This window comes from Sporofaciens musculi (assembly GCF_009830285.1).
GTDB classification, from domain to species: domain Bacteria; phylum Bacillota; class Clostridia; order Lachnospirales; family Lachnospiraceae; genus Sporofaciens; species Sporofaciens musculi.
Map to the genome: position 1 here is coordinate 4,801,106 of NZ_WUQX01000001.1, position 55,657 is coordinate 4,856,762.

Sequence of the window (55,657 nt, forward strand, 5' to 3'; positions counted from 1 at the left end):
GCCATTCGTGACTCGATGTCCCCTGGTCCCACTCGCTCGGTAGTAAGTCTTATTTAGCTGTCTCCGTGACCTGTAGTAGCCATTCCAATTTGACTATCCTCCCGCATTCAGGGCATTTGACCTTTAAGACTACGCGCCCTCCTGCGGTGGCAATTAAATCGCAGATCCGTCCTTTGCAAGCGGGACATTTGACCATACACATACCGTATACCTCCCACAGCCTGTTTTGGATGACAAAGCCATGTTATGCATCCTGCATAAAATGTCCCATCGGTGGAAATTTCCATAAATTTCCATTGCCTGTTACCAGTATGTCCCGGAAAGCGCTGCCTTAATCATTTATGCATAAAAAAACAGCAGAATCACCTCCGCCGTTTTTTCCTCCCATATATACCCGCTTCAATCCCGTCCGGCCCGCAATACAGCCTCACCAGTTTTCCGCAGTGCTGGCATTTGATCTCCAGGACAGTCCACTCCGTCTCCGTCCCCTCATCGTCCAAAATGCGCCGCCTGCATTTGGGGTTGGGGCATCTGATCACTTCCATCTGCCACCGCCTCCTTTACATTCAGGCCAATAGTCGGCCTTATTTTATAGCTTCCACCACCGCCTCCCCGCACTGATTATGTAACAAAGGGAACCAGACAAGCGTATGGTTCTACCTCTGCTTGGTTCCCTTTTATCATTTGTATATTATTGATTTTCTTCCCGCTCCCCGATTTCCCAATCTGCCGGAAAGCCGGGGATACTATTTCTCACTCGGATACAACTGCAGCATCTGTTCTTTCAAATTCTCTACCATCTGTAATGTCCCTTCTGATGCTACAAAAAATTCGTTGTCTGCTACATCCTTATAAGAAACATAAGTAGTGTCACCTGTTATTGGTATTGCCGCATTCTGGCATTTCTCATAGCAAAATACCGGTGCAATGTAGAAATCATCATACAGCTTGACTGATAGCATTTCTGTTTCCTCACTCTCAATCAATTTCTCAGCAAAAACCAGATATTCAGTGCCAGCTTTCATGATATTCACAAATCCTCTTTCAAGTGAATCCGGATTCCCGTCTAAGGACAACTGCCAATGTCCAGAAAAAATATATATTTCCTCCCCCTCTTCCAGTCCACTGCCTGCATATACTTTTTTGATAACTGCTTTCTGCCTATCTACCTGAAATAAATGCTCAATTTCCCCCATCACCTCTACCCTTAAAATAATGGCGGCACCCGGCAGACTTTGCTGCATGGCAGCACATTCCTTCCCCGCAATGTTTTCTGTCAGTTCGGCAACCTGTAACTGCTCCAGATAGTTTTCCTGTTCTGCCAAATCTGTATAGGTCTGCTTTTTCATAATACCAAATGCCATTACTGCCAAAAATACGCATACAGTGAGGAATGCCGGAAAATACTTTCTCATAATGTTTCCTCCATCCTTACCACATGACCTTTTTCCACCCTATACAGTTCATCTGCCAAAAGGTGTATATCCTCTTTATTATGGCTTGCCAACAGGATTAACGCCCCTCTCTCCTTCTCTTCCAAAATAATCTGCCGGATTTCCTCCACCCCTGTTTCGTCAAGGGCATTTGTAGGTTCATCCAACATAATCACATTCGGGCTTTCCATAATTGCCTGTGCAACTGCAAGGCGCCGCTTCATTCCCAGCGAATATTTTCCATACAGCCTTTTATCATATGGGTCTAATCCCACACGGGAGAGCGCATCAATAATTTTCTCCTTCCCGATTCTTTTTGTCAGACCTGCAAGATATGTAAGGTTCTGCGCACCTGTGAAGTTGGGATACAGTCCCGCATTTTCTATAATAATGCCCAGACTTGGCAATACCGAAAAATCTTTATGAAGGGTTTTCCCCTCCCAGACAACACTGCCCGAATCTATTCTCATCAGCCCCGATAATGCCCGGAACAGCATCGTTTTCCCCGAACCATTTTTACCAACAAAGCCATATATATTTCCGCTTTTTAAGCAAAGGCTGACATCAGAAAGTATGGCCCTGCCCCGTATTGATTTACTTATGCTGTTTGCAGCCAGTTCCATTTTACGCTACCCCCGTTTCCAAATCTGAAACCAATAAATCATGCTTTTTTATGATAAACGCCCCGGCAAGAGTAACAATCATTCCAAGCAAAAAGAAAATCATCAGGGAATGATCCAAGCCTATCTGCATATAAGATGATGTAAGAACCTGATCTGTAATTTCCGCATTGCTGCCATGCCAGCCCAATACAAGATGGGCAATGGGATTCCATATTAAAAAAATTTCATAGGATAGCCTGCCATCAAAATACCGTACAATCATATCCATAAGGTTTAACAGCACAATGCAGACCAACTGCCCGGAAATCACTGCCGCATATGCGGTACTGCTCCCGAAATATGTAGCAAGCAAATTGACTGACAATGCCATTATATATACCCACAACGAATGGATAAAAAAGTGATATGCCGTCAATACGATTCCCGCATGGTCTATCTGTAATTCATAGCGTCCCACAGCAATAAGGATTGCTATAGCAAGTAAGAGTATCTGGAAAATACATACTGTGCCGCCCAAATGACAGGCTTCCCCGATATACCATTTCACGCGGTGCGGATAACGTGAGAAAACATAAATGCTTGCAGTACAAAAATGCCGATATAACATGATTCCTGCATATAGTTCAAAAATAAATGCCGGGAACAGGCGCATTACAAAAGATACCAGTTCCGAATAGGAAAATCCCAGCTCAAAACTTCCCCGTGAACCACTGAGCTGCAGGATCAATTCCGAAAGCGTTATTGCCCCACTATGCGGATTTATATACATCACGGAAAGGTATACGCCGCTTATTGCCGCTATCAAAAGCTGCATCTGAAACCTGTTCTTCATTAAAGACAATCCTTTCTTCCGCTGATATTGGCAGCGATTATGGAAAACAAAGTGATCACGAGTATTCCTGCTATTAAGAATCCTGCCTTTTTTCCCTCATCATCAAAAAGCAGGATGTAATCATACCATTTGATACTGGGGGCTTCCTTTGGAAATCTGCCTGCAAAAATCGTTGTTAAATTCAAAAGAATAAAAACAGGCAAAAAAAAGAAAACATTATATTTCACTCTTATGAGCGATGATACTGCCGCAGTAAATACCCCGAACAGTCCTGATACAGCTCCGAAAAAGAGCGTTCCTATTACTGCATAGAGATATGGCGAGTATAAGTAAATATCTTTCATCAAATACTCATCAACCGCATTTCTATAAGCTCCATCATACATTGACAGATTTGACAGATTGCCAGCGGCAGACATTGGAAACGATATACAGTTCAGAATTATCTCCAATAGGAATGGCACTGTAAAAATAATCATTGTAGCCAGAAACACGGACAAATATTTACTTATCTGATATGTAGCATTTCCTAATCTGGAAACCAAAAATACACGTGTGCCAAGCTGGTAGTCCCTTGCCAGTGAAAAGCCCGCCGGAAACACCACTAAAAGCGGATATAACTGAATTAGCAACAGTGTATTTGTCGCATTCAGATTCGTCCGGTCATAACTTAGCAGGAGCAGTTTCATTGGCTGAATCATTTCTACAATATCCATACCTTGAAAGTACAGAACATTACCGACAAAATTGATAAACACCATAATAAGCAGAATGTAAAATACACAAATAGCTTCTCTTTTTTTCAAAAGAAAATTTGTTTGTGATATTGTAGCTTTGAATATCATACAAAAATCTCCTATATTGTTCCCTTTTTTACTCTCCCACCATTCATGAAACTCTCCCTGCTCCCCTATTCCCCGATCTGCTGTAACGCTGGGGATGCCTAGCTTGCCTTGTCAGATTACTTCTGCGTTTTCTTTCTGATAAACATGGCCGCTATCCCCAAGGCAAGATAAACTGCCGCATACAGGATAAATGCTGTTTCCTCCATGTCAAAGAATATCCATGTACCTATGAGGAACAGCACAGCCGAATCAAATACCCCGCTGCTCTGCGGCGCTGCAAGCAACGGGATATCAAACTTGCAGCGCCGCAGAGCAGCGGGGTATTTGACCCTCGCGGCAGTCACCAAATGTCTGCAAGCAGCCACTTGGCTCGTTGCTCGCGGGAATAACCGGAAGGCTCCATAAGCGCCAGATATCCTTTCCCGCAAATGCTCCGGTTAGCACGGAATAGAATGGATTGACTGCAAAAAACAGAAGAAAACATACCGTCATTCCTGCATCGCCTTTTACGAAACTAACCGCAAACCACGGAAACGCCAGCATAACAACCACTGAAACTGCAACGCATAAAATAATGTTCTTTTTCATAATGCAACAGAAACCTCCATCAATTTTACATAACAGCCCCTCTCCCGCTCAGATCCGCCCCTGCACCCTCGCAGACCGCAGAGACAAAGCCTTATGCGCCTCTGCGGAATAAGGTGTAAAAATTATATCTGTATATCCAATTACGCCTCTTTACGAATGCCAAACATACCATTCAGCATGGATAACACTTTCTCCATGCCGCTTTCCTTGGAACCGGAAGTCTTGTAGGCATCCCTCCATTCCTGCACCAGCCTTTTCATTTTCGTTCCGGTTGTTTCTGGGGCATTCCCATCTGTCCCCTGCGACTTTTTATTGTTTTTTGAGGAAAACCCTTTCCCTCCTTCAGTTCTGAGCCTCTTAAACTCGCCCTCAATCATTTCCTTAGCATCCGCCCTGTCCGCCATCTTCTGGAATGCCCGGTCAAGCCCGCTTAATTCTTCTTCCATTGTCATTTTGCGGAAACCCGTCTCTAAATTTTCATCCTCCACATAACGCTCCCTTGTGCCGTTCTGGTAGCCCTGCACGATCTCGTCATAAAGGTTCCCGTAAGCCCTGACGGAATCCTCCATCTGGTCTGCAATGCCGTATGTGCCACCTGCCCTCTGTCCTTGCAACTTTTCCATTTCCCCGGCCAGTTCGTCGCCATAGGCGTTTGCAGACAATGCGCTTGTGGCCTGTTTTGCCTGCCTTATAACGCTCTCCTTGTTCCCTTTTGCAACACCCCTGCCCGATATCCCTTTTTCACGGGTCTGTTTCCGATAATTCTCAATTCCCTCCTGCGAAATGGAAACTTTCACCGCATTGTCCGCCTTCGGTTGCAGCGCATCCTTTTCCTTCTCCTGCGGACTGGCCGCTCTGCTATTCTGATACCATCCGCTTGCTGCACTCGCCTGGCTTATATTTCCCTCTATATTTACTGACATATCAAATCCTCCATTTCCAAATTTACGCCCTGAAATCCACTCCGCCGAGCATCCCGTCAAGCTGGTCTAAAATACTTGTGTCAAAAGCGTCACCCGGCTTCCATCCCGGATTGTTCTGTTTTACCAATGCCTCCAAACGGCTTCCATAATCCCCTGCCATTCTGTCTAATGTCCACGAAGCAGAACTGCGCTGTTTTGAAGGAAGATTGTTTAAATACTTATTGATGACATCGTTTCTCCTGGTTCCTTCCGGTATGCTCTTTCCATTGGTGCTGATAAAATCCTGTTTTACTACCTCTGCCAGTTCTGCCTTTACTTCATCTGACACAGACACAATTTTTTTCCAGTCACTTCTCCCCGATATACATCTGTCCGCCTGCTCTTTTGACATCCAGGGAATACCGTTCTCATCATAGTATAAATTGCTGTGCTTATGCTTTACCCCTCCGCTAATAGCAGCACCCATCTGGTTAGATGTACTTGTTTTATTTCCATTCTTCTGCGAAAACAGTTTATTCAAAAGGGAATACTGCGAAAACCCTCTCAGATTGTTACTGCTGATATTCATATCCTCGCCTCCTCTTATATCTTCAAATCCAGATTTGCGCCAACCTGCGGCTGATCTTTCACAGTGGTTTTGCCCGCATCCTCTTCCTGGACAGCTTCGATAATTGTTTTCATATCTGTGTCATTCAGATATATCGTGCCATCTTTGGAAGCAGACATTTTTTCTTCTAAAAGCTGCTCTGCTTTATTCGGAGTTGCTGTTCCATCTTCCTGTCCAGTCCGCTTTTCTTCCAGTTTTTCCTGAAACTCTTTCTGTTTTTCTGCCGCTTTTTCTCTTGTTTTTTTAATATGTTTTTCAATATTCTCCCGCGATTTCTCACTAAGTTTTTTATAGAAGGTATTATCATGCTCATAATAGGCGATATGTGAGTAATTTCCATTTTCATCCACATACCAATGGCTAAATTTTGTTTTAGATCCCTTGGCTTTCATATACCCATCTACAAATTTCTGTGCATTTTCAATATCCTTCAACCGCTGTGTATATTCCTTTGCCTTCTCCGGGTCATTCTGCATCTTCTCCAGCAATTTAGGGTTTACAGCCAGTGTATTGACTTTGTTATCTCTGGCCATTGACAGGCCGCTCCCAACCTCAAGCGTCATATACGGAACCTGCTTTTGCAATTTGCTTAAATAATCTGATGTGCTTTCCGTATTGTTAGTTTTAACCGGTTCCGATGTCTTCTCTGCCCTTTTCTTTGTGTTGTCCGCCATGCCCTGTGCCGCATAGCTGCTGTAATTGCTTGTAATCTCCATTGCCATAATTTTGTCCTCCTTGATATAAAATTTATTTGAAATCCATTTCGTTTCCATGCTACGCCTATAACAATTTAAGCAGTTCCATATACCAGCTATCCCGTATGCCTTCATAGGGAATCTGTACTGTACTGTCTTTTGAACCTCTTTCATATATACAAGTTTCCGCTGCACCAGCTAAACCCGGCAGTTTATAAAATCCGCCAAAAACAATCCATATTTCTCCGTCTGCATCATTTTCTTCTAAAAAATTCTCAAAGGCATCTCGCTCAACATAAACATACCTAGCATCATATGAAATTATTTCTCTAAGTTTTTCGGTATCGTAAGAAACTATTCCGGGTTCTCCGTCATAATTTCCAACCATGATATCTTTACTTTCATTGCACCGTGCATAGGAATGGGTATGTACCGCCAGCAGCATAACCACAATTATCAGAGAAACTATGGCTACCATGCCCATGCACAGTTTTTTCCGGTATGAGCGGAAACCTGCAATCTCGCCCATCCGCCTTTTCATGTCTGCAAATTCCTTTTCCCCGGCATAGGTGACGGCGGGCGGCGTACCCTCTGTCCCGGAGCGCAGCAGTTTCAGGGTTTTCAGCAGCACCATGCCATATTCATGCGCCGGCTTCCCGCTGCTCTGTATGCACACCCTGTCGCAAATATCCTCCAAATCCGCCCGGAACTGTTTCTGGCAGATTGTCAGCAACGGGTTCACCCATAAGAGGCACCGCAGGATATCCCATGCAAGCCCAAACCATAAATGCCCCAATCGGATATGCGTCCGCTCATGCTGTACAACAGCTTTTAATTCATCCTGGCTGTAACTCCCCCATACCACTTTAGGAATGACAATCTTTGGTTTCAGCAGCCCAACTGTAAACGGCGTCACATTCATGTCTGTAATCCTGACCTGCATATTATCCAGAGAAATCTTTTCCATCCCGGCAACCGACTTCCGGAGGCGCAGCCGCTTTCCGAATATACAGACAGCAGCTATAAGGATGCCCGCCATATAAATGCGGTCAGCCCACAGGCAGGTCATGGTTCCATGCGTTATCCGGCCTGTTATTCTCACCACTGCCTTATTCTCATAAAACAGCTTCAGCTTTCCAAGAAACGGGATGAGCAGGAAGGATGACCATAACAGCCCCCTTATGAATGTCCGTCTTGAAAAAAGCATCTTCCGGAGCAGCATCACCAGTCCGAGCAGCAAAAAGGAAAAAGCCGCACACCGCACAAGCTGGGTGGCATAATATGCCGCGCAGAAATCCAAAAGGTTGCCCCAGTCAGGCATGGGGTTCACCCTCTTTATCCGTGGATTCTGTCCCCCGCTCCTTGCTTTTCTCCAGAATCTCCTCCAGCTCTTTTATCTGCTCATCCGTCAGTGCGAAGCTCTGCAAAAGCGCCGCCATCGCATTTGTCCCGCTGCCGGAAAAATAGCTGTCCACAAACTTCCTGCTTTTCTCCTTTACACATTCCTCCCTTGACCTCTGCACATAATAGTGGTAAACCCTTGAATCATGCTCATCCACCGTGTATCCGAGGATGTCCTTCTGGTTCAGGCGGTTCATCAGCACCCGCACCATCCTCATCGACATATCCACATTCCCCTGCATCCTCTTGTAGACCTCGGAGGATGTCAAAGGCTCCCCACACGCCCACAGGACTTCCATGATCTGCCATTCACTCGGTGTAATCTCTTCCTTTACCATACCGCTTCCTTCCTTTCGATATATATTGTCAATTTATATATCGGTCAATTACCGTTAATTATTAATAGGCGTTGACGTTTTTGCATGATATGGTTATGGACAGAAGGCAAGTCATGGGCAATCACTTCCCCGCTTTCCAAGTAATTTCCGCTATCAGTCCGCCCGAATCTCCTATAAAATGGACAACCGCCGCATATAGAGAATAAGTCCGCAGCGGCGGTCACTACCTGGTTATTTTGGTTTCAATTTGGCTTCTACCAACTCCTTATGATAAAAATAATTGATATGTTTAATTGAATGTTCAGCGCAATATTCCTCAATCTCAACGGAAAGATTGTTCCAGAACCCCATGTTCCCTTTTACATATATTTCATCATATAATTCCACTAATTGTGGGTAGGCATTTTTTATGTAGCTGAGGATATCCTGTTTATAACTCCCACGCAGGTTCAGATTTTCAAACCAGTATTCATCCACGAATCTGTGTGTTTTTACTATTATTTCCTTATAATCTGTTATGCCCGGAAAGATGGGCGACATGAACAAAACGGTATATATGCCGTTCTCGTGCAATGTTTCTATCGTTTCAAGCCGTTTCTTGATGCTGCTGGCATGATCCATATCATTTTTAAACTGCTCATCCAATGTATTGACCGAAACCGAAACTTTCAGATTTTTACACTGTTTCAGTAAATCAATGTCCCTTAATATCAGTTGGGATTTCGTTGAGATATTCAGTTCACAATCTATGGAAATCAACTGCTCCAGTATCTTCCGTGTATTTTCGTATTTTTCCTCAAATGGATTGTAACAGTCCGTTACGGATGACAGGAATACCGACTTTCCCTGCAGTTTCTTTTTGCTTATCGACTTGTCACACCGCTTAATGTCAATAAAGTTCCCCCATGCCTCGCTATGGTTCGTAAACCGCTTCATAAAACAGGCATAACAATACCTGCACCCATGAGGGCAGCCTACATAAGGGTTTATCACATAATCGCTTGCCGGAAGATTTGATTTTGTAACCAGATCTTTTACTACTACTTCTTTTTCTATCATGTTCATAAGATAGTCCCTCCGTAGAACATACAGGCGTATACCTTTTTCTGCCTACAATATATCCGTTCCTCTCCTGAAAAACATTCAAAATCACCCTGCACCTGGCACTGGTACATATAATCGCCTTTCTGATAGAATTCTGGCCCTCGGAACGGCATGGAAACCGACACATGGGAAAGCGCTTCTTTCAAAAATATAATATCAAAATTCTCATCCAGGCTCTCCCCGTAATAATTCATAGCCCACACTGCATGATTCCTTATCCAGACACGTTCCCAGCCTATGAATTTCTGCCCGCCAAGATAAGTATCCATATACAGGTAATCACCATCTTCATAACGGAAATCGTGGGAACCAGGCTGTGACGGCATGATTTCATTTTCACCCGTGATATATGTGTTATTTTTTGCCCTGACTAAAAAAATCCTGATATCCTGCATAGGATATTTCTGTTCACAAAAGAGGCTGATTGTACAGATATCATTTTCCTTCACAAGCCTGTCTATGGAGACTTTAAAAATCTCACTAAGCTGTATAAGGTTCTGAATATCCGGAAAAGACTGTCCATTCTCCCATTTTGTTATAGACTGTCTTGATATATCCAGCCTGTTAGCAAGTTCTTCCTGTGACAGTTTCATATTTGTTCTTAGTAATTGCAATTTTTCTTTAAATTCCATTCTGACATCCTCCAGACATTCATTATACTTTAGCGTTTTTCCATAATCAATCCACCTATGCGTTCCAATCCGGCAACTGTTGGTTGCTTTCCAAAAAACAATTGTTCACTCTCTCTAAATTGAAAGGGGCGGCTGCCCCACAAGGCGGCACAAACGCAAACTACCGTGTAAGCATATTAACTCTGATTCCCCCGCTTTCCAACTTATTATTTTCTGAACTAATTATAAATATCTGTGATATTTGAAATATAAGGAAATGAATTGTGAAATCTCAAGATATGAGAAAAATGCCTACGCAAGCAGCCCTTTCCTCGTTTTGTTAATATTCCATTTAGTTTTTACCGCTTTACTCGTATACTATCACGGAAACTGCTTATACAATCACGGAAACCCTTATACGAACACGAAAACTCACAGGCAGTTTCCGTGTTTGTATGTGGGTTTTGCCTGATAGTATCAACTTTTGCCTGATAGTACAGCAGTTTCCGTGCGAGTATCCGAGTTTCCGTGATAATATCCGACTTTTGCCTACGAGTATATACTATCAGGCAAAAGAACCCCAGAACAACCGTTCGCACCCTCGCTAATGTAAAAATGCCCCTAAAAGCACACGAAAATAATGTAACTTTCAAAGCTATGTAGTGCCAAAAGTGGCGGATTTACGGGCTTTCCCGGCTTTCCGTGTCCGTATCTGCCGGAAACTAAGACACCTTATGGTGCCAAGGTTATCGCTCCCGGCACAAGGCTCTGCCTCTGTTCTATTCATACCTTTTAACGATTACCTGCTATCGTTAAAAGGAGGTGCAAATTTTGAGGGCAAAGTAACCCCCGCAACAGAAAAAAGCAAAAAAATAAAACCGCCGAATCCGTGGAAAGGCTTATTTCCACGCATTTCTGCGGTTTTCCATTGTATCAATTTGATGTGGTATAAAAAAAGTTGACAGCTTATTCTCAAGGATTTCATAATAAAACCAAGAGAATAAGGAGGTATTCAAAGTGGCACGTAAATATGACCATGAATACAAAGTACAGGCAGTAAAACTTGCCAAAGAAATCGGCGGCGCTAAGGCTGCTAAAGAATTAGGAATCCCTGAAGGAACCATCCATACATGGCTGAAAGCCGTAAGAGCCGGTAAGTTAGACTTTGGGGAAGGTTCCCATACCCCTGCCAGTGCAATGAGCCTGTCAGAAGAAATTACCATGCTGCGTAAGCGGGTTAAGGAGCAGGACAAAGAAATCCGACGTCTGGAAGAAGAAAACGAATTTCTGGAGGAAACCAGCGCTTTTTTCGCCGCCAGCCGTCGGAAGTCAGCAAAAACCAGAGGATGATATTCCTGGCTTTGAAAACAGAGGACGGCAGGATTACCAGAAAAATTTCATTTTATTGCCGGATGCTTGGTGTCAGCCGGCAAGGCTTCTATAAATATCTCGCGAACAAAGACCGTCCCTGGAAGTACCAGGATCTGGCGGATGCCATGAAAGAAATCATCAGCGAGGATGAATGCAATGATACTTATGGACGGATCCGGATGTATCAGGCGTTGCTGCTAAAGCAGCCGAAGGGAGTACATATCCCCAGTGAGAGGACTGTGTACAGGGTCATGGATCGGATTGGCCTGGGCCACCGTCCAAAGCGCAAACCGAACGGAATTACAAAAGCGGATCGGGAAGCGATGAAATCAGACGATCTTTTAAGGAGGGATTTCCGTGCGGATGCCCCATTGGAAAAATGCATCACAGATATCACGGAGATTCCAGCGTCCAATGGGAAACTGTATGTATCTGCGATTTTTGACTGCTTTGATCTTAGCGTTCTCGGTCTTGCAATGGGAACAAATATGAAAGCAGATTTGTGTATCCAAACATTGAGGAATGCCCTGACAGCTTACCCTGCACTGGAAGGCGCAGTGATCCATAGTGACCGGGGAACACAGTATACCAGTGAGTGCTACCGGAAGACCATTCTGGAACACCATATCCATCAAAGCATGAACAGTGCCGGAGGACGCTGCCATGATAATGCACGCTGTGAAAGTATGTGGGCCAGAATGAAGACGGAACTTCTGTACGACCGCCATGACACAAAACAAATGACTGTAGAGGAATTAAAGGTACACATTTGGAGATACTTCCTCAGCTACTGGAATAACCGAAGGATCTGCTCTGCAAATGGCGGACTTCCTCCTATGATAAAACGCAGGCAGTATTATGAGGCTTTGGAACTGGAGGCATAGGCAGTGATACCCTTGAGAAAAATGTGTCAACTAATATTGACAATATCAATTTCGGTGTTGCGATGTTCATCGGTACAACGAAATTGATACAATTCAACGATGCACCCCTAAATGCACCCCCCTAAACCTAAAAAATGCGGGCCGGAAACTGATTATTCCGGCCCATAAAAAATTTTTCTTTCTATATTAAATAGCGCTTTTACACATCCGCCCCTCCGCTGAGGCTTTCACCTCCCTCCCGTTTTTGAAAACAAACCGGATGTCATCCCTGGCATAAACCGTGGCGTAGTCAAGGAGCGCCGTCCAAAGCTCCTCATCAAACTTTCCGCAGAAGCCGTCCAGCCTTTGCAGGCCGCCGATGAACCGCATATAGGTTTTCCGCTTCCCCTGCCTGTCGGAAATCTCCCTGGATGCCTTTTCGTACCCGTCCCTTGCCGCCTCGTACCGGGCGACCAGTTCATTGCGGCGTTTCTGGTATTCCTCCTGGTCCATGGGCGCGGCCTTGTTTTCCGCCACAATCCTTTTTACCATTTCCGCCACCGTCCTCGTTTCAGTCTGAAACCGGCTCTGCTCCACCTCCAGCTCCGTGGTGTCACACAGCGTCCGCATCATCACCTTGGTGTTCGCTATCAGCTCATCCTTTTCCGGGATGACCGCATTGACGGCTTTCACGAAGGCATCCTTTATCTCGTCCTCGGTAAGGTGCGGCGTCCGGCATTTCTTATCGTTCTTGAACTTGCGGTTGCACTGGAATATCACCCTGCGGTATTTGTCCTGCGAGTGCCACACCTTGGAGCCGTACCAGTTCCCGCACTCGGAACACTTGATTTTCGAGGAAAATATGCTCGCGCTGCTGTACCTTGCGTCCATGCTTTTGCGCCGCTCCATTTCCTCCTGCACCAGCTCCCATGTTTCGGGAGGGATGATTGCCTCGTGGTTCCCCTCCACATAATACTGCGGTATCTCCCCCTGGTTCTTCTTCCGCTTTTTGGTGAGGAAGTCCGCCGTGTACTGCTTCTGCAGGAGCGCGTCCCCTTTGTACTTCTCGTTGGTGAGGATGCTCTTGACGGAACTCTGGTGCCAGGTGTCCTTCCCTGCGGGGCTCTTGATGCCCAGCCCCGTCAGCTTTTTGCCGATGGCATACGGGCTCAGTCCCTGCAGGAAAAGCTGGTATATCAGCTTTACCGTTTCCGCCTGCTCCGGGTTCACTCTCAGGCTGCCGTCCTCGCCCTTCTCGTATCCAAGGAAAGTGCTGTAGGCAAGGCTGCCTTTGCCGTCCGCGAACTGCTTCCGCTTGCCCCATGTGGTGTTCTCCGAAATGCTCCGTGATTCCTCCTGCGCAAGGGAGCTCATGATGGTGATGAGCAGCTCCCCCTTGGAATCCAGCGTGTAGATGTTCTCCTTTTCAAAATAAACCTCGATGCCCTTCTCCTTCAGCTTCCTTACTGTCGTTAAGGAATCCACCGTGTTCCTTGCGAACCGGCTGACCGATTTTGTGATGATGAGGTCAATCTTCCCCGCCAGGGCATCCTCAATCATCTGGTTAAAACCGTCGCGCTTTTTTGTGTTCGTTGCAGAGATGCCTTCGTCCGTATACACCCCGGCAAATTCCCAATCCTCCCGGCCGTTTATGTACCGGGTGTAATAATCGACCTGCGCCTCATAGCTTGTCGCCTGTTCCTCGGAATCCGTGGATACCCTCGCATACCCCGCCGTCTTCCGCTTTTTCGCCGCCGCAATCGGCCTTGAGTCAAACCGGTTCAGCGTGGCGGGTATGGTTGTTACTTTCTTTGCCATTCTGCCACCTCCCCATCCGTAAAGTGAAATTCAAACCTGTCCCCGTATGCCGTCACTCCCGCAATCTCCTTTACAAAGCGGGGTTCGTAATCCTCCCGCCCCAGGACTTCCGCCGCTGCCTTTCGGAATTCATCATCCAGCAGCCTGCGGAAGGAACACCCCCGGCACACCCAAACCTTATATTTTTCCTTCTGCCCTTTCGGGCCCATCTTCCAGTAATCGCATTCCAGTTTCCTGCCGCAGCACCCGCAGGTGATTTTCTGCGAAAATGCGCTGCGGCCTCTTTGGTATGCCCGCATGACCTCTCTTGCCTTCCCGCTTTTCATGCGGAACTCAATGCGGTCTGCATTTATGACAATCTGCTCGACTTCCCTCCGGACTGCCACCCCGTCAAAGGCGGCAAGCTCCAGTGCGGCGGCCGCCGCCTGCTCCAGCTCCGTTTCATAGACCGGCCGGAGCCCGCACACATCTTTCCCTTTGCGCTCCCTGGTATTGCAGTTCCATTTCTTGCCGTATTTTGTGGTGCGCCTGCTCACCGAACGGCCGCATTCCCCGCATTTCACCAGTCCTGAAAAAGCCGTGAGCGTGGGGTTTTTATTGGCGGCGGCATCCGCCCGCTGCTCCCGTATGAGCTGCGCCTTTTCAAAATCTGCCTGCGGGATGAGAGGCTCGAACATACCCTCCACCATGTACATGGGCAGCTCGCCCTTATTCCTTTTCCTCGTATGCCCCTCGGAAATAAAATTCTTCTGCAGGAGCATGGAGCCCGTATAGGACGGGTTCGTGAGGATGAACTTGATGGTGGAGTCGTCCATCGGCACGCCTTTCTGCCCCGTGATGCCCCTCTTTGAAAGTTCCTTTGCAATCCCATAGGCAGATGTGCCGGAAAGGTACTTTGCAAAAATCTCCTTTATGACCTCCCCCTGCTCCGGTATGACGCGGTACATTTCCCCGTCCCACTCATATCCGTATGGCGCTTTATGCCCGTTCGGGATGCCCTGTTCAAACCGTTTCCGGATGCTCCACTTCACATTCTCTGAAATACTGCGCGATTCCTCCTGTGCGAAGGACGCAAGCAGGGTGAGCAGCAGCTCCCCCTCGTCGGAAATGGAGTGGATGTTTTCCCTTTCAAAATAAACATCGATTCCAAGCTCCTTCAGGTGCCTCGTCACCGTCAGGGTGTCCACGGTATCCCTTGCAAAACGGCTGACGGACTTTACCAGCACCATGTCAATCTTCCCGGCATCGCAGTCTGCAAGCAGCCTGTTGAAGTCGTCGCGGTGGCTTGTGTCCCTTCCGCTGATGCCCTCATCCGCATATATGCCCGCAAACTCCCAATCAGGATTTTTTTGTATCAATCCGTTGTAATGGCTGACCTGCGCGGAAAGGGAATGGAGGAGCATTTCCGTCTCCATCGACACCCTGGCATAAGCCGCCACCCTCTTCCTCTTTTTCAGTTCCGGCAGAATCTGCCCGATTACGCTGATTCTCGGCATATCATCCCTCCTTGTCAGTGTCACATGATGCCATAGAATCGGCTTTATATCCACTCATTTCGGTCTGTAAACTAACCAAAATCGGGCGGTATTTTCCCCGGAAAATTGTATCAATCTGACCGTACTCCTCTGCCGTCATTGCCCCCTGTTCCATGAGGGATTTCGCTATGTTCATGGTGGCGTGGTACATCTTCTCATTCCGGAACTGCTCCTCACTCATCTGCGCCACCTCCGAATCTGTCAGCCACATAACACGCATGGCAGCAGTATTTCCTGCCGGCATTGCCGTAGGCCGTGAACGGCTTTTTGCAGTAAGCGCACACGAATTCATAACGTGCCTTCCGTTCTATCTGGTACGGGTGGCTGTTCCACCACTTATTGCGGCATTTATCGGAACAGAACTTCTTGGCTTTCCGTCCCGGATTCTGTTTTACCTCTGCCCCGCAGCATGGGCAGATACCCTTATCCCCATCCGCAGACGGCACTGCTGCTTTTATTTTCCCCGCACTCAGTCCCTTCCTCCGGCAAAATGATTTTACTGTGTTCTCTGAAATGCCAAGTTCCTGCGCAATCTTCATATATCCATAGCCAGCGGCCCTCATCTGCCGTATCCGGTCTTTTTGCCTGTCAGTCATAAAAACGCCTCCTCACTATACGGAGATTTGAACCGCAGTTCGGCGGGGTGTTTTCACAAAAAAAAATAACGCCTGCAGGAATCCCAAAAGGAACTCCTGCAGGCGTAAGACCATTTATACCCTCTTTGCGTAATCCAGCGAAATCCATCCGTCTCTCTTTTCCTGGTAGGATTTCAGCAATCCCCACCTGGATGCGCCTTCACCGTCTGCCTCCTCCACTATCGTGAAAGTGCCGGCTCCGGTATATTTCCCGGTCTTGCCGTGGTCAGTGCCAGGGCCTTTCCGGATGTTAAGGTTTGGGATGGATACCTGCACCAGATACGGCTTGAACGCTGCCGTACTGGAATACACTGCCTTCCCCGACTCATCAAACACGGAGCAGCCCGGATTCTCATCCGCACATTTCTTTGCGTTCTCCAGCGACTTGAACGCCCCTTTCTGCGAGGATGCGTCTGCCCAGGTCTTCCGGACGCGGTACCAGATTTCCGTTTCTATAGGAGCCGGGGAAGATGCCTCTCCTTCCGTTCCAAGGATGCCTTTCAGGATCGTGAGTATCTTCTCCCCATAGCCGGCGCCTGTCGCCCATCCCTTTCCGGCAGGGTTTTCCTTCTGCCCAAGCCACTCCACATATTCCGCACAGCCCCTTGTGACATATTTGAACCGCGGGTCAATGCAGGTGTTCTTGAGTGCGTCCGTGGAAGCATAGGCTTTCAAGTGCTGCACCTGCGCCCGGATGCCGAGCTGCGGCGTGTCAAAGGAATTCCCCTTTACACCGTTAGAAGTCACGCCCATGCCGCAGAAGTTGTTCTGTGAAAGCGTGACCGCAGAGCCGGAAAAGGTGAAGTTCCCGGTCTCAAGGCAGGACTGCGCAAAGGCAATGTCGCCACGGACTCCTTCTGCTTTTCCTTCCGAAAGGTACAGCGGAACCATGTCGAGGACGGACTGCGCCACGGACGGGTTCTTCGCTTTCAGATATGCTTTCATCTGCTCCGCCGTTGCCGTGGCATTCCCCATGATCTTGGTGTATCTGTCTGTGCCAGAAGCAGTGCCGCCCATTGCCGCTTTGACCGCCTTGCGGAATCCGTCCATCGTGTACCCCATCCCAAGCTGCGCCCACAAATGCTCCGGGTCGCCGTGGTTGCTGGCAATGCCCCTCGCACAGCCTTCCTTGTGGCTGATGATGACACCGTCCGCAAGCGGGTCAAGGCTGTACTTTTCACAGAGCATGGCGAACAGCTCCACCGCCGTCTCATAAGTCCTTTTCGCCACCGCCTTTGCCGCAGCCGTGTCGGAGCAGGTGAAATTGCTGCCCGATGTGTACTTGATACACGCCGGTTCGCACATTTCCACCCCGATATGGGTATTGTTGCCGCTGCCCTTGCTGCCGGAGCCGCAGTGCCACCCCCTGTGATTCCACGGTAATGTCTGGTAAGCCGTGCCATCGTTCCCGTCAATGAATCCGTGGACGCAGGATGTGTCATGCGCAGGGCTGTTCCATGAGTTGATGAATACGGACGCCTTCGGCTGCGGGCAGCCCACGGAATGGAGCATCAGCCCCTTTACCGTGATCTTCCTCCCTGCCGTGTAGCAGGGGTTTTTCGTCAGAATGCTTTCTACCAGTTTCATTTACTCGTCCCCCTTTTCTGCTTTGTCATGGAGCTGTGCCAGGATATCCTTCAGCTTCTCCGGGATGGGCAGCCCCAGGTGTCCGGCGTTCTCCAGGAGGCTCACGCCCTCGTTGGAGATATAGAAAAAGATGACCGCCGTCCGCAAAACGCTGCCTGTGCCGATGACCTGCACATCGAGGATGTTGGCAATCCCCACGAGCAGGAAGATCAGCACCTTCTTGGCAATGCCCCGGAACCCTACCTCGCTGGACAGCTTCTTATCCGCCGCGGCGCACATCACGCCAGTGATATAGTCCACCACGACAAAAGCGACCAGCGCATACAGCAGGCCGTCACAGCCGCCGAGGAAGTAACCGAGCCATCCCCCGACACCCGCAAAAATGAGTTGAATTGTGTTCCAGAATTCCTTCATAGTGAAACCCTCCTTAAAAAGATTTTTTGTATGATAAAAGGCCGCCCGCCAATCGGCGGACAGCCCTGTATCCATGGAAATATTAAATTTGTTTCGGCAGCCACTCCCAAATCCTCATGTCCTCCTGCCCAAGCGACCACATACACATCCCCCGCAGCTTCCAGCGGTACGCCGCCTGGTTCGCCCAATAGACGAGGGAGTCCACGTCCTGGTAATAGAGGATGGAGAAGCCGTCCGCATCCCCAAGAAACAGCCGGGAAATCCAGATATTGATATCCCTCGGAGTGACCTCAGCCGTGTAGTTGTTCCCGCAGGATATCTCCATCAAATCTGAATGGAAAAAATCATAATCCATCGAAATGTCCTCGCTGCGGGTGGCGCTCTCCTCCACATCGGCAGTCAGCGTGAACACCTGGAATTCTTCATCCCACGCCACATTGCTCCTGCTGATCCGTCCGAAGGATTTAAAACTTCCGTCCGGCATCCGCACATCGAACCGCTCGTAAGGCTCATATGTCCATGAGTCCCCAAGTCTCATCAGTTCACAGACGGTACGGTTATCGGAGCGGTATCCTGCATACCCGCCACTGAATCCGGATATGGAGGCCGTGAAACGCAGCGCATAAGATGCGCCGGAATACACCCGCACCCTGTTTCCACGGATGCGCATCTCCACCGTGTACATGGCGGGATTCCCTCTGAGGTCTGCATTCGCCGTCCGGCTGATCGTCTGGCTGTAACTGCCAAGAAGGGTGGAACCCTTGTAAAGCTCCACCCTCTGTGTGTCATAATTTAAGCAGCAGAAAACATCCCCGCAGAACACCCCCGCCTTCCCGCTGCCGCCTGCCGGGAATGCCAGCCTTGCCCGCAGATGGATATCGGAAAAGCCGCTGTACTTCCATGCAAGCTGCCCGCTCCCCTCAAGCTGGGAGTACGGCCGGTTCTCATAGCCCTCCCGCCACACCTCCCACTTGCCGGAGAGCGTCGTCCAGTAACTCTCCGGCAGAGGGTTCTCATCCCGGAAGTCCTCGTACCAGATGAGCGCCGAGTCCGGCTTCCTGCGGAGCATTTCCAGCGTCAGCTTGAAGCCCCTGTCCGGCTGCGCCATGTTGCCGTCCACATCCTTGAATTTCCGTGGCGCAAGGGTATAGGTGGCGGAGCCGGCGCTCGGTTCTTCCGAAAAAGCCGAGCAGACACGGAAGCCGTAAAACTGCACCCCTTTCACATCCACCGAAACCGTGATGGTGTGCGTCCCTGCGGAGAGGGAAATCCCCTCTGCCAGCGCCGACCAGAAGGTAGTCCTCCAGTATGGCCACCACAGGCGGCTTTCCGTGAAATGCTTCCTGCCCCCGTCAATGGAAATGTATATCCCGTTCTTATCCCAAAAGGGAAAGCACAAGCGCACCGCCACATCATAAGTTCCTGCTGTGGATACAGAAAAACGGTAAACAGCGGAGCCGTTATCCCCCATCGTCACCATGCCCTCCGAAACAGACACGATGCCGGAATAACTGTCCGGGTTCCCGCCGTTACGGTCGACCACAATGCCGTCAAATTCCGTCTTCTGCTCTTTGCCGTAGGCGGTAAGGTAATGCCTGCGGTTGTATGTGCCGGAAAGCAGCGGGTAATCATAGGAAACCGCATCCCGCCCCTCCATGTAGTCGTACACATGGGGAAGCGCCCACGGCACCTTGTCGTAGTCGTCCCAATAAGCCACGATGGGAATAAACGGCTGCGGCGGCTTGTCATCCGTGAAGTTGTAGCCGCCCGTCATCCATAGCTGCGCAGCATAGTAGGTGTTGGAAGTCCCCCGGTAGGTGACTCCCATGTTCTTTGGCGTATCGTGTATCCGCCAGTTCCACCCGTAGGCAGGCATCCCCAGGAACACTTTATCCGGATTCATCACTTTCACGGCGTAATTATAGATGCCCTCCAGCCAGGAACGCGGGGAAACCGGCCCCGGTGCGCTGCCCGCCCACGCCATGCCGTAGCTCATAATGGATGCCGTGTCGCAGTAATTGTCGAGGTCGCCGTAGACGCACCAGTTCTCCCCGCCGACAGAGCCGTTAATGCTGTCCATCCCTGGCAGGCAGATGTTCATCAGCTTTGCGGGATTGTAGGATTTCACCGTATTGTAAATATTTCGGAACATAGCGGTTGACTTCGCCGCTGTGGAGTAATCATCCCCTTTCTCCAAATCGATGTCCACGCCGTCACACCACGGGTATTTCTCCATGATCCACACAAGCTCCGAAAGGAACATATCCTGCGCCCCGTCCGTGTTCTCCCGCAGCGCCTTAAAAATGCTGTTCGTGCCGTCATTGGCGACCGTCAGCAGCCACCTGATGTGCGGCCACTTCCTGATATACGTCCGCATGGTGGAGCCTTCCGCAATGGAAACGCCGCTCTCGTAGATTTCCCCGGTCGCCCTGACCTTAAAAGAAAAAAGCCCAATCTGGCTGATGCGGTCGCCGTAATCCCGGAGCGCCTGGTACATCCTCGTATTGCCCATGAACGTCCATACCATGATCTGCTTTCCTTTGAGTGTATCCATCAGAATGTCCCGCCCCCTTCCTGCATCTCCTGCATTGTAAATAATAATCTCGCCGTTTTCCCGCTTTCCAATGCCACCTTATGTTTGGAATCCCATGCGGCGCTGTACTGGTAGAATCCCTCTTTCTGAAATGCTGCGCCGTTGCGTGTACACTCCCTGCTTTCAGCAAGCAGCGCAATATCATCCTCCGCTTTCACGGCACCGGGAAAAGACACCCTCTGGCCGCCCACGCCCTGGGCAAGCCGCACCGTCCCCGCCGCCATATCGGATTTCGGGTAGATGTGGATATCCAGAGGAGCGGAGGTCTTCCCCAGGTTAAAGAGGATGACCGTTTCCTCCGAGCGCACCACGCCGTTGAACCACGTGGGAGCCTTTATCCCGCCATCCTCCCGGAGCTTCTGCAGGCAGGTCTCCGTGTGCGGTGCATATCCCGCAAGGCCCGGCCCTTCCTGCAGTTGGAGGTCGGTAAACCAGATGCGCCCGGAGCAGTCGGCAATGGTGGGGACCACCGTCACGCTCACGACGCGCATATCCTTCTTTTTATTGACCACTTCCGCAAGCCTTACAAACTCAGCCATCCAGCGTCCACCTCAGTTCCGAGGGATGCCCCACCCATCCCATTGCCACCGGCCCGCCCTGCAGGAGGATGTCCGTGATGTAGAAGTCACCCGTGCAGTCCGTGATGCAGACGCGGACGGTGACGGATTTCAGCCTCTCGGATGAGAAGTTTTCCGGGGTAATCTTTGCTGTTGTCCTTGAAAAATATGCCATGCTGACCTCCCATCAATACAGGTCGATAAACCTTGACTCCGTGCTGCCGTCCTCATACTCCAGCACAATCTCAATGCCGACCTGCGAGTTGCCGCTCAGTTTCTTCAAATTTTCAGACGCAATCTGCGCCGAAATCGTATAGCTGTCACGGTTAGCAGGATACACCGTCTGCGACAGGCTTTTGGTCATGCCAGCCACGCCCTCCGCCTTGAAGGAAGCCGTTCCGCTTGCGCCGTTTTCCCCATCCGCCTCAAAGCCGGAGGACACCCAATAGGCAAGCCCGTCATCGGCGCGGGAATTGCGGAGCAGATTGAACGGCACCAGCTCCGCGATGTCCTCGCTGGACACCACGCTGACGCCCTCTAAGGAATCGGCGGCATTGTCCCACTTGCTCGTGGAGCTGCCCAGGTTCTTTAACACCGTGGAAAGCTCCAGCACCGTGTTCCACGGCTCCTGCAGGTTGTATTCCCTGCGGACAATCCTCGTGGTGACCGAAAGCCCCAGGTCCTTATCCTCCACCCGCACATAATCCCCAAGCTCCCATGCCTCATGCTCATATCCCGTCAGCACAGACAAATCCATGGCGTTCAGCACATAAGAAACCGTCGGCTTGCAGTAATCGGCAAGCCTCATGCGGGTAAATTCAAGCATCTGGTAAGGGTTCGTGAACGCCGAACAGTCCAGGGAAGATACACGGATTTCTTTGGAATAGGTGAAATCCTCCACATAGGGCTTCCCGCCGTTGATGCTGGCAAAGGTCATGCCGTCTGCACCGACGGCATACAGCCTCGTCACAAGCCCCGTGGTGTCCACCGTCCGCTCGATATCCTTCATGTTCTTCCCGTACATGAACAGCGCGCCGCTGTCCTTCCCGTTTAAGGTCAGCAGATGCACCAGCCGGTTCGGGCAGTCAAAGACCAGGTCGCCGCCGTGGAGGTCAGCCACCGCCCTTAAAATAGACAGTGCATTTTTCTCCGTGGATGTCCATGTGCGTTTGGTCGTGACCGTGACCGTCCCGACATTCCATTCCGTGCCGGAAAGGGCATAGGCCATGGCCGCATCCGCCGTCTCCGCGTCAAAGGCTTTCTCCTCCTTCCGGACGGAATAGGCAAGGTTGTAAAACTCCGCCTCGGCGTACACTTCTGTCACGGCGCTGCCGGAGGCATCCTTGCTGTCCGTGACCGTGCGGATAATATACACGTCATCCACGATCTGAATTTTCTTCTCGTTGTCGATATATTTCCGCTTGGCATCGGCAAAGGGAATGGAGAAGGAAAGTGTATCTTCGCCGTTGACCTCGCCCGTCACGATAATGCCGTAGGCATTCTCCAGCACCGCCTCCCATGCGCCGTTTGAGTCCAGCACCACCGGGCGGGCATAGCCGATTTTCTCGTAGGGGGACTTCGGTATGTCATAAATCTGGATGTCCGTCAGTTTCGGCGTCCTTGCCGTGTCATTTGTAGTGAGAGTCACCCGGAAACGGATGTATGTGCGGGCAGGGGACGGCATCTTCCCGTCCGCGCCCACCGCCGCCCAATCGCTCCAGCTAATGAGGTCATTGCTCGTGGAGGTCTCCACAAGGGGAATGTCCGTCACGCCGGGGATGCACTCACTGGAAACGGACACCTTGCCCGCGCCAGAAATGCCATACTCTACGGCACGGGTATAAAGCACGCCGCTTTCCGGGTACGCGCCATTACTTCCTTTTCGCAGCGTCACACACCCCGGCTCTGCCAGGGCATCCACCGGCCCCGCAATATCGCCTCCGTTGGCAAAGGCCGTGGCACGGAAATAATCCGCCAAATCCTCTGCCGTAAGCTGCGAATCGCAGTCTAAAAACCAGTCGTCAAAGCCGCCCGCAAACCAGTAGGAGCCGGCGTGCATCCCCATGATGAGGTCTGCCGTGCAGGAGCGGTTCAGCTCCCCGGTAAAGGGGAGCGCCGCAGAAACCCACACCGCCCCGCTTTCCCGGTCTCCTATGACATACCACGCCTTCTTATTCCCCGGCTCTATCACGCAGGCAATGAAATACCACCCGTTGTTCACAAAGGAAAAAGGCGGCGTCACCGACTCATCCAGTATCAGGGAGCCTGCGGAATTATACAGCATGATCCTCGGCTTTCCCCGGATGAGGGAAAGGTAGAAAATCGGCTGCCCCGGCCCCTGCCTGGTGTTAAAAATCGGGCAGTAGGTATTTCCGATGGAATAGGTGGTAGGGTTCATCCAGCCGCCCACAATGATCCGTTCCCCAAGGCTCTGGAAAACGGAGCCGTCATTCGTCACTTTCAGATAGGTTTTCTCCGAAGTGGGGTTCGTGATGTTCATGCGGAAATGCCGCCCCTTCTGCCCGCCCCGGAAGCCGGCGCTCGTTCCCGACCAGCCGGAAACAAACATCTTCCTGCCTTTCCCGGAGGAATCGGCGAGCATGGTATCCGCATCCGGGGCATTCTCATTGAACCGCCATAGTCCGTCCTTTGCATACTCAGCAGGGAACTCCCCCGTGAAATCCGTCTGTGTATTTAAAACTGCCTGCAATCCCATAAAAAATCACCTCCAGCGGCTCTTTGCCTGTATTTCAAGTTCCGTGAACGCGGCATTCGATGCCGCCACCTCTACCGTGTTCAGCCCCGCCCCAAGCGTGGGGAAGTTCAGCTCGCCGATATACGGCAGGGCGTTGCGGAGCGTGTTCCCCTCCGCGTCCTCCACCCATGCCGTCATTTTCGCCGTATCAATTACCAGCGTTTCCCCTTCCGAAAGCGTGGCGTTTGCTATTTTCAGCTCCGCCCCGTTTGTAGAAATGCTGATATGCCTTCCCGCCCCGGATGCCAGGACGCCTTTCAGCCGGTACACGGGATTGGAGTATAAGTTTCCAAGCCTCCGCCTCACCGTGTGGTTTCCTGCTTCCGTGATGGTAAAGACCTCATCCTCCGCAGCGTAGCCGAAGGGGTCAGGGCAGAAAAAAGCGAGGTCGAAGGTCGCCGCAAGCCGCACCACCCGCTCAAAGGTTACGCCCTCCTGAAGCCTTGCGTAATACACCCGCCCCGGTTCCGTGTCAAGCATAAGCGCACATACGCCTTTGTCCGGACTCAGCCAGCTTACGATTTCATCCTTGCACTCAAGCAGCTCCGCCGCCGTCCGCTTTGGAGGGATGAAGCAGGATATCTCTATCACCCGCTCGGAAAGGGACGCGCCCAGGTCAATGAGGCCGTCCCTGCCCGCCATGGAAATGGTGCGGTTTTTCAGCTCCGGCACCCGGTTCTCCGTTGTCATGCGGCTTGCGATACCCATGCTTTTTGATGTGATGCCGTCAAAAGAAAATCCCATCTGTCCGCCCCCTTCCTACGAATAGCCGTTTGCCCGCCGCCCCTGCTGGAGCTGCCGGTAAAGCTGCTGTGAGATTTTGCGGATGTCCTCCTCGCTCCTCACGTTCATTTCCTTCACTTCAATCAACGGACCATTTATGGAGCTTCCCTGCGACGCTCCGTCCCCGCCGTTTCCTGATACGGAAATTTCCTGCAAGGATGCAGAAGGGTTCAGGACCATATCTGCCGCCACGCCGTCCATTGCCTTTGCCACCATGCTCTTACTGTCCTCAATGCCTTTTGCCAGCCCCTTCATGAAGTCCGGCATCCAGCTCTCGTAATCGGTCAGCGGCCCTTCGTCCGGCACGGAGAAGTGCAGGAAGGACTTGATCTTGTTCGCCACGCTGCTCACAGCGTCACCCACAGCTCCGATACAGCTTTTGATGCCGTTCACGATGCCCATGATCATGTCCTTGCCCCACTGCAGGGCTTTTGACGGCAGGCTCGTTATGAAGGAAATCGCCTGGTTGAATCCTTCCTTGATGGAGGACACAATTTTTCCCATGGTCCCCTTAATGCCGCTCCAGATGTTATTGAACACTGTGGTGACCGTACTTTTAATGCTGTTCACGACACTCGTAACCACGGATTTGATGCTGTTCCACACCGTGGAAATGGTGGACTTGATGCCGTTTACCACTGTCGTGACCGCAGTCTTTATTGCATTCCATACCGTGGTTATTACCGTCTTTATCGCATTCAGCACCGTAGTGACTGTATTTTTGATGGCGTTCCATGCCGTGGTGATAAAAGTCTGGATTGCCGTCACCACCGTGGTGACCACGGTCTTTATCCCGTTCCAAATGGTTGTGAATACCGTCTTTATCGCATTTAAGACCGTAGTGATAATGGTCTTGTAAATATTGAAATAAGTGGTGATGATGGTTTTTATCACTTCCACCACTGTACTGAAGATGGTCTTTATCCCTTCCCACAGCCCGGAAAAGAAATCCTTGATCCCGTTCCACACAGCCTGCGCTGTAGAGGAAATGGCCTCCCATGCCGCCGCAAAGAAGTTTTTGATTGCCTCCCATACGGCAATGGCTACCTCCTTCACATTCTCCCAGAGGTTGATCCAGAACTGCCGGAAATCCTCATTCGTATTCCACAGATAAATAAATGCCGCCACCAAAGCTGTAATTGCTGCAATAATCAGGAATATCGGGTTGGCAAGCATGGTGGTGTTTAAGGCGGCAAAAGCGGTCTTGACTGTGTTAATCACTCCCGCCACCTTCGGCACTATGGTCATGATAGTGCCGACCGCAGACACCACTTTCCCAACGACGATCAGCACGGGTCCCAGAGCAGCCGCCAGCAATGCGACCGTGGTGATGACTTTCTTCGTCCCCTCGTCCATGCCGTTCAGCCAGTCCACGAACTTCTGCACCCATCCGACAATCATTTTGATGGCGGGCAGCAGAAGCTCCCCAAAAGAAATAGCCAGCCCCTCTAAGGCTGACTTTAGAATGGTGATCTGCCCCTGCAGGTTATCAAGCTGTGTGTCCGCCATCTGCTGCGCTGCGCCGCCGCTGTCAATGATGGACTGCTGCAGCTCATCCCATGTGCTTCCCGTGTTGGCAAGCAGGGCATTCACGGAGGACAGGTCGGTCTTGTTGAAAATCTGCCCGATGATGTTGGACTTCTCCGCCGCCGTCATGCCGTCCATGCTCGTGTTCAGGTCTCCGAGGATGTCATTGAGGGAGCGCATATTCCCCTCGGAATCGTAAACATCCAGACCAAGCTGCTCCATGCAGGCGGCCGCCTTGTCGGTAGGGTTCTGCAGGGAAAGGATGACGTTCCTTAAGTGTGTACCGCCCTCCGCGCCCTTGATGCCGTTGTTGGCGAGGATGCCGAGGGCCGTGTTCAGCTCCGCCGTGCCGCCTTTCACGGTCTTGGCAGTCGCACCGATGGTGAGGATGCCCTCGCCAAGCTGCGCCACAGATGTGTTGGTGGTGGAGGCGGTCTTCGCCATCTGGTCAACCATCGTCCCCGCCTCATCCACGCCCATGCCCAGGGCGGACATGGCGTCCGTCACCATGTCCGATGCCGCTGCAAGGTCGATGCCGCCGGCCGCCGCAAGGTTTAAGACAGTGGGCAGCGTGTCGCACATCTGCTGCGTGTCGTACCCGGCAAGGGCGAGGTAGTTCAAAGCCTCCGCACACTCGCTTGCGGAGAATGCTGTCTCGCTGCCCATCTTCTTTGCCAGTGCGGAAAGCGTATCCATCGTGTTGACGCTCTCGCCGTTGACCGTGGACATGGCATCCTTCGTGATTCCCATCGTTGCCTGCACCTGCGACATGGAGCTTTCAAAGTTTGCCGCCGTGCTGACCGCCGCCGTGCCGAGGGCAGTCACGCCTGCCGTGACGGGGAGCAGCTTCTGCCCGGCGGAGGAAATGTTATCCCCGACAGTCTTCAGCTTTTCACCCGTGGCGGCGATTTTCTGTAATGCCACAGCGGACTGCCCTGCCTGCCGCTCCAGGTCACGCAGATTGTTTTCCGTTTCGATGATCTCCCTCTGGAGGGCATCGTACTGGTCCTGTGAGATTTCCCCATTGGCAAGGGCCGTGTTTGCCTGCTCTGCGGCGGTCTTTAGGGTCTCCAGCTTTTCCTTCGTCCCCGCCACTGCCTCGCCCAAAAGCCGGTGCTTCTGTGCCAGCAGCTCCGTGTTGCCGGGGTCCAATTTTAAGAGCTTCTCCACATCCCGCAACTGTCCCTGCGTATCCCGGATGGAGGAATTGACTCCCTTTAATGCGGTCTGTAGTTTGGTGGTATCCCCGCCGATCTCAACAGTGATACCCTTGATTCTGTTCGCCACGGCGGACACCCCTTCCTGTTAAAATGCCAAAATAAACCCAGGGGGACGCCGCCTAAAAGCGGTCAAAATCCTCCTGGGTAGCGATTTCCTTATAGCCCTTGTATTCGTCATTCCTGCTCTCTGCGAACATATCGTTGACCATCCCGATGGTAAGCAGGTCAAGGTCGCGGATGGAAAGCCCAAGCTGTACGCACCGGAGCAGGAACAGCGGCGTTGTCATTTCCCGGTCAGTCGGGCGAAGTTTTTTTTAGACTGGACATCCGTCTGCACGTTCAGCCCCCAAAGCTGTATCAGCTTGGGCAGCACCTGGTAGATGGAGAAGGTGTTGAATTCATCCAGCCATTCCTCCGGGCTGTCCGGGATTTTGGGGTCTGCGTGTTTCGCCATCACATAGGCGATGTTCTCGAACATCTCCAACGAAAACAAATCTAAGTTGGAACTCTCCTCGTCCCCGTCACCGATGGATTTCTCCAAGGAACGCAGGTCTTTATAAATATCCCGGTGGAACTTCATCCGGTAAATACGCGGGATAGCCGCGGACGCCTTGAAAGGCACCTGCTTCCCGTCAATCTCGATATTCTGTTTCATGCTCATAGGTTATCCCTCCCCTTCTGTATCAGTCGTGCCGCCATTTTCTGTATCACCGCCGGAAGTGCCTCCTGATGCCGCATCCGGCAGGTACACGCTCTTGTACCAGTTCTGGTAGACCTCGTCCGTGGTGCTGTCCCCGGTCTTTGCCTTTACATAGCCGCTCGCCAGCGGAGCCGCCGTGATGGACAGCGTCTCGGTCTGCACCTCGATCTCCTCCTCGTTGGTCTGGGACTCAATGGTCGGCCGCGCCGCCGAGCAGTTGTACAGCACATGGCGGATTTTGCGCACATCGCCGTCAAACTCGAACAGCAGGGCAAAGTTTTCCGTCTCCGCGTTGGCGTTCTCTAAAAGCACCTTATTCTCATCCAGGGCCTCCTTCAGCACGTCGGTGCGGAAGCTCTCCGGCACCATGGCAAGCTCCAGATCCCCCTCGTAGCCCATGTTGTTGCTGACGGTATAATAAGCGTACCCGTCTGCATAAAAATTGCTCGGCTCGCCGTTGGGGTCCAGGGAAAGGGAAACGGCACCGGGCATCGCAACAGGCGTGCCAAAGGACACCACCCCGTCCGTTTCCAGCGTCAGCAGTGCATAATGCACGTTGCAGATGTTGAATTTCACTTTATTCTTCTTCGGCATCGTAAACCACCTCCATGTCAAACTGGTAGAGGACCTCGTACAGCTTCTCGCTGGCAATCCAGACCTCCGACTTGTTGTAGAAGATGCGCCGCTTATCCAGCGCGTCCTCCAGTTTCTTCTCCACCGACGGGTCCTTGGTGTCGGTGTACAGCTCTATCTTCACGCCGCTCGCCTTGAAGTACACCATGCCGTCAGCGGCGAAATTGTCGCTCTGCGGCAGGAGGTAGCAGACAAACGGCGGCTCCGGCGATTCACCCTCCGCAAAATGGTCATAGGCGAAGGGGATGCCGGTTTCTTTTAAAAGTGCCAGTAATGTTTTCAAACCCTATCCCTCCAATGCTTTCTGTATCTCTTTTTCAAGCTGCCGGGTGCCGGCCTGCTCCGCCGCCGCGATATGCGGCTTTGCCGGGACGCGCCCGCCGCCCCTCTTGGCGTGGCCGTGTTCCAGAAGGTGCGTCAGTTGGTAGCGGTTCCTGGAATGCACCGTCACTTCCAGCGAATTGGACGTTTCCTTCGTGGTCTTCACCGCCCATGACTTTGCATACTTCCCGGTGTCCTTCGGCGCGTTGGCTTCGATATCCTTCCGCACCGCTGTCCCGGCTTTCTTCACCGCTTTTTTCACATCCTCCGTGGCAAGGTCCGCATATTCGGTCAGCCCCTTCATGATCTCCTCCGCCATCCGGTCGATAGATACGCCGCTCGCCATCCTCACCGCCTCGCTTTCCTGCATTTGAATTTGATGCATTTCTTTTTATAATTCATGTGGTCGATGGCGAGGATGTCGTACAGCTCCCCGCCAAAAACCACCCGGTACCCCGTGGAATCAACCGCGGACGCTTTCCTGCACCAGCGGACAGTAAACGAAACCTCCGATTCATCCGCCACGGTTCCGGCCACATCTGTCTCACTGGTCTGCTTCCCGGCCTCACCGCTTACTGTAGCATGGCAGGAATAATAATCTGCCCATGTGTTTTTGTGGTTGCCGATGCTGTCCACCTCCACGGCATTCTTCTGAAAGGTGATGCGGACATTCAAAAGGGAAACCTCCATCAGAACGCCTCCTTCCGGCTGCCGGAAAGAAGCGCACGGAGCGTCAGCATCATGGCATGGTGGTCGGCATCCTCCCGGTGTTCATACAGATAGGCGGCCGTATACTGTACTGCTATCTCTGCATTTTCCACTGCGTAAAATTCCTGCGTGTCATCCATCCTCGCCACATCCATGCAGATTTTTTCCGATGCCCTGACCATGCTTTCAATCAGGACATCATCATCGTCATAATCCACACGGAGGTAGTTCTTCATTTCTTCCAGCGTCACCGCCATGCCTGCAGCGCCCCCTTTCATTAACCTGCGGATGCGGCCTTCTGCACCAGCACCTTCACTGCCTCCGCAAGGATCATCTTCCCGTCCACACGCTGTGAAGCGAGGAATCCCACCTGCCCGGTGGCTGCAAACAGCTCATTCAGGCGCTTGAAGCTGCGCCCCTGCCTGTCAGCAATCCAATAGTAGCTGAAATCACCGAAAGCGATGGTCTTCGCTCCCGCGGCAATGGCCGGCATATATGCAGAAGTCTTGATGGGGCGGCCTAAGATCATGTCCGGAGCCCCGGCTGTCAGGGACGGCTGCCACAGGTACTGCCCGTTATTGTCCTTCAGCTTGCGGATGGCCTTGATGGTAGAGTCGTTCAGCACCCACACGGATTTCTTGCGGTACGGGGATTTCAGCGAATAATACAGATCCATCAGCTCATCCGCCGTCACTGCCGTGGCAGATGCCGCGGTCACGCCCGTTTCCGCGCCGCCAGTGGCCGCAAGCACCCCTAACGGTTTCCCCTTGCCGTCCCCCGTGAAGAACGCCTCCTCTTCCTTCGCCCCGATGCGGCGGGCAAACTCGCGGGAGATATAGGACTGCAGGTCAAACACGCTGTCGTTTAACAGCTCCTCGGAAACCTTAATCATAGTGCCCAGCTTGTAAGCCCCGATGGAAACCTGCCCGAAGGAATCGTCGCTCTCCGGGTATGCGCCCTCCTCGTCAATCCATGACGCCGTACCCTTGGAAGCCACCACGGGAATCTTGCGGTCCCCGCTGGAGGTCTTGATGACCTTCGCCATCTGCCGGAAGATGTTCTCCTCCTCCAGTGCTTCCACCAATGTGCGCTCGTATTCATCCGGTACCAGATAGCCGCCCTCGGAGTCCGTGCCGACCTGCAGGGCATTGGTGACTGCGGGCATCGGTGCCTTGGAGCGCATGGCGTTCCAGAAGTTCTTCCGGTAATCGTCGGAGGCGCGCCCGGTCTTATCCTCCCCATCGTCCGCATCTGCCCTGCCGCCCGGCTTCCCTGTGAGGGGCCTGTTCACCGGGCGGTTCAGTTCCGCATCCAGGGCCTCCTGCCGCTCCAGCCTTGCAATCTCTTTCCCAAGGTCTGTGATCTCCTGCTCCATCTTCGTGTATGCGGCGTCATCCTCTGCGGAAAGGACTCCGTTTTCCTTCCTGTGGGAATCTAAGAATGCCTTTGCCGCCTCCCATGCTTTTGCGCGCTTCTCGCGCAGTTCAAGAATCGTCATAATGAAATCCTCCTTCTTATCGTTTCAATAAATTAAGCCGCTCCATGAGTGCGTCCACGGAACGGCCGGTTTCTGTATCCGGTGCAGGGATTTCTGCCTGCGCCTGGATATCTGCTTTCGGTTTTTCCCCGCCATATTTGGCGGCCAGTTTATTCAAAAGGGCGTTGTTTGCCGCCCTGCGGGAGAACAGCATGGAGCTTGAAGCCGGAGGGAATTTCTTTTCGTCTTCCTCATCCTCTTCGGAACTGTCCCCTTCGCCCTCCTCCGGCTCCTTTTCCGGCTCCGCCTTTGCCCGCGCCATGATCTCATCCGCAAAGCCAAGCTCTACTGCCTTATTTGCATCCATCCACGTTTCCGCATCCATCAGATGCGACAGCTTCGGGCGGGAAAGTCCCGTCTTTAACACATAAGCATTGATGATGGACTCCTTCACTTCGGCAAGCATATCAATGGCCTTCTGCATCTCGGCATGGTCGCCCCAGGCGATGGTGGCGGGATTGTGAATCATAAGCATGGATACCGGGGACACCAGGACGGTGTCGCCTGCCATGGCGACCACACTGGCGGCGCTTGCAGCGATGCCGTCTATTTTTACAGTTACCTTGCCCTTGTAGTTGGAGAGCATATTGTAGATTTGTGCCGCCGCCACGCAGTCGCCGCCCGGCGAATTGATCCACACGGTAATATCACCGCTCCCGGCATTCAGCTCATCCTTGAAAAGCTGCGGCGTGACGTCATCATCAAACCAGCTTTCCTCTGCGATGGTGCCGTTCAGAAACAGAGTCCTCTCCTCCGGAGCCGTCCCCGCCTCCGCCTGGTTCCTCCACTTCCAGAACTTCTTCGTTTTCATTGGATTCCTCCTCTCCGTCCTTTTTGCCGAACAGACCGGCATCGGACAATTTTGTCATGTTCCCGTTTATCAAATACAAATCACCTCCCAATTCCTCCGGGATACGGTCAAGGTTCTCCAGCTCCCGGATGTCGTTTGCGGACATCCACCCGTTCTGCCGCCCCACGGCGTACCCGTTCATGCGGCTCTGGTAATCCCCGCGGAGCAGGCCGTCCACATTGAACTTCATGAAATACTGCTTCTTTTCCTCTGGGGTCAGCAAAGACCGCGCCATGGACTGCTCCCATCTTGACACCCATGGGTCAAGTGTATATTTCACGAACTCAAGGCTCTGCTGCTCGATGTTGGAGAAGCTGCTCTTTTCCAGATCGCCCACCATGTGCGGAGGCACACGGAAAATCCTCGCAATCTCATTGATCTGGAATTTCCTCGTTTCCAAAAACTGCGCCTGTTCCGGGGAAATGGAAATAGGCGTATACTTCATGCCCTCCTCTAAAACTGCCACCTTGTTTGCGTTGTGGCTGCCGCCGAAGGTGGACTGCCAGCTCTCCCTTACCCTTGAAGGGTCTTTCAGCGTCCCCGGATGCTCCAGCACACCACTCGGCTGTGCGCCGTTGGCGAAGAACTTCGCCCCGTATTCCTCGCAGGCAATCGCCATGCCGATGGCGTTCTTTGCCATGGCAATGGGGGAATAGCCCACCAGCCCGTCAAAGCCGAGTCCGGGGATATGCAGCACCTCCGACGGCGGCAGGATGACCGTGCTGCCCTTCACGGTCGGCGCGTCATCCATGCTCACCGTGTATTCATAATAGAGCTGCCCCTTGCTGTCACGCTCCACGCCCATACGGTCCGGCATCAGCGGATACAGCCCGATGACCTCTCCCTTGCCGTTGCGGATGATCTGTGCGTAAGCATTGCCCCAAAGGAGCAGGTGCGTCATCAGCGTTTCCCGGAACACAAAGGAAGTCATCTCCGGGTTCGGCTCATCATGGAGCAGAAAATACAGCGGGTGTTCCGCCGCTTTCTCCTTCCCGCCGTTATCCGTATAGCGGTACATATGCAGCGGCAGCCCCGCCACCGCTTCTGAAAGTATCCGGACGCAGGAGTACACTGCCGTCATCTGCATGGAAGAACGCTCATTGACACGCTTCCCGCTCGTGCTGCCGCCCATGAAAAAACTGTAGGCGCTGCCGGAAGTCCTGTTCTGTGGTGCGTCCCTCGCCCTGAACAATCCACTGAATAATCCCATAGGAACCACGCTCCCTTCCAAAAGACAGACAGCAGAAAGGCACCGCCAAAGCGATGCCCGTCTGCTGCCTGTGTTATGTGTTTTTTTTATTTATTATCTTCCCTGATCTGCTTTATCAGCCTGTCAAGACTCACCCCATCCCGGAATCCTGCACGGTAGTAGTATTCGTTTTCCCGCGTGGCTTCCGAGTTTGTCACATCCTCACACAGCTCCATCATTGCCCTCTGCTCTGCGCTTAACTGCTGGAACAGCAGCTCGTGTGCCTGGTCTGCTTTTTCCGCTTCCGCCGCCTGCTTCTCCGTAAGGGGGTATTCCTTTTTAAAGGTATCATGATGCATCCCCATCCGTTCCGAAATGATAAGCTCAAGGAAATCCTTATCTTCCATCCTTCCACCTCCTTCGCCAGACAGCATAAAGGAATATGTGGAAAATAGCCATATAAGGAACCACCAAGGATTCCGCACACAACTCTGTAAAACATTAAAATACCAACAAACCGCGGCTGTCATACACACTCTCCGAGGTTTCGTTCCCACAGCGGATGGCGCGGTCAAGCCCCATGATGGCTGCCACGGCACCGTCAATCTTCTCCGTGGACTTTTCTTTATCTGCCTTAATATTGCCTGCCGGGTCGGTGCGGATGAAGATGTTGTCCATCATCCACCGGAGAACCGGATGCCCGCCGTGGGCAATCATCTGCTCCAGCACCAGCTTCATCAGCTCCTTGGTGGGCGGGGACATATCCTTGAAGCCCTGGCCGAATGGAACCACCGTGAAGCCCATCCCCTCCAGGTTCTGCACCATCTGCACCGCTCCCCACCGGTCAAAAGCAATCTCCCGGATATTGAAACGCTCCCCAAGCCGCTCAATGTATTTCTCAATAAAGCCGTAATGCACCACGTTCCCCTCCGTGGTCATCAGTTTTCCCTGCCGCTCCCACACATCGTAGGGGACATGGTCGCGCCGGACACGCAGCTCCAGCGTTTCCTCCGGCACCCAGAAATATGGGAGGATGCAGTATTTGTCCTCCTCATCCAGCGGCGGGAACACCAGGACGAACGCCGTGATGTCCGTGGTGGAGGACAAGTCCAGCCCTCCGTAGCACACGCGCCCCTCCAGGCCGTCCTCCGAAACCGGGAAGGCGCAGGCGTCCCATTTATCCATGGGCATCCACCGCACCGCCTGTTTCACCCACTGGTTTAAGCGGAGCTGCCGGAAACTGTTCTCCTCCCCCGGATTCTGCTTTGCCGACTCGCAGGCGGCCTCCACCTTGTCAATCCCCACTGTGATATTCAAAGAGGGGTTCGCTTTCTTCCACACCTTGGGGTTCGTCCAGTCGTCCGCCTCATCCGCGCCGTAGATCACCGGATAAAATGTAGGGTCGATCTTCCGCCCCTCTAAGATATCCTTTGCCTTCTGGTGCGTTTCGTAGCAGATGGAATGGGTGTCCGTCCCCGCCGTGGTGATGAGGAAATACAGCGGCTGCATCCGGGCGTCGCCGGAACCCTTGGTCATGACGTCAAATAATTTCCGGTTCGGCTGCGTGTGCAGCTCGTCGAACACCACGCCGTGGATGTTGAAGCCGTGCTTGGAATACGCCTCCGCCGAAAGCACCTGGTAGAAGGAATTGGTGGGCGTGTAGATGATCCGCTTCTGCGAGGCGAGTATCTTCACCCGCTTATTCAGCGCAGGGCACATCCGCACCATGTCCGCCGCCACGTCAAAGACGATGGTGGCCTGCTGCCGGTCGGCGGCGCACCCATACACCTCCGCCCGTTCCTCCCCGTCCCCGCAGGTCAAAAGCAGCGCCACGGCCGCCGCCAGCTCCGACTTGCCCTGCTTCTTCGGAATCTCCACATAGGCCGTGTTGAACTGGCGGTATCCGTTAGGCTTTAACGTGCCGAAAATGTCACGGATGATCTGCTCCTGCCAGTCGATCAGTTCAAAAGGCTTCCCCGCCCATGTCCCCTTGGTGTGGCAGAGGCTCTCGATGAACATCACGGCAAAATCGGCGGCATCCTTATCATAGCGGCTGTCCTTTGCCTTGAATTTTGTCGGCTTATACTTTTTCAGTTTCCGCATTGCCATCGGCATCACCTCCAGAAGATGGCATCAAAAATGGCCTGCCAGCGGCAAGCCGTAATCTATCAGTACAAGACACAGAGCCTTACGGCTCCGCTCTTGGAATGTGCAGTTTTTATTTTTCAGAAAAGTGCGTCAATCTTATCGTACTCGGTCTTAAGCCTCGTGTATTCCTGCGCTATGCACTGCCTCCTGAATCCGTTTTTGCAGGCTTTCCCCTCTTTCCAAAGGCGGTCAAGCTCCGCTTTCCGTTTCGTCAGTACCTCGGTTCCGTTTCCTTCCCGTGCATCCTTCAAATCCCTTTCAAATCTTGTCATGCCTTCATCCTCCGCTTTCTGTGTTTTCCCTTTCGGTAGTACACATATTCGCTCTAAAAGCACATATTATCAAGTTAATCCGGTCCGTGATCTGCACAAATATCTGCAGGGCAGATTGTGCAGTTTTAATGGTTGGGGATGTGCTTCCCGTCCTCTATCCAGTCAACCAGGACGATGATCTCCCCTTCGGTTTCCATCCGTTCAAGCTCCGCCACATCATCCATGTCCCAACCGACCGGGTACACCCCGCAGAATTCCACAATGCAGTCGATCTCACCCGTTTCAATCCAGTCCCGGTTCAGGTTCCATGCGCCGCAGACCGTATCCACATGGCCGTGGCTGACATGGTTCTTATCAAGGATGCCCTCGATTTTTTTGATGGTTTCATCCTTGTAAATGTCGGTGTCTTTCGGGACGGTGATGTAAAACATACACTTTGTTGCAGCCTCGCCCCGTTCCCTTCTTGCGTCAATCCACTCCTGGATGACCTCTGTCCTTTTTTTCATAGCTTTACGCTCCTTCCTTTATCTTTGCAATGTTCATCCCCTGCCGTAGCACCTGTGGATGGCTGCAAGGATCTGTTCCTGCTCCTTCCCGTCCACGCCGATGCTCTCCAGCGCCTCCCTGGTGCCGCAGTCCGGGCAGAGCGGCGTTTTGCCGTCCGCCCGCGAAACTGCCGGCCTCCCGTGGTAGGTCTGCCCGCACCTTGGGCAGACCGAAATCCTCGCAATATTATCTGTTTCTTTCATTCCAATTCCTCCTTTGCTGCAGGTTCCCGGATGCCAAGCGCCTCCTCCTTGCTGCGGAACATCCTCCCTGCGGATGCGCGGTAACGGCTGCCCCTGCTGTTCTGGAGCCAGAAATATTTCCCATCGAATCCCAGAACGGTGTAGTTGCCCGTGTAGCCGTTCTTCCGGTTGGTCACCATGAAGCAGGCATCCCCGTTTTTCCACCCGCCCGGAAATTCCTCCCTGCTGTCGGCATACGCCTGTTCCAGAAATGCCTCGTCAAAACCGAAGCTCTGGTATCCCTGCCTGCAGGTCTCCATATAAAACTCGCTCGGCAGTCCAAGCGGGCGGTCCTCATGCATGATGTAGACGAAAACCTTCCGCAGCCGCACCTTTCCGGTCTTAATCCCTTTGAGGGGCAGCTCCATCTCCTTTTTGTAATAAAAGGACGGGAAGCCCTCGTAGCGGTCCAGGGCCGCCTCATCCTCCTCCGTCACCGCCCATGCCGCCACAGGTACGCTTGCGCCCTCCTGCGGCTCAATGGTGAGGTAGGAGCCGGTCCTGCTTCCCTTGAACAGCAGCCGGTAGCCCTCAATCACCGAAGTGCCGATAATCCTCGCCCCAGGGCAGCGCATCCGCATCTGCCGGATGTTTAAGTTTGAGCCGTAAGCAATGTAGTATCTTTTTTCCATCTTGAAATCCATCCTTTCCGAAGGGGGCACCCTTCTACCGCCTTAAGACCGCCGGAGCGGTCAGTGGTAAGGCGGCAGGAGGCTACCTCCCGCGTTCCCTTCAAGCGGCCCTTCCATTGCGGAAGGATGCGTCCCCTGCAAGCCTCTTTGTGAGGATGTCCCTTGCGGTCTTGAATTCGTCCCCGATGAAGCCGAGCCGGAGGAGCCAGGTCCTCATGGCGTATTTCGGATTCTCATTCTGCTGCGGCTTCGGGCTTGCCGTTTTCACTTCCTTCGCCATCTGGCTCAGTGCGAGGCAGAGCTGGATGTAGCTCTTGAGCTGCCCTGCGTGGAGGCCGCCCCTGCGCCCGTCGCCCGGCTCGTCGAACTGGAAGAGCCGGAACTCGACCGTGCCTTTGGTGAAGGTTGCGTGGTAGTTGAGCATATGGTAGCGGCTGTCGTTGTAGTGCTGGCTCCTGCCATAGTTTGCGCCGTGGCTCGTGTACCAGATGTCCGCAAGGGCTGCCATCGTGGCCGGCTTCTTCCTGTTGACCTCCTCTAAGAACCGCGGGTCAACCGTGCGGCAGTAGCGGTTCATCCTCCAGCGGTCAAGGTTTAAGGCGTCCGCGATCAGGCTTTCGTGGCCTGCCATGATGTTGGCGAGGTTTCTGAGGCTCTGCGGCGTGTGGCCTTTCGCCCCGATGTGGATGTGTACCCCGCAGCCCCGGCCCGCGTCGCTCTTCGCTCCGGCGTGTCTGAGCTGCCGGATGAGCTCCTGCAGGGTTTCGATGTCCCCGTAGGTAAGGATCGGCGTCACCAGTTCGCACTTTTCGCTGTCCGGCCCCGCAATGCTCACATCCTTCTGGAATTTCCACTCCCTGCCCTGCGCGTCCCATGCGGAGTAGGTTTCGTAGCCGTTCCTGCGCGCCGTGTATTCGTGCCTGCCCGTTCCGAAGAACTTAGCGGCAACCCTCGCTGCCTTGTCTCTTGCGATGCTGTTCATCTCCACCTCAACCCCGATGGTCTGCTTTTTCATTTCCTCAACCTGCCTTGCCAACTTTGCGTTCATGCTGTTTTCCTCCGTTTTCTTTGTGTGTTTTCCCTTTCGGTAGTACACATATTCGCTCTAAAAGGGGATAATAGCAAGTTAATTCGAGGCATATATTACACAATGTTTTCCGCAGTTTTTTGTGTATTTTATTGCAGTTTCCGGCAGGCATCCTCCCCGTAAATTACATGGAGGCTGCTTCCATTGTCCCATGCGACCATGACGCTCGCCGTGTCATCCACGCCCGTCACGGTTCCTCTCGTCCCAATGGGCGGGGCCTGCACATCATCCATCCGCACAAGCTCCACCCGTGTGCCTGCAGGGTACTCCCTGCGGACACGCTCCACTGTCTCCCTATTCGGAAATCCCATCTGCTGCACCTCCCATCCCTGCATTGACCTGCTGTATCAGTATCTCATCAAGCAGTTCCTCTGTCAGTTCCGGATGTTCTCCGGCATCCACCCGCATGGCAGGATTGACTGGCTCCGGCCGGAGTGTTTCACTTTTTGGCTCGCCGTTCTTAAAAGCCGAGCTGCCGGAGAGGTTCTTCAGCAGGATTTTCCGTTCCACCTTGTATTCCGCCCCGATGAAGCCGAGCCGGAGCAGGAAGCACCGGAATGCGTACTTTTCGTTGTCCGCAGGCTTTTCCTTTGCCGTGATGCGCTTCTGGTTCCTTGCCATGTCGCAGATGGCGGCAATGAAATGGGTGTAGGCTTTCACCGATTCGCTGTCCTGCCCCTCCGCAAACCATGGGAAGGAAACCTTCTCCCCGTCCGTTTCAATCGGGAGGCTGTCAACCGCCAGCGCCTTTTTAATCAGGCTCCCTTTGGCATCCACCAGCTTCCGCAGGTTCTCCAGCGCGGCATCCGTGAAGGAATCCCTCGGCATTGCCACCGTAAGCCCCAGATCTGCCCCCTGTGCCTCCGTTTCCGGCTCCTCCGCTTTGTTTTCCGCATCCGCGCTTTCTTCTGCCGTGCCGCCTTCCTGCGCCGTTTCTGCCGGGGCTGCGACAATCCCTCTTTCCGCAAGCCGCTCCAGCAGGTTCTCTATTTCCTCACTGTCCGCCCGGTCGTCAAACTCCACCGCGCCGGTCTTGTCGATGTGGAAGTAATCCACCTGGTAAGCCGCTGTCGGCATTCCGAGGTATTTCGGCTTTACCTCTAAAATTTCCCCCATTGCCTGCACCAGCGCCTTCCGCTCTGCCCCTGTCCTGTTGAATTCAAACCTCATTTTTTTGTACCTCCTTCGTTTTTCGGTACTACATTAATCACTCTGAACGGCAGGAATAGCAAGCAGTATGTGAGAAAAAATGTCACAATAAAAAGTCCGGGAACTGTGCGTAATACACAATGCCCGAAAGCACGAAATAGACATTCGGCAGCGCCACGCCGTTGCCCCACATCTTATATTCAGCGGAATCCGAATGGGGGTCTTTCAGCCATTTGATGATCTGCTTATCGGTCTTCGGCTTGGTGGAAGTCCCCGCAATCTTACGGTGGGTCTCAAAGACCTCCCGCCAGAAGGCAAGGTCATCCTCCGTTGGCTTTTCCGTCCCAAGGCCGCTGCACCACCAGTCCGGGAAGCCCTGCAGCCTTGCACACTCCGTCGGCGTCAGCCTGCGGACGATATACTCCGGCTCCATAATATGGTAGTCCCCGCTGAACGCCTCCTGGTTGCCGAGCCACTGCTTGGAGCCCATGCTTGCGGAAAGTGTGCCGAACACCTCCTTGCCGGATGCCGTCTGTACATCGTTGATGACAGGCGGGTCTTTATAATCAGTAGCCACCAGCGTATTTGCCAGCTCCTTTTCCGCCCGCGTGAAATGGGAATTCTTGCTTGTGCAGTAAGTCGGGTACGCCACCGCATGGTGGTCCGTGGCGTTCAGCGTGAAGGAAACATCCTCATTCACCCCGCTGCCCTGCGGCCCGTTCTTATCGTCCCTGCCGATCATGGAGCCCTGCACCGACACCACCGCAATACCGCCCTGGTTGCAGGAGGGATTTCCGCCGTTCCCATCCAGAGTCCGGGAAGTATCTGCCTCATAAAATCCGCTGTGGGGATTATCCGACTTCATGGCATTGCTGTCTTTAGAGCAGATGCCGTATGCCTGCACCACCAGTTCATTGCAGCGGCTCTCACCCACATCAAAGGTGTTCAGCGTGTTTGCCACCTTCCCGTCCTTCCAGGTCGGCGCATCCCCTTTGTAGTGGGCGCGGTACCCCTTGCAGAAAGGCACGAACACCGTCTGGTCATTGTTGCAGGAGAGAGTTGCGGATTTGTCATCCTGTATGATCGCCCCTTTGCCGCCGCCCTCACAGCCGGAGCGGATTTTCAGCGTCTTGGGCGTTTCCACCACGAACGGCTGGTTATTGCCGCCCATGCCGTAGGTGGAGCTGACCGTAGGCGCCGTTTCCAAAGGCCCCGTATATCTCGTATCCTGCGAATGGTTCTCATAGAGCGCCACCGCAGCCGGGACCGTCCCTGCACGGAGCGTGGGCGAGGTTTCCTCCTCATACCCAATCCCACGCGCCTTTGCGGAATGCTCCGTGCAGAAACCGGCCGATTCCAATACGCACGGGGGGTGGTGCGCCTCTGCCCGCAGGGTGCAGGTCACGTCATCCGTCACGTCCATCCTCTGCCCGCCCTGGTCGTTCAGGCAGATGCCGCCTGCCGCTCCAATGCAATCCGCAGCACCTCCGGCAGTTCCTTGCCACGCACGGAAGCCCTCCGCAGAATACCCAGACACGCCTTCGGACTCAAATAATACCTTTCCGGCACTCCCGCCTGCAAAATCTGCGACAAGGTAGATGCGTTTCCTTCGCTGGGGGATTCCCCAAAACTGGGAGTCAAACACCCGCCATGCGAGGGAAAAGCCGTCTGCCACGATGCTTCCGGCATTCGCCCACCTCCCCTTTGGAGGTCCAGGTACAGAAATACTTTCGTCTTTGACGGAGCAGACCGCTTCGAGGACTGCCTTAAAGTCTTCCCCTTTATTGGATGAGAAGGCTCCGGGGACGTTCTCCCACACGATAAACCTTGGATATTTTCCATCTGTTGCACACCTCATTTCCTTTACGATTCGTATTGCCTGGTAGAACAGGCAGGACTGCCGCCCTTCAAGCCCCGCCCGCTTGCCGGCCACCGACATATCCGTGCAGGGCGAGCCGAAGGTGATGATGTCCACCGGGGCAATCTCTGCGCCATCCACCGCAGAAATATCGCCCAAGTGCTTCACGGAGGGCAGCCGCTTTGTGGTCACACGGATGGGGAACGGCTCAATCTCCGAAGCCCATAGAGGGGTGATGCCTGCAAGCAGCCCGCCCAAAGGAAAACCCCCGGAGCCGTCAAACAGGCTGCCGAGGGTCAGGCAGGTATCCGCAGACTGCGGATTTGGTGTGTCTCCGCCGCCAGTGCCGGACTCCCTGCTATGGATATATATAGCGTCTGCATTCATTCCATCTCCACCTCCTTCACCAGCGCGGAGTATGGGATTTTTTCCCCACCGCGCACCACATACACATTCTCCGAATCCCCGGTATCTTCCACATACCTCCGCAGGATGACGGATGCGTACTTTTCATCCAGCTCCATCATGTGGCAGATGCGGTTTGTCTGCTCACACGCCATCATCGTGGAGCCGCTCCCTCCGAAAGTGTCCAGAACGATGGCGTTCTCCTGGGAAGAATTGCTGATCGGGTAGCCGAGCAGGTCGAGCGGCTTGGAAGTCGGATGGTTCTTATTCCGTTTCGGCTTGTCATAATTCCAGATGGTGGTCTGCTTCCGGTCGGAATACCACGGGTGTTTCCCGTTCTTAAGGAAACCGTACAGCACAGGCTCATGCTGCCACTGGTAATCCGAGCGCCCAAGCACCAGCGAATTCTTTACCCATATGCACACCCCGGCAAGGTGGAACCCCGCATCCACAAAGGCTTTCCTGAAATTAAGCCCCTCCGTGTCCGCATGGAACACATAAGCCGCGCCGCCGCTTTCCAGATGCTCCACCATGCATGAGAACGAATTGTACAGAAATGTGTAGAACTCCCCGTTTTCCATGCTGTCATTCTGGATGGAAAGCCCACTTCCGCTCTTGAATGCGACGTTATACGGCGGGTCCGTCACGATAAGGTTTGCCTTTTTCCCGTCCATGAGCGCCGCCACGTCCTCCGCACTGGTAGCGTCACCGCACATCAGCCTGTGCCTGCCCACCGTCCAGATATCTCCCTTTTCCACGAACGCCGCTTTCTCCAACGCTGCGGAAAGGTCGAAATCATCATCTTTCACATCTTTTTCACCGTCCCCGGAGAAAAGGTCTGCAATCTCATCCTCACCGAAGCCTGTCAAAGATACATCAAAATCCGCACCCTGCAAACTTTCAATCTCAATGCGGAGCAGCTCCTCATCCCACCCGGCATCCAGAGCCATGCGGTTGTCCGCAAGGATGTAGGCTTTCTTCTGCGCCTCTGTCAGATAGTCCACAAATACACACGGAACCTCTGTAATCCCTTCCTCCTTCGCCGCTGCGATCCTGCCATGCCCTGCGATGACATTGAAATCCCGGTCGATGATGACCGGGTTGATGAAGCCGAACTCCCGCAGGGATGAGCGGAGCTTCGCAAGCTGCTTCGGCGAGTGCGTCCGCGCATTATTCACATACGGCACTAATTTTGAGAGCGGCACAAGCTGCATCTCCGTTGTCGTCTTACCCATTTTTATCTACACTCCTTTCCTTGCACGGAGCAGCCGCTCCATCACATCATCCTGCGGCGTGTTCCCCTGGAACTCCACCGAGCAGTTCTCCTTCACGATCTGGTATATCTGCATCCAGCAGTAATTGGTCTGCTTCATGTAGGACTGGCTCATGGTGACATAAGGGGAGGCAATGGCGGCTCCTGTAGTCGGGTGCTTCGCCAGAAATCCAGTGGACGAAACAATCTCCTCGCACTGAATCCACCGGGACACGCTCATGGCGTACTGCTCCACCATCTGCACCGTGACCAGCTTTTCACATCCCCTTGCTTTCAGCCAGGCATACGTTTCGTTGTAGACTTCCTCCGCCACCAGCTCCCGCCCGCTTTTCTGCGGGGATTTCAGGAAGTCCTTCACGGGCGGCACATCCACGCCCTCCAGCTCGGCCGGCTCCATCATGACTTCCGCCGGCCGGCCTTCGGCAATCTTCTCCGTGAGTGCCTTGGGCTTGCGTCCCGCCCCCGGCCTTGCGCCGCCCCGCCCGCTGCCGTCTTTTGCCACTGTTTTCACCCCGTTTCTTTGATTTTCTTTGAAAAAATGCTGCGGAAATCAAACGCCGCAGCACCTTGAAAGCCTTTATTTTACGGAAATCTCCGAGGGGTTAATCCCCCGTTTGATTTCCGGTTTTTATGCGTGTGACCCCACGCCCGTTCCTCGGCGGGTTCCTTGTAGAGATTTCACCCGCCCCTACCGGCTGGCAGAAATCTCTACAAGGAACCCACACACAGTAATTTAATGCTTATTCCACCTGTCGCCGCGCTCCGCATGAATCCTGGCATGGCACGACTGGCACAATGACACGAGGTTTCCCTCGTCATGCGTCCCGCCCTCTGCCAGCGGCAGCTTGTGGTGTACCTCCTCAACAGGACGCAGCAAACCCTTCTTATAACACTCCTCACAGAACGGATGCCTGGCGGCGTAGCGGTCACGGATTCGTTTCCACGCCCGCCCGTACCTACGGCGTACAGCCGGGTCACGGTCGTACTTCTCGTAGCGGCGGTTCTCCTGCTTCCCATGCTCCTCACAGAACCTCCCGTCCGTCAGCTTAGGACAGCCGGGGAAGGAACACGGCCTCTTCGGTTTCCTTGGCATCTGCCTCACCTCCCTTGGGCATAAAGAAAGCCCCCGCAGGATTCTTTTTCTCCCGCGAAGGCCCTCTTGACATTTTTTCACCTTATCAGCATACCACGCCCAAAGCCAAATGTCATGCCCGCAAAGTGGACACTTTTATTTCCCGTACAGCATGACGGACAGTTTCGACAGCGCCCGGTTCTTCCTGCGGTATGCCGAATTCCTCTCAATCTGGAACCGTTCGCAGACGGCATTGACTGCTGGCCCGTCCGCTCCCATGTAGAAACATTCCAGCACATACCGCTCATCTTCCGTAAGCTCCTCCCATGCAGGCTTAAACCACGCCATGAACTCCACGGCTTCCCGGTACCGCTCCCGCAGGACGCTTATCTCATCCATCCCTTCCGCCATCCTGTCCTCCGCCGCATGGGGGTTATGCGTATGCGGCATCCCGTCAAACTGCGGGCTGCTGACGCCGCCCATTTTTTCATGCACCGCCTTTACCTTGTCATCCGTGTGGCTGATGATGAATTCCATCCTGCCGTAATCCCTCAGTGCATTGGCGGTCGCGCCCCTTTTGTCTAAATACTGCCATATGATTCCCATAGCTGATGCCTCCTTAAAATATTTTTGTTTTCCTCGGATTGGCTCAGATTGTCATTGATTGGCTTTTATTTTCAAGTCTGCCTTCACCGCATCGATCAGCGCGGCCTGCGTGGTGTCTTTTTCGGATAACGCTTTCATGATCCGCTCGTCTATGGTGCCTTTCGTGATGATGTGCTGCACCACCACGGTTTCCGATGCCTGCCCCTGCCGCCACAGCCTCGCCACCGTCTGCTGGTATAATTCAAGGCTCCATGTCAGCCCGAACCACACCAGCGTGTTCCCTCCATCCTGGAGGTTGAGGCCGTGTCCGGCGGATGCCGGGTGGATCAACGCCACCGGGATCTCCCCGGCGTTCCATTTCCGGATGCTACCGTCCGTGTCCAGCCTGGCATATGGTATTTTCAGTTTGTTCAGCCGCTCCGAAATCCGCTCAAAGTCATGCCGGAACCAGTAAGCCACAAGCACCGGCCTGCCGTATGCCGCCTCGATGATGTCCTCCAGCGCGTCCAGCTTCCGCTCATGGATGGCAATGGTTCCGCCCGCATCGGTGTAAATCGCCCCGTCCGCCATCTGCGACAGTTTCCCGGAAAGGGACGCGGCGTTGGCGGCTGTGATTTCCCCATCCGGAAGCTGCAGGACAAGGTCTTTTTTCAGCTCCTCGTATTTCTCACGCTCCGTTTCGGAAAGGTAGACCGTGTACCTGGAATTAATAAGCTCCGGCATCCGCAGGTGGTCGGTGGACTTCATGGAAATGGTGATGTCAGAGATTTTACTGTAAATCTGCTTCTCCGCACCTGGAAGCGGCTTGTAGGAAAATACCACCTGCCCGTTCTGCTTATCCGGCCGGAAGTAAGAGGTACGGTACTGCCCAATAAACCGGCCAAGCCGCTCGCCCATGTCCAACAGCCGGAACTCCGCCCATAAGTCCATCAGGCCGTTGCTGGAAGGCGTCCCAGTCAGCCCCACGATGCGCTTCACCTTCGGCCGGACTTTCATCAGCGCCTTGAACCGCTTCGTCTGGTGGTTCTTGAAGGAGGACAGCTCATCAATCACCACCATGTCAAAATCAAAGGGGATGCCGCTCTCTGTAATCAGCCACTGCACGTTCTCACGGTTGATGAGGTAGATGTCCGCCTGTTTCTTTAATGCTGCCAGCCTCTCCGCCGCCGTGCCGACCGCCACGCTGTACTTAAGCCCCTCAAGGTGGTCCCACTTTTCAATCTCTGCCGGCCAACTGAAGGAGGCCACCCGGATTGGGGCCACAACAAGCGCCCTGTGGATTTCAAAGCTGTCAAACATCAGGTCGTTGACCGCCGTCAGCGTGATGCTCGTCTTGCCAAGCCCGCAGGCGAGGAATACTGCCGCTGCCGGGTGCGCCTTGATATACTCCGCTGCGTATCTCTGGTATTCATGTGGACTGTATCTCATCAATGATCCCTCCAATCTGTTCCACGCCATCCAGCACATACACCTTAAACCCAAGCCGCCGCAGGAGCCGGTGCCGCGCCATCTGCAGGGGGCGCGGATTTTCCCCCGGAGCCTTGACCTCCACAAAGCCGATTTTCCCGCCGGGGAGGAGCATCATCCTGTCCGGCATCCCGGCAAAGCCAGGGGATGTAAACTTGGGGCAGATGCCGCCGCATTTCCTGGTTTCCTGCACCAGCTTCTGCTCAATCTGTTTTTCACGCATTCCGTATTCCTTTCTGGACAAAAGGATGGACAACAGCCCGATTTTTTCTATACGCGCGTATATACACATATACACACGCCCATTTCTATATTTTCTTTTATTTTCTCTCAATAGGTTTTGTCTTGTCCTCTTGTCCCAATGTTGTTATTTTCCTTGATATACCGCCGCCCCTTTACAGGACGAGCGGCAGGACACTTATTCGGACGGCTGCCGCCTGTGCCATGGTGTGTTCAGGACAGCTTCCGCTTGTACCCCCGCTGCCGTCCATAGAGCGGGTACGTTGTCCGCTCCGCTTTCTCCCACCCCTCGATCTTGCGCATGATGGCGGCAATGGCGTAGGAATCCGCGGGCTTCATGGATGAGCCGTCCCTGCCGAAGCACTCGCACCATATCTCCATATTGCAGGCATACATACGCTGTACCGTGCCGTCTTTTTTGCTGACGCCGAAGTCGGAATCGCTCAGATAGCTCCGCCGTTCAAAGAGGGACATCTCCGCCCATTTCTCCGGGAGCAGGGTTTCCAGGTACTCCCGCACCAGCCCCTCGCGCTCATCCGTTTCCAGGGCGTCCGCCTGTTCCGCCACGGCGATCTCCGCATCCTGGCCTTCCAGATAGAGCTTCTCCCCTTTCTGGTACAGCACGAGCGTTTCTGCCCATATCTGCGCCACATCCTCTTTAGTGAGCTGCCACGGCTTCTTCCTGGAATTGCCGGACACGCGCACCGGCCAGAAGCGGCGGTTGCCCGTGATGTCGCGCAGGAAGCCCGTCTCCGCATTCGTGGTGCCTACAATGACGCACTGCCTCGGATGGCTCTCCACATTGACGCCATAGGACGCGCGGTACTTGTCGTCCACACGGCTGATGAAGGACTTCACGGTCTCGATGTCAGCCTTCCTCATGCCCGCCAGCTCGCCCAGCTCCAGTATCCAGTACCCCTGCAGCTTCTCCGGACCGGATTTGTCCTTCATGTCCGTCAGCGTCAGGCTGTCAGAGAACCATTCCCCGGCGAGCTTCGCATAAAAGGTGGACTTCCCGATGCCCTGCGGGCCATTCAGGATTGGTACGCTGTCAAACTTCGTACCCGGACGGTATACCCTTGCAATCGCCGCTGCCATTGACTTTCGGCTGACCGCCCTTGTGTAGCTGTTATCAGCGGCGCCGAAATAATCAACCAGCAGGGTGTCCACACGGGGGATGCCGTCCCATTCCGGCAGGCCCTCCAGATAGTCCCGGATGGGATGGTATGCCCGCTCCGCCGCCACCGCTACCACGGCGTCCTTCGTCTTGGTCGGGGAATAGATGCCATAGTTCCTGGAGAGGTACACCTTGAGAGCCGCCGCATCCGAATCACTCCAGCCGCCCTTGATCTGCTCCCATGGCAGCCCCTCCCTTGCGTCGATCCCGTCCCGGTGGCAGTTGAAGGCAATGCCCTTAAGCTCCCCATCGTTCTGGATGATCAGGACAATATTATCCAGCGTGTCTTTGATGCCACCTTTCCGGTCAAGCTCCAGGCTTTTCCTCCAGTCCTCCCCGTCTGCGAATTCCTCTCCGGCCTGCCTGCGCCGCTCCTCCAGTGCCTCTACCTTCACGCTGTCAATCGTCAGCGCAAAATCGCACATTGCCTTGAAGGACGCTTTGTCATCAAGTTCACCGAATTTGTGGATGCGGACAAGGTCAAAGGCATTGCAGAGTTTCAGATAGGCAGGGTCTTTTGCATGGTGGCTGTAGGCGAATTTTCCGCCCTCCTTGATTTCCACGCCCGCCATGCTGCTGGACTCGATCAGGTGGTAGCGGTCTTCCTTGTCCGTAGGCTCATATACATCCTGCAGGAAAGCGTCCATGGCAAGATTTATAGGGAAGAACACCCGGTTGAACAGTCCCACCACGCCCTCTTTTTCAAGCGGGTCCTGCACCTTCTGTATGCTGATGGAATTTGCCCGGCTCTCCCTTGAGGAAGTGGGGAGCCTTGTCGGGTCCCTCCATTCCGGGTGGGCGGCCAGGACAGCATCCGGGTCAAGCCATGCACCACCTGTCTCCTTATAGGCGAACTCACCGTTTGACGGCGTACTCGGCCAGTACATGAGCTGGTTCGGCTGGTAGGAGCATTCGTCAAAATAATCCATGCCAAGCCCCTGCGCAAGATACCTCGCCACCGCCACATATTCTTCTGGGGACACGTCCCTTGCCAGCGGGAACACAAGGCGCGCCCTCGGTTCGTCCGCCGTATGGCTGTGGGTGCTGTAAAGCACGGAGGCATACGGCACAGCCTTTTCATAACCCGCCAGGAACTCCGGGCCGATGCGGTCGCCGTCCAGGGCCACCATGGAACGGGACTCCACCGTGTCGATCTTCCGCCTGCCGCCCTTTAGCACCCCGGCCACAAAGCCGCCATGGTCTTTTGCCGCATCCTTTTTCGATTTCGGGAAACGGGCGTATTCCTCTGCTGATTCCGATGTGCGGATTGTCACTTTCAAGCGTTCCTTAAGTTCTCCAAACCGTATGGTCTTGTTCGACCACTGCTTTGCGCTGCGGCTGTTCCCATATGCAATACTCAACTCACGCATAGCGCGCCCTCCTTACTTTTGGCGTTTCCCCATGTTCAAACCGCGCCTGCCTTGCAAGGCGGTATGCCCGCTCCGTTGCCCTGCGGTCTATGAAACGCCGGTTGTATTCTTCCGCCTGTCCGAACAGCTCCAGATGTCCCTCACGGTTGACGCAGGGGAAAGCCGTGCAGTCCATACCGTCAACCGTGCCGAAATGGAACGCCCGCGCTTCCCACGGAAACGGCCTGCCGCTTTCCCCATCTACCCATGACCGCATCCTGTCCAGCGTTGTCCCTGGCGGGATGTCCCCCAGAACTAAAACAGGCGTATCCGATATGGCAGGCAGCCCATCCGCAAGCCCGGCTTTATAGAATGCCAGTATCTTTTCAGAATCTGCCTGCGTCATCTGCCCCTTCACTTCAACATAAAGGCTGCGTATTTCCGAAAACTCACTGCCGGAGCCATAGCCGCCAAGCTGCACCCTTTTGAGCAGGAAATCCGGCAGGTAATGAATCCCGTTCCCAAGGCCATACCCTTCCGGCTCATATTCCCAATCCACACCGCAGGCATCAAAGAACACTGCCCACCTTGCCTCCAGCCGGGACCGGAATAAATACCCCTTGTATTCTGTCTGTATAGCTTTCATTTCCCCCATCAGCCTCCAACCTCCTCGCAGTTTTCTGTGAAATAGCGGATTGGCATACCCCGCTTTTCCGCTTTCTCAATCTCCGCCGCCATCCCCGTGGATATGGTGCCGCCGAACACCCACAACTGCTCACACTTCCCCAAAAGCACCAGCCCCATGAACATCCCGATTGCCCGCTCCGCAGGCTTCCCGTCATCCAGGAACTGCGGAAACAAAAGGTGCGGGGCGAGCGGTATCACGCCGTTCTCCACCGCAAACCTGCTGTACCGCCTCGCCTTCTGCGTGTTCCCTGACCTGTCCCCGGCAAACGGGGAGCATATATAGACAAGCGGCCGGTATGCCCGCTTCGCCGCCTTTTCCTCCTTCTGGATTCCCGATAACGCCGCATGGCTCGTCGGGTCGCTGTATCCCTCGCTGTTATATCTGCTGATTCCCATCAACCATACCTCCATTCTGCCTGCGCCGGCCTTCCCGGACTGTGTCCGCAGGCTTGTAAAACGGGCAGTCCCTCCCGCCAAAGTCATTGTCCTTTAAGCAGGTGCAGACGCCGCCCCTGTTTGCGAAACAGTCGCCGTGTGTCCTGCATTCCGGCATCACATCAGTCATCTTTTATCCCTCCTGAAATCAATCTGATATTCCCCGCCATCCTTCTGCGGAGGGTTTCCGTTTTGTTGAACTGCGCCCTCCAGCGCCTCCGCTCCGGGGTATCCGCAGGAAGCGCCTCCTCTATTTCTTTGTACATTTTGCATAGTGCCGCATACCCGTCTGCCAGCTCCCACAGCTCCGAAAGCAGCTCCGCCCTCGTTTCATCAGAGCAGTATGAATTGATGAGCCTCGCGGCTTTCCTTGCCGCCGGCATCTTGCAGGGGAAGAACGCCTCAATGTTCAGCTCCATATATCCCATCCCGTATTCAATCCGCAGCCGTTCCATCATGCACCCCCTGCCTAATCCTTCTGGTAAAAATCGCATTCATAGCCATCTGCCCGGAGCAGCAGCCCTTTCGCCCAGGGCGGCGTCCTTCCCATCTGTTCACATACGGCAGAAAGAGACATCCTCCTGTCCGCTTCAATTATGATCTCATCATGCACCGTAGCCACGATTGCACAGTTCCGTAAAGTCCGCATGGCATAGCAGAGAATATCCCGGCTGACCGCCTGCACAATGTTCTCCACAAACTTGGGGCCATAGCTTTCCAGCCGCTCCCATTTCTTCGTGCCGCTCACGCCCATGTAAGTGACGGACTCCCCGCCAAACCGGTTCTCGCCAATCCTCGGCTTCACATACGCAAGCCGCCGTCCGGAAAAAAGCGTGATGAACAGCATCCCGCTCTGGTAATCAAAGCGGATGCCGTGTGTTTCCGTTGGCACTCTCTTTTTGATGCATTCCTTCACGGCACGGTCTGCTGCCCACCAGAACTCCGTAATGCTTGGGTTGGAATCCCGCCATGCTGACACAAGCGGCTGCAGCTCTTCCTCCGCAATCCCCATCTCCAATGCGCCCATGGATTTCAATGCCCCGACTGATCCGCCATAGCCGAGTGCTAATTCGGCTATTTTACCTTTCTGACGCAGATGCCCGTTCACGCCGTGCTTTTCCACCGGCACATGGAACATCTGGCTTGCCGAGGCGCAGTAAATATCACCGCCGCCTTCGAACACTTTAATCCGCCACCGCTCCCCGGCGATCCATGCGAGCACCCTCGCCTCGATTGCGGAAAAGTCCGCCACGATGAACTTCCTTCCGTCCTGCGGCACGAAAGCCGTGCGGATGAGCTGTGAGAGCGTATCCGGGATGTCCTCATAGAGCATGGCAAGGGCATCAAAATCCCCTGATTTCACAAGTTCCCGTGCCTGCGCCAAGTCAGGGATATGGTTCTGGGGCAGATTCTGCAACTGTATAATGCGGCCGCTATACCGGCCAGTCCTATTGGCTCCGTAAAACTGGAACATCCCGTGCGCACGGCTGTCCGCGCACACCGCATTCTCCATTGCCTGGTATTTCTTCACGGAGGACTTGGCAAGCTGCTGCCGCAGGGCAAGTGCCTCCCCCAAAGGCTCCGGCGCAGTCTTTAACAGTTCCGCCACCGCCTTTTTATCAAGGGAATCCGTATCCATCCCGTTCTCCGAAAGCCACTGCTTCATCTGATGTACGGAATTTGGGTTCTCCAGTTCCGTCAGTTCCTGCATGGCGGTTGACAGTTCCGACTTGGAGCGTCCGTCCATGGCGATTGCCCGTGCGACCATCTCCATATCCACCCCGATGCCCCGGTCGTTGATCTCCTGGTCCTGCCAGTATTCCTCCCACACAAAATCCAGAACCGGGAACTTGGCAAGCCTCTGCTGTATCTGCATCTCCGCCTCCACATCACGAAAGTTGTATTCCTTAAACCGCTCCCATTTCTCCCTGTCATGTTCCGGCAGGTTCCGCGTCCTGCCGCCATTCGTCTTGGTCGGCTTGCACGGGACGCAGAAATACCGGATCAGTTCCTTTCCCTCTGACAGCTTCTGCTTTTCCAGCCCAAGCACTGCGCCCACATTTTCCAAAGACAGCGGAAGGCCAAGCGTGGCCGACCAGACCATGGAGCATTTCCAGGACTCCGGCTCCAGCCATTCCCCAAGGTAATTTGATAAGCACACCCTCTCGAACATGGCATTGAACGCCCATTTGATGACAGACTCATCTGAGAGCGCAGCCAGGATATCCGCAGGGATTTCCTCCCCGCAGGCAACATCGACCACCTCCACTTCACCGCCGTCCACGCTGAACCCAAATAACAGAATCTCAAAATTCGGTGAGGAAGAATATTTGTAAACGCCGCATTTGGATAAATCCACATCACTGTACGTTTCAATGTCAATTTCTATAGAATTCAATTCCACCAGCTCCTTTCACCGCCTTAAGGGCGGCAGGAAAAAGGCAGACGCCCGTTCCCCGCCACCCGGCGGCTGTGCTTTTCTCTATCTGGTTACGACAGGAAATCCTCCTCTTCCTCATCCGCAAAATCGTCCTCCGCACGGGACTTCCCGCCCAAAGGTTCCCCGTCACGGATTTTCTGTAAATTGTTCAGCCCGCAGGCGATACCCTTATTCCCGTTGGAATTGAATGCATAGAAATTGATGCTTGCCCTGCCGTACACGCCGCTGTACACCTCGGACGTATCAATAACCGGCTGGCGGTCCGCATCCACGATGCCGGGAGCCGTGGTGCTGTTGGCATTGACGAAATAAGAATCCGCATAGGCTTCATCATCCGGGCGCTCCGTGTCCCCGTCACGCAGCGGGGTCTTCAGCACGGAAAGCGCAGGGACGCTCCTGCCGTTCCCCTTCAGCTTCGCCTCGCCCTCATGGTAGGCCGCTTCAATCGCAGCCTCGATTTTTGCAATGGTCTTTTTGTCAGATTTCGGGATGATGAGCGACACAGAGTATTTTGGCTCACCTCCGTTAATTGCCTTTGGGGTCCACACATTTGCATAGCTCCACCGGGTGTTCGGCCCCGTGATTACTTTTGTTGGATTGTTGGCTGTGTTTGACATATGATTTTCCTCCTGACTAATCTTCCTTGAAATCTTCCTGCGCCGTGTCCATCTCCGGGCGCTTGTCGCTCTCCGGGACTAACGCGGGCTTGCCCTGCGGCTTCTCCACAAGGCCCTTTAAAATCTCTGCAAACTTCTTCTTGCCCAGCAGCTTCTCCATGGCCGTGATGCCTAAGAGCTTCGGCTCATACGGGTCGAAGCCGGCCTTCTTTACGGTATCCGCCACGGCATCCTCATCCGTGTACTTCCGGTTGGACCTTCCGGCCACAACCTTAAATCCGTCATACTTCACGCCGCTTAATGCCTGCTGCAATGCAAACTCCTTCACATCCGCTGCCCATGCCGCCAGTTCATCCGCTTTCACGAGGATTGCCGCGATCTCGTCATCCTCCAGCGTGGCGGGCATTTCAAAGTCATACTTCGCAAGCTCCAGGTTGTATTCCGCCCGTTTCCTGCAGACCGCCTTCGCCTTGCAGAACCGGCAGTGTTCCCCGGCGCAGAACTCGCCCTCCCCGGCATAGGCCAGCTTTGCCTTTTCGGTAAGCTCACCCTCCGCCCACTGGATTAAGTCCGCCTTCGCCATGGCATACACGCTGACATTCTCACGGCGCGGCTGGTAGATCACCATGCGGACGGTGTCAATGTCATAGATGCCGTCAAACAGCTCCAATGCGCCCAGGGCATACAGCATCATCTGCGGGTTTCCTTCTGCTGAAACCTCCACGCCCTTGCCGTGCTTGTAGTCGATGATATACAGCGTACCGTCTGCGATGATGACACAGTCGCCAGTGCCAAAGCCTTCCTCCACGAAACGGGAAAAGTCCAGCCGCTGCTCGATCAGCACAACTGGGTCTTTGCATTCCCGCTTTGCCTCTTCCACCAGGGATAGGACATAATCCGCATACCCGCAGGCGCATTCCTCCATCTCCTCATCGTAAAAGGAAAGCCCCTCCGTCGGGTCTTCGGTTTCCATGCCGAGGGACAGCTTCAGCTTGTGTTCGCACAGGCTGTGGGCATCGGTGCCCTGCTGCGCGTATTCGCTGCCCGTGTCCTCATAGTTCTCGCAGAGCCTTGCCGACGGCGGGCAGGCAAGCCACCGGTGGCTGGAGGATGCTGACAGTAAAGCGTGTCTCCCCATCACAGCACCTCCGCTTCCGCAAGCAGCGCCGCATATTCCGCCGGGTCGATCTCCGACAGCTTATCCGCACCGTGCTTATTCAGCAGTTCCCGCACTTCCTCCGTGTGTCCTGCGCGGGACTTCTCCGCCAGCACCGCGCGGACTTCCTCCAGCGTCAGCGGCTTCTTCTCCGGCTCCTGCTTTGCCGCAGGCTTTTCCTCTTTCTTTGCCGCCTTCCCAGCCTTTCCCGCTTTTTCCGGCTCCTTTGTATCTGTCCTCCCTGCTTCCGCGGCACCGTTGTCCGCCACTGCATCCGCAACAGCCTGTAAGCTGTCGGCAAGGGAACGCAGGTCCCCTATGACGTCAAGCAGTAACTTCACTTTTCCCATGTACGTTTCCTCCTTCCATGACTTCACTCACTGCCAGCTCCCGGACGGAATCGCCCGGAACGATGATGGTCACCCTCCGCTTCTCCCCAAGGAGGAAGCGTAAGAAACGCTCCCTCACGGAGATATGGCGGCAGCTCACGATCCCGCCGGATGCCGGTTCCTTTGAAACACTGATCCTCAACGTGTGTTCCATGCCCATAACCTCCATTTCCGAAGGGCGGCTGTTTTCATGCCCTTCACTATACGGAGATTTTGAGGGGTGTTCGGCGGGGTGTTTTTAGAAAAACTTTTTAAATTTTTTCCGGGCCGCAGATATCGTTTCTGAGACCACGCTGTGATGCACGCCTTCCTTACGCGCAATCTCGTTGACGGACATACCGCCCGCCAGCATCAGAATCCGCCTGCGCTGCACTTCCGACAGCCCGTCCAATGCCTGGGCGATATGCTCCGTTTCCATTTCACGCTCCATCTTCGTTTCCGGCGTTTCCCTGTCAGCATATTCCTCTCCCACAAACTGCGCTGCATCCAGCGAATAACAGTGGTAACGTTCCTTGCGGGAAAGGTTGTCCTCCAGCCGCCTGTCTTCAATGATGACGGCACCGATGGATTCCTCCACCTCAACTTCTGATACAGTCCCATCCGCAAATTCATATTTAATTTTCATTCAGATTCCCTCCAGTTCTTGAAATTTGGTTAAACAATTTTCAAGACCAGAGGGGCGGCGCACGGCCCCTGAACGGCGGCTGATGCCTACAGCCGAAAGCGCAAAAAAAGCGCACCCGAAGAATTCCAGGTGCGCCTGTCATAAAAACATTGTATTCTTTTGTGATTTGTTGGGAAAAGAGATAGAAAT

66 protein-coding genes (1 of these 66 only partly in view) are annotated in these 55,657 nt (G+C 53.5%); 2 read left to right on the forward strand and 64 right to left on the reverse strand.

The window, feature by feature from the left end:
* Window positions 1–362 precede the first annotated feature (362 nt).
* The 14 genes from GN277_RS24330 to GN277_RS24395 all read right to left on the reverse strand — a co-directional run bounded on the left by GN277_RS24330 (window position 363) and on the right by GN277_RS24395 (window position 10,021).
* Window positions 363–545, reverse strand: coding sequence for a hypothetical protein (locus GN277_RS24330; protein ID WP_120399793.1), 183 nt, complete (start codon window positions 543–545; stop codon window positions 363–365).
* A gap of 201 nt (window positions 546–746) precedes the next feature.
* A complete protein-coding gene (locus tag GN277_RS24335; RefSeq protein ID WP_159754862.1) occupies window positions 747–1,415 on the reverse strand; it encodes a hypothetical protein in 669 nt (222 codons plus the stop codon).
* A complete protein-coding gene (locus tag GN277_RS24340) occupies window positions 1,412–2,056 on the reverse strand; it encodes an ABC transporter ATP-binding protein (protein WP_159754865.1) in 645 nt (214 codons plus the stop codon). Before GN277_RS24340 ends, GN277_RS24335 begins: the two co-directional genes overlap by 4 nt.
* A 1-nt stretch (window position 2,057) precedes the next feature.
* On the reverse strand, window positions 2,058–2,888 hold the full coding sequence (locus GN277_RS24345; protein ID WP_159754868.1) for a hypothetical protein: 831 nt from the start codon (window positions 2,886–2,888) through the stop codon (window positions 2,058–2,060).
* Window positions 2,888–3,649 carry a hypothetical protein gene (locus GN277_RS24350; protein WP_159754871.1) on the reverse strand — a complete coding sequence of 254 codons (762 nt, stop codon included), beginning with the start codon at window positions 3,647–3,649 and terminating at the stop codon, window positions 2,888–2,890. Before GN277_RS24350 ends, GN277_RS24345 begins: the two co-directional genes overlap by 1 nt.
* A gap of 200 nt (window positions 3,650–3,849) precedes the next feature.
* Window positions 3,850–4,017, reverse strand: a complete 168-nt coding sequence (locus GN277_RS24355; RefSeq protein ID WP_159754874.1) for a hypothetical protein — start codon at window positions 4,015–4,017, stop codon at window positions 3,850–3,852.
* Between the two features lie 7 nt (window positions 4,018–4,024).
* Window positions 4,025–4,321 (reverse strand): hypothetical protein, encoded by a 297-nt coding sequence (locus tag GN277_RS24360; RefSeq protein ID WP_244324895.1) that lies wholly within the window; start codon window positions 4,319–4,321, stop codon window positions 4,025–4,027.
* Between the two features lie 140 nt (window positions 4,322–4,461).
* The gene (locus GN277_RS24365) at window positions 4,462–5,244 is read right to left on the reverse strand and encodes a hypothetical protein (RefSeq protein ID WP_159754877.1); all 783 of its coding nucleotides are present in this window, start codon (window positions 5,242–5,244) and stop codon (window positions 4,462–4,464) included.
* 22 nt (window positions 5,245–5,266) lie between these two features.
* A complete protein-coding gene (locus GN277_RS24370; RefSeq protein ID WP_159754880.1) occupies window positions 5,267–5,812 on the reverse strand; it encodes a DUF3879 family protein in 546 nt (181 codons plus the stop codon).
* A 14-nt stretch (window positions 5,813–5,826) separates the two neighbouring features.
* Window positions 5,827–6,573, reverse strand: coding sequence for a DUF6033 family protein (locus GN277_RS24375; protein WP_159754883.1), 747 nt, complete (start codon window positions 6,571–6,573; stop codon window positions 5,827–5,829).
* A 58-nt stretch (window positions 6,574–6,631) separates the two neighbouring features.
* A complete protein-coding gene (locus GN277_RS24380) occupies window positions 6,632–7,867 on the reverse strand; it encodes a M56 family metallopeptidase (RefSeq protein WP_159754886.1) in 1,236 nt (411 codons plus the stop codon).
* A complete protein-coding gene (locus GN277_RS24385; protein ID WP_159754889.1) occupies window positions 7,860–8,285 on the reverse strand; it encodes a BlaI/MecI/CopY family transcriptional regulator in 426 nt (141 codons plus the stop codon). The genes GN277_RS24380 and GN277_RS24385 overlap by 8 nt, the downstream gene beginning before the upstream one ends.
* Before the next feature lie 231 nt (window positions 8,286–8,516).
* Window positions 8,517–9,350, reverse strand: a complete 834-nt coding sequence (locus GN277_RS24390) for a radical SAM protein (protein ID WP_120473821.1) — start codon at window positions 9,348–9,350, stop codon at window positions 8,517–8,519.
* A complete protein-coding gene (locus GN277_RS24395; protein ID WP_159754892.1) occupies window positions 9,347–10,021 on the reverse strand; it encodes a DUF5680 domain-containing protein in 675 nt (224 codons plus the stop codon). The genes GN277_RS24390 and GN277_RS24395 overlap by 4 nt, the downstream gene beginning before the upstream one ends.
* A gap of 996 nt (window positions 10,022–11,017) precedes the next feature.
* Here GN277_RS24395 and GN277_RS24400 point away from each other — a divergent pair.
* Window positions 11,018–11,350 (forward strand): transposase, encoded by a 333-nt coding sequence (locus tag GN277_RS24400; RefSeq protein ID WP_159754895.1) that lies wholly within the window; start codon window positions 11,018–11,020, stop codon window positions 11,348–11,350.
* On the forward strand, window positions 11,347–12,255 hold the full coding sequence (locus GN277_RS24405) for an IS3 family transposase (RefSeq protein WP_159754898.1): 909 nt from the start codon (window positions 11,347–11,349) through the stop codon (window positions 12,253–12,255). The genes GN277_RS24400 and GN277_RS24405 overlap by 4 nt, the downstream gene beginning before the upstream one ends.
* Window positions 12,256–12,441: 186 nt before the next feature.
* Here GN277_RS24405 and GN277_RS24410 read toward each other — a convergent pair whose 3' ends face one another.
* The 50 genes from GN277_RS24410 to GN277_RS24650 all read right to left on the reverse strand — a co-directional run.
* Entirely contained in the window at window positions 12,442–14,052 is a 1,611-nt protein-coding gene (locus GN277_RS24410; protein WP_159754901.1) for a recombinase family protein, read from the reverse strand.
* Window positions 14,037–15,548: a recombinase family protein gene (locus GN277_RS24415; RefSeq protein WP_159754904.1), complete on the reverse strand. Its 1,512-nt coding sequence runs from the start codon at window positions 15,546–15,548 to the stop codon at window positions 14,037–14,039. The genes GN277_RS24410 and GN277_RS24415 overlap by 16 nt, the downstream gene beginning before the upstream one ends.
* A gap of 1 nt (window position 15,549) precedes the next feature.
* Window positions 15,550–15,768 carry an SHOCT domain-containing protein gene (locus tag GN277_RS24420; RefSeq protein ID WP_022742526.1) on the reverse strand — a complete coding sequence of 73 codons (219 nt, stop codon included), beginning with the start codon at window positions 15,766–15,768 and terminating at the stop codon, window positions 15,550–15,552.
* Window positions 15,761–16,183, reverse strand: coding sequence for a hypothetical protein (locus tag GN277_RS24425; protein ID WP_016230168.1), 423 nt, complete (start codon window positions 16,181–16,183; stop codon window positions 15,761–15,763). Before GN277_RS24425 ends, GN277_RS24420 begins: the two co-directional genes overlap by 8 nt.
* Window positions 16,184–16,297: 114 nt before the next feature.
* A complete protein-coding gene (locus tag GN277_RS24430) occupies window positions 16,298–17,809 on the reverse strand; it encodes an N-acetylmuramoyl-L-alanine amidase (RefSeq protein WP_016230169.1) in 1,512 nt (503 codons plus the stop codon).
* Complete coding sequence (locus GN277_RS24435; RefSeq protein ID WP_016230170.1) at window positions 17,810–18,223, reverse strand: phage holin family protein; 414 nt, start codon at window positions 18,221–18,223, stop codon at window positions 17,810–17,812. It abuts the gene before it with no gap.
* Between the two features lie 82 nt (window positions 18,224–18,305).
* Window positions 18,306–20,777 (reverse strand): glycosyl hydrolase family 18 protein, encoded by a 2,472-nt coding sequence (locus GN277_RS24440; RefSeq protein ID WP_016230171.1) that lies wholly within the window; start codon window positions 20,775–20,777, stop codon window positions 18,306–18,308.
* The gene (locus tag GN277_RS24445; protein WP_016230172.1) at window positions 20,777–21,355 is read right to left on the reverse strand and encodes a hypothetical protein; all 579 of its coding nucleotides are present in this window, start codon (window positions 21,353–21,355) and stop codon (window positions 20,777–20,779) included. The genes GN277_RS24440 and GN277_RS24445 overlap by 1 nt, the downstream gene beginning before the upstream one ends.
* A complete protein-coding gene (locus GN277_RS24450; protein ID WP_016230173.1) occupies window positions 21,348–21,548 on the reverse strand; it encodes a hypothetical protein in 201 nt (66 codons plus the stop codon). The genes GN277_RS24445 and GN277_RS24450 overlap by 8 nt, the downstream gene beginning before the upstream one ends.
* 12 nt (window positions 21,549–21,560) lie before the next feature.
* Window positions 21,561–24,089, reverse strand: a complete 2,529-nt coding sequence (locus tag GN277_RS24455) for a phage tail spike protein (RefSeq protein ID WP_016230174.1) — start codon at window positions 24,087–24,089, stop codon at window positions 21,561–21,563.
* Window positions 24,090–24,095: 6 nt separating this feature from the next.
* Window positions 24,096–24,872, reverse strand: a complete 777-nt coding sequence (locus GN277_RS24460) for a distal tail protein Dit (protein ID WP_016230175.1) — start codon at window positions 24,870–24,872, stop codon at window positions 24,096–24,098.
* A gap of 15 nt (window positions 24,873–24,887) precedes the next feature.
* On the reverse strand, window positions 24,888–27,725 hold the full coding sequence (locus tag GN277_RS24465; RefSeq protein WP_016230176.1) for a phage tail tape measure protein: 2,838 nt from the start codon (window positions 27,723–27,725) through the stop codon (window positions 24,888–24,890).
* A gap of 52 nt (window positions 27,726–27,777) precedes the next feature.
* Window positions 27,778–27,945, reverse strand: coding sequence for a hypothetical protein (locus GN277_RS29595; RefSeq protein ID WP_016214831.1), 168 nt, complete (start codon window positions 27,943–27,945; stop codon window positions 27,778–27,780).
* Window positions 27,942–28,319 (reverse strand): hypothetical protein, encoded by a 378-nt coding sequence (locus tag GN277_RS24470; protein ID WP_016230177.1) that lies wholly within the window; start codon window positions 28,317–28,319, stop codon window positions 27,942–27,944. The genes GN277_RS29595 and GN277_RS24470 overlap by 4 nt, the downstream gene beginning before the upstream one ends.
* Window positions 28,320–28,322: 3 nt before the next feature.
* Window positions 28,323–28,952, reverse strand: coding sequence for a major tail protein (locus GN277_RS24475; RefSeq protein WP_016230178.1), 630 nt, complete (start codon window positions 28,950–28,952; stop codon window positions 28,323–28,325).
* The gene (locus GN277_RS24480) at window positions 28,936–29,274 is read right to left on the reverse strand and encodes a hypothetical protein (RefSeq protein WP_016230179.1); all 339 of its coding nucleotides are present in this window, start codon (window positions 29,272–29,274) and stop codon (window positions 28,936–28,938) included. Before GN277_RS24480 ends, GN277_RS24475 begins: the two co-directional genes overlap by 17 nt.
* A gap of 3 nt (window positions 29,275–29,277) precedes the next feature.
* Window positions 29,278–29,658, reverse strand: coding sequence for an HK97 gp10 family phage protein (locus tag GN277_RS24485; RefSeq protein WP_016230180.1), 381 nt, complete (start codon window positions 29,656–29,658; stop codon window positions 29,278–29,280).
* 2 nt (window positions 29,659–29,660) lie between these two features.
* A complete protein-coding gene (locus GN277_RS24490) occupies window positions 29,661–30,002 on the reverse strand; it encodes a phage head closure protein (protein WP_016230181.1) in 342 nt (113 codons plus the stop codon).
* A complete protein-coding gene (locus tag GN277_RS24495) occupies window positions 30,002–30,277 on the reverse strand; it encodes a head-tail connector protein (protein WP_016230182.1) in 276 nt (91 codons plus the stop codon). The genes GN277_RS24490 and GN277_RS24495 overlap by 1 nt, the downstream gene beginning before the upstream one ends.
* A gap of 20 nt (window positions 30,278–30,297) precedes the next feature.
* Window positions 30,298–31,518, reverse strand: a complete 1,221-nt coding sequence (locus tag GN277_RS24500) for a phage major capsid protein (protein ID WP_016230183.1) — start codon at window positions 31,516–31,518, stop codon at window positions 30,298–30,300.
* 16 nt (window positions 31,519–31,534) lie between these two features.
* Window positions 31,535–32,368, reverse strand: a complete 834-nt coding sequence (locus GN277_RS24505; protein WP_159754907.1) for a head maturation protease, ClpP-related — start codon at window positions 32,366–32,368, stop codon at window positions 31,535–31,537.
* On the reverse strand, window positions 32,259–33,617 hold the full coding sequence (locus tag GN277_RS24510) for a phage portal protein (protein ID WP_159754910.1): 1,359 nt from the start codon (window positions 33,615–33,617) through the stop codon (window positions 32,259–32,261). Before GN277_RS24510 ends, GN277_RS24505 begins: the two co-directional genes overlap by 110 nt.
* A gap of 86 nt (window positions 33,618–33,703) precedes the next feature.
* The gene (locus tag GN277_RS24515) at window positions 33,704–34,003 is read right to left on the reverse strand and encodes a hypothetical protein (protein WP_159754913.1); all 300 of its coding nucleotides are present in this window, start codon (window positions 34,001–34,003) and stop codon (window positions 33,704–33,706) included.
* A 94-nt stretch (window positions 34,004–34,097) separates the two neighbouring features.
* Window positions 34,098–35,705 carry a terminase TerL endonuclease subunit gene (locus tag GN277_RS24520; RefSeq protein ID WP_159754916.1) on the reverse strand — a complete coding sequence of 536 codons (1,608 nt, stop codon included), beginning with the start codon at window positions 35,703–35,705 and terminating at the stop codon, window positions 34,098–34,100.
* A 116-nt stretch (window positions 35,706–35,821) separates the two neighbouring features.
* A complete protein-coding gene (locus GN277_RS24525) occupies window positions 35,822–36,016 on the reverse strand; it encodes a hypothetical protein (protein WP_159754919.1) in 195 nt (64 codons plus the stop codon).
* A 125-nt stretch (window positions 36,017–36,141) separates the two neighbouring features.
* Window positions 36,142–36,522, reverse strand: a complete 381-nt coding sequence (locus GN277_RS24530) for a hypothetical protein (protein WP_159754922.1) — start codon at window positions 36,520–36,522, stop codon at window positions 36,142–36,144.
* A 33-nt stretch (window positions 36,523–36,555) separates the two neighbouring features.
* A complete protein-coding gene (locus GN277_RS24535; protein ID WP_159754925.1) occupies window positions 36,556–36,765 on the reverse strand; it encodes a hypothetical protein in 210 nt (69 codons plus the stop codon).
* On the reverse strand, window positions 36,762–37,436 hold the full coding sequence (locus tag GN277_RS32225) for a gamma-glutamylcyclotransferase family protein (protein WP_159754928.1): 675 nt from the start codon (window positions 37,434–37,436) through the stop codon (window positions 36,762–36,764). Before GN277_RS32225 ends, GN277_RS24535 begins: the two co-directional genes overlap by 4 nt.
* 100 nt (window positions 37,437–37,536) lie before the next feature.
* Window positions 37,537–38,484, reverse strand: coding sequence for an amidoligase family protein (locus GN277_RS24545; RefSeq protein WP_159754931.1), 948 nt, complete (start codon window positions 38,482–38,484; stop codon window positions 37,537–37,539).
* A 128-nt stretch (window positions 38,485–38,612) separates the two neighbouring features.
* Entirely contained in the window at window positions 38,613–38,834 is a 222-nt protein-coding gene (locus tag GN277_RS24550; protein WP_159754934.1) for a DUF4314 domain-containing protein, read from the reverse strand.
* Window positions 38,818–39,693 (reverse strand): virulence protein, encoded by an 876-nt coding sequence (locus GN277_RS24555; RefSeq protein ID WP_159754937.1) that lies wholly within the window; start codon window positions 39,691–39,693, stop codon window positions 38,818–38,820. The genes GN277_RS24550 and GN277_RS24555 overlap by 17 nt, the downstream gene beginning before the upstream one ends.
* Before the next feature lie 82 nt (window positions 39,694–39,775).
* Complete coding sequence (locus GN277_RS24560; protein WP_159754940.1) at window positions 39,776–41,917, reverse strand: DNA cytosine methyltransferase; 2,142 nt, start codon at window positions 41,915–41,917, stop codon at window positions 39,776–39,778.
* Window positions 41,914–43,170, reverse strand: a complete 1,257-nt coding sequence (locus GN277_RS24565) for a site-specific DNA-methyltransferase (RefSeq protein WP_159754942.1) — start codon at window positions 43,168–43,170, stop codon at window positions 41,914–41,916. Before GN277_RS24565 ends, GN277_RS24560 begins: the two co-directional genes overlap by 4 nt.
* Before the next feature lie 6 nt (window positions 43,171–43,176).
* On the reverse strand, window positions 43,177–43,710 hold the full coding sequence (locus tag GN277_RS24570) for a P27 family phage terminase small subunit (RefSeq protein WP_016304414.1): 534 nt from the start codon (window positions 43,708–43,710) through the stop codon (window positions 43,177–43,179).
* Between the two features lie 231 nt (window positions 43,711–43,941).
* Window positions 43,942–44,301: an HNH endonuclease gene (locus GN277_RS24575; RefSeq protein WP_159754945.1), complete on the reverse strand. Its 360-nt coding sequence runs from the start codon at window positions 44,299–44,301 to the stop codon at window positions 43,942–43,944.
* A 135-nt stretch (window positions 44,302–44,436) separates the two neighbouring features.
* Complete coding sequence (locus GN277_RS24580) at window positions 44,437–44,886, reverse strand: hypothetical protein (protein WP_159754948.1); 450 nt, start codon at window positions 44,884–44,886, stop codon at window positions 44,437–44,439.
* A 51-nt stretch (window positions 44,887–44,937) separates the two neighbouring features.
* Entirely contained in the window at window positions 44,938–46,314 is a 1,377-nt protein-coding gene (locus GN277_RS24585) for a DEAD/DEAH box helicase (RefSeq protein ID WP_159754950.1), read from the reverse strand.
* Complete coding sequence (locus GN277_RS24590; protein WP_159757163.1) at window positions 46,295–46,576, reverse strand: VRR-NUC domain-containing protein; 282 nt, start codon at window positions 46,574–46,576, stop codon at window positions 46,295–46,297. Before GN277_RS24590 ends, GN277_RS24585 begins: the two co-directional genes overlap by 20 nt.
* Window positions 46,577–46,806: 230 nt before the next feature.
* Window positions 46,807–49,140, reverse strand: a complete 2,334-nt coding sequence (locus GN277_RS24595; protein ID WP_204162791.1) for a virulence-associated E family protein — start codon at window positions 49,138–49,140, stop codon at window positions 46,807–46,809.
* Window positions 49,133–49,774 carry a PDDEXK family nuclease gene (locus GN277_RS24600; protein ID WP_204162792.1) on the reverse strand — a complete coding sequence of 214 codons (642 nt, stop codon included), beginning with the start codon at window positions 49,772–49,774 and terminating at the stop codon, window positions 49,133–49,135. Before GN277_RS24600 ends, GN277_RS24595 begins: the two co-directional genes overlap by 8 nt.
* Window positions 49,774–50,202, reverse strand: a complete 429-nt coding sequence (locus GN277_RS24605; protein ID WP_016230203.1) for a DUF7768 domain-containing protein — start codon at window positions 50,200–50,202, stop codon at window positions 49,774–49,776. The genes GN277_RS24600 and GN277_RS24605 overlap by 1 nt, the downstream gene beginning before the upstream one ends.
* On the reverse strand, window positions 50,183–50,371 hold the full coding sequence (locus tag GN277_RS24610; RefSeq protein ID WP_016230204.1) for a hypothetical protein: 189 nt from the start codon (window positions 50,369–50,371) through the stop codon (window positions 50,183–50,185). Before GN277_RS24610 ends, GN277_RS24605 begins: the two co-directional genes overlap by 20 nt.
* Window positions 50,364–50,735: a hypothetical protein gene (locus tag GN277_RS24615; protein ID WP_244324896.1), complete on the reverse strand. Its 372-nt coding sequence runs from the start codon at window positions 50,733–50,735 to the stop codon at window positions 50,364–50,366. Before GN277_RS24615 ends, GN277_RS24610 begins: the two co-directional genes overlap by 8 nt.
* A complete protein-coding gene (locus tag GN277_RS24620) occupies window positions 50,711–52,639 on the reverse strand; it encodes a DNA polymerase (RefSeq protein WP_204162793.1) in 1,929 nt (642 codons plus the stop codon). The genes GN277_RS24615 and GN277_RS24620 overlap by 25 nt, the downstream gene beginning before the upstream one ends.
* Before the next feature lie 92 nt (window positions 52,640–52,731).
* Window positions 52,732–53,298 (reverse strand): DUF2815 family protein, encoded by a 567-nt coding sequence (locus GN277_RS24625; protein WP_159754953.1) that lies wholly within the window; start codon window positions 53,296–53,298, stop codon window positions 52,732–52,734.
* Window positions 53,299–53,314: 16 nt separating this feature from the next.
* Window positions 53,315–54,436 (reverse strand): DUF2800 domain-containing protein, encoded by a 1,122-nt coding sequence (locus tag GN277_RS24630; protein WP_159754956.1) that lies wholly within the window; start codon window positions 54,434–54,436, stop codon window positions 53,315–53,317.
* Window positions 54,436–54,804 carry an rRNA biogenesis protein rrp5 gene (locus GN277_RS24635; protein WP_159754959.1) on the reverse strand — a complete coding sequence of 123 codons (369 nt, stop codon included), beginning with the start codon at window positions 54,802–54,804 and terminating at the stop codon, window positions 54,436–54,438. Before GN277_RS24635 ends, GN277_RS24630 begins: the two co-directional genes overlap by 1 nt.
* Window positions 54,779–54,997, reverse strand: coding sequence for a hypothetical protein (locus tag GN277_RS24640; RefSeq protein WP_016304400.1), 219 nt, complete (start codon window positions 54,995–54,997; stop codon window positions 54,779–54,781). The genes GN277_RS24635 and GN277_RS24640 overlap by 26 nt, the downstream gene beginning before the upstream one ends.
* Before the next feature lie 84 nt (window positions 54,998–55,081).
* Window positions 55,082–55,468: an RNA polymerase sigma factor gene (locus GN277_RS24645; protein ID WP_159754962.1), complete on the reverse strand. Its 387-nt coding sequence runs from the start codon at window positions 55,466–55,468 to the stop codon at window positions 55,082–55,084.
* A 40-nt stretch (window positions 55,469–55,508) separates the two neighbouring features.
* A protein-coding gene (locus tag GN277_RS24650; RefSeq protein ID WP_159754965.1) for a hypothetical protein crosses the window boundary here: on the reverse strand, window positions 55,509–55,657 show its end. Its footprint extends 214 nt past the window's final position; the window shows 149 of its 363 coding nt (coding positions 215–363); its start codon lies beyond the right edge, outside the window; the stop codon is at window positions 55,509–55,511.

Coding starts and splice junctions, on each gene's coding strand:
- GN277_RS24415 (WP_159754904.1), bottom strand. CDS start 15,548: ATGCCGAGAATCAGCGTAATCGGGCAGATTCTGCCGGAACTGAAAAAG.
- GN277_RS24335 (WP_159754862.1), bottom strand. CDS start 1,415: ATGAGAAAGTATTTTCCGGCATTCCTCACTGTATGCGTATTTTTGGCA.
- GN277_RS29595 (WP_016214831.1), bottom strand. CDS start 27,945: ATGACAACGCCGCTGTTCCTGCTCCGGTGCGTACAGCTTGGGCTTTCC.
- GN277_RS24600 (WP_204162792.1), bottom strand. CDS start 49,774: ATGGGGGAAATGAAAGCTATACAGACAGAATACAAGGGGTATTTATTC.
- GN277_RS24460 (WP_016230175.1), bottom strand. CDS start 24,872: ATGGGATTTTCTTTTGACGGCATCACATCAAAAAGCATGGGTATCGCA.
- GN277_RS24455 (WP_016230174.1), bottom strand. CDS start 24,089: ATGGGATTGCAGGCAGTTTTAAATACACAGACGGATTTCACGGGGGAG.
- GN277_RS24645 (WP_159754962.1), bottom strand. CDS start 55,468: ATGAAAATTAAATATGAATTTGCGGATGGGACTGTATCAGAAGTTGAG.
- GN277_RS24550 (WP_159754934.1), bottom strand. CDS start 38,834: ATGGGATTTCCGAATAGGGAGACAGTGGAGCGTGTCCGCAGGGAGTAC.
- GN277_RS24520 (WP_159754916.1), bottom strand. CDS start 35,705: ATGGCAATGCGGAAACTGAAAAAGTATAAGCCGACAAAATTCAAGGCA.
- GN277_RS24410 (WP_159754901.1), bottom strand. CDS start 14,052: ATGGCAAAGAAAGTAACAACCATACCCGCCACGCTGAACCGGTTTGAC.
- GN277_RS24495 (WP_016230182.1), bottom strand. CDS start 30,277: ATGGCGGTGACGCTGGAAGAAATGAAGAACTACCTCCGTGTGGATTAT.
- GN277_RS24330 (WP_120399793.1), bottom strand. CDS start 545: ATGGAAGTGATCAGATGCCCCAACCCCAAATGCAGGCGGCGCATTTTG.
- GN277_RS24635 (WP_159754959.1), bottom strand. CDS start 54,804: ATGGGAAAAGTGAAGTTACTGCTTGACGTCATAGGGGACCTGCGTTCC.
- GN277_RS24375 (WP_159754883.1), bottom strand. CDS start 6,573: ATGGCAATGGAGATTACAAGCAATTACAGCAGCTATGCGGCACAGGGC.
- GN277_RS24350 (WP_159754871.1), bottom strand. CDS start 3,649: ATGGTGTTTATCAATTTTGTCGGTAATGTTCTGTACTTTCAAGGTATG.
- GN277_RS24560 (WP_159754940.1), bottom strand. CDS start 41,917: ATGAATGCAGACGCTATATATATCCATAGCAGGGAGTCCGGCACTGGC.
- GN277_RS24370 (WP_159754880.1), bottom strand. CDS start 5,812: ATGAATATCAGCAGTAACAATCTGAGAGGGTTTTCGCAGTATTCCCTT.
- GN277_RS24490 (WP_016230181.1), bottom strand. CDS start 30,002: ATGGAGGTTTCCCTTTTGAATGTCCGCATCACCTTTCAGAAGAATGCC.
- GN277_RS24615 (WP_244324896.1), bottom strand. CDS start 50,735: ATGCGATTTTTACCAGAAGGATTAGGCAGGGGGTGCATGATGGAACGG.
- GN277_RS24390 (WP_120473821.1), bottom strand. CDS start 9,350: ATGAACATGATAGAAAAAGAAGTAGTAGTAAAAGATCTGGTTACAAAA.
- GN277_RS24485 (WP_016230180.1), bottom strand. CDS start 29,658: ATGGCGAGCGGCGTATCTATCGACCGGATGGCGGAGGAGATCATGAAG.
- GN277_RS24380 (WP_159754886.1), bottom strand. CDS start 7,867: ATGCCTGACTGGGGCAACCTTTTGGATTTCTGCGCGGCATATTATGCC.
- GN277_RS24440 (WP_016230171.1), bottom strand. CDS start 20,777: ATGGATACACTCAAAGGAAAGCAGATCATGGTATGGACGTTCATGGGC.
- GN277_RS24545 (WP_159754931.1), bottom strand. CDS start 38,484: ATGAACGCAAAGTTGGCAAGGCAGGTTGAGGAAATGAAAAAGCAGACC.
- GN277_RS24525 (WP_159754919.1), bottom strand. CDS start 36,016: ATGACAAGATTTGAAAGGGATTTGAAGGATGCACGGGAAGGAAACGGA.
- GN277_RS24385 (WP_159754889.1), bottom strand. CDS start 8,285: ATGGTAAAGGAAGAGATTACACCGAGTGAATGGCAGATCATGGAAGTC.
- GN277_RS24585 (WP_159754950.1), bottom strand. CDS start 46,314: ATGAGATACAGTCCACATGAATACCAGAGATACGCAGCGGAGTATATC.
- GN277_RS24475 (WP_016230178.1), bottom strand. CDS start 28,952: ATGCCGAAGAAGAATAAAGTGAAATTCAACATCTGCAACGTGCATTAT.
- GN277_RS24500 (WP_016230183.1), bottom strand. CDS start 31,518: ATGACGATTCTTGAACTGCGCGAGAAGCGCGCAAAAGCATGGGAGGCG.
- GN277_RS24425 (WP_016230168.1), bottom strand. CDS start 16,183: ATGACTGACAGGCAAAAAGACCGGATACGGCAGATGAGGGCCGCTGGC.
- GN277_RS24605 (WP_016230203.1), bottom strand. CDS start 50,202: ATGGGAATCAGCAGATATAACAGCGAGGGATACAGCGACCCGACGAGC.
- GN277_RS24595 (WP_204162791.1), bottom strand. CDS start 49,140: ATGCGTGAGTTGAGTATTGCATATGGGAACAGCCGCAGCGCAAAGCAG.
- GN277_RS24505 (WP_159754907.1), bottom strand. CDS start 32,368: ATGAAAACGAAGAAGTTCTGGAAGTGGAGGAACCAGGCGGAGGCGGGG.
- GN277_RS24535 (WP_159754925.1), bottom strand. CDS start 36,765: ATGAAAGAAACAGATAATATTGCGAGGATTTCGGTCTGCCCAAGGTGC.
- GN277_RS24580 (WP_159754948.1), bottom strand. CDS start 44,886: ATGGGAATCATATGGCAGTATTTAGACAAAAGGGGCGCGACCGCCAAT.
- GN277_RS24630 (WP_159754956.1), bottom strand. CDS start 54,436: ATGGGGAGACACGCTTTACTGTCAGCATCCTCCAGCCACCGGTGGCTT.
- GN277_RS24610 (WP_016230204.1), bottom strand. CDS start 50,371: ATGACTGATGTGATGCCGGAATGCAGGACACACGGCGACTGTTTCGCA.
- GN277_RS24470 (WP_016230177.1), bottom strand. CDS start 28,319: ATGAGCATGAAACAGAATATCGAGATTGACGGGAAGCAGGTGCCTTTC.
- GN277_RS24365 (WP_159754877.1), bottom strand. CDS start 5,244: ATGTCAGTAAATATAGAGGGAAATATAAGCCAGGCGAGTGCAGCAAGC.
- GN277_RS24420 (WP_022742526.1), bottom strand. CDS start 15,768: ATGAGTGAGGAGCAGTTCCGGAATGAGAAGATGTACCACGCCACCATG.
- GN277_RS24395 (WP_159754892.1), bottom strand. CDS start 10,021: ATGGAATTTAAAGAAAAATTGCAATTACTAAGAACAAATATGAAACTG.
- GN277_RS24565 (WP_159754942.1), bottom strand. CDS start 43,170: ATGGGTAAGACGACAACGGAGATGCAGCTTGTGCCGCTCTCAAAATTA.
- GN277_RS24435 (WP_016230170.1), bottom strand. CDS start 18,223: ATGAAGGAATTCTGGAACACAATTCAACTCATTTTTGCGGGTGTCGGG.
- GN277_RS24575 (WP_159754945.1), bottom strand. CDS start 44,301: ATGCCAAGGAAACCGAAGAGGCCGTGTTCCTTCCCCGGCTGTCCTAAG.
- GN277_RS32225 (WP_159754928.1), bottom strand. CDS start 37,436: ATGGAAAAAAGATACTACATTGCTTACGGCTCAAACTTAAACATCCGG.
- GN277_RS24640 (WP_016304400.1), bottom strand. CDS start 54,997: ATGGAACACACGTTGAGGATCAGTGTTTCAAAGGAACCGGCATCCGGC.
- GN277_RS24590 (WP_159757163.1), bottom strand. CDS start 46,576: ATGCGTGAAAAACAGATTGAGCAGAAGCTGGTGCAGGAAACCAGGAAA.
- GN277_RS24450 (WP_016230173.1), bottom strand. CDS start 21,548: ATGGCATATTTTTCAAGGACAACAGCAAAGATTACCCCGGAAAACTTC.
- GN277_RS24360 (WP_244324895.1), bottom strand. CDS start 4,321: ATGAAAAAGAACATTATTTTATGCGTTGCAGTTTCAGTGGTTGTTATG.
- GN277_RS24510 (WP_159754910.1), bottom strand. CDS start 33,617: ATGGGATTATTCAGTGGATTGTTCAGGGCGAGGGACGCACCACAGAAC.
- GN277_RS24625 (WP_159754953.1), bottom strand. CDS start 53,298: ATGTCAAACACAGCCAACAATCCAACAAAAGTAATCACGGGGCCGAAC.
- GN277_RS24555 (WP_159754937.1), bottom strand. CDS start 39,693: ATGAGGTTTGAATTCAACAGGACAGGGGCAGAGCGGAAGGCGCTGGTG.
- GN277_RS24430 (WP_016230169.1), bottom strand. CDS start 17,809: ATGAAACTGGTAGAAAGCATTCTGACGAAAAACCCCTGCTACACGGCA.
- GN277_RS24445 (WP_016230172.1), bottom strand. CDS start 21,355: ATGGCTGAGTTTGTAAGGCTTGCGGAAGTGGTCAATAAAAAGAAGGAT.
- GN277_RS24340 (WP_159754865.1), bottom strand. CDS start 2,056: ATGGAACTGGCTGCAAACAGCATAAGTAAATCAATACGGGGCAGGGCC.
- GN277_RS24530 (WP_159754922.1), bottom strand. CDS start 36,522: ATGAAAAAAAGGACAGAGGTCATCCAGGAGTGGATTGACGCAAGAAGG.
- GN277_RS24515 (WP_159754913.1), bottom strand. CDS start 34,003: ATGGAAGATAAGGATTTCCTTGAGCTTATCATTTCGGAACGGATGGGG.
- GN277_RS24405 (WP_159754898.1), top strand. CDS start 11,347: ATGATATTCCTGGCTTTGAAAACAGAGGACGGCAGGATTACCAGAAAA.
- GN277_RS24345 (WP_159754868.1), bottom strand. CDS start 2,888: ATGAAGAACAGGTTTCAGATGCAGCTTTTGATAGCGGCAATAAGCGGC.